At 32.8% G+C, this 57,671-nt stretch carries 38 protein-coding genes, 1 other RNA gene and 1 other annotated feature (1 of these 40 only partly in view); of the genes, 36 read left to right on the top strand and 3 right to left on the bottom strand.

The window, feature by feature from the left end:
- The first annotated feature begins 401 nt into the window (after window positions 1-401).
- The 12 genes from CCC31_RS06120 (at window position 402) to rlmB (ending at window position 23,227) form a co-directional block, all read left to right on the top strand.
- Window positions 402-3,002 (top strand): beta-1,3-glucanase family protein, encoded by a 2,601-nt coding sequence (locus CCC31_RS06120; protein WP_290850305.1) that lies wholly within the window; start codon window positions 402-404, stop codon window positions 3,000-3,002.
- Between the two features lie 386 nt (window positions 3,003-3,388).
- Window positions 3,389-9,166 (top strand): PKD domain-containing protein, encoded by a 5,778-nt coding sequence (locus CCC31_RS06115; RefSeq protein WP_290850303.1) that lies wholly within the window; start codon window positions 3,389-3,391, stop codon window positions 9,164-9,166.
- 50 nt (window positions 9,167-9,216) lie between these two features.
- Entirely contained in the window at window positions 9,217-12,783 is a 3,567-nt protein-coding gene (locus CCC31_RS06110; RefSeq protein ID WP_290850301.1) for an HYD1 signature containing ADP-ribosyltransferase family protein, read from the top strand.
- Window position 12,784: 1 nt separating this feature from the next.
- A complete protein-coding gene (locus tag CCC31_RS06105) occupies window positions 12,785-13,225 on the top strand; it encodes a hypothetical protein (protein ID WP_022088057.1) in 441 nt (146 codons plus the stop codon).
- A gap of 699 nt (window positions 13,226-13,924) precedes the next feature.
- On the top strand, window positions 13,925-14,746 hold the full coding sequence (locus CCC31_RS06100) for a hypothetical protein (RefSeq protein ID WP_290850298.1): 822 nt from the start codon (window positions 13,925-13,927) through the stop codon (window positions 14,744-14,746).
- Window positions 14,747-14,757: 11 nt separating this feature from the next.
- On the top strand, window positions 14,758-15,036 hold the full coding sequence (locus tag CCC31_RS06095) for a hypothetical protein (protein ID WP_022089321.1): 279 nt from the start codon (window positions 14,758-14,760) through the stop codon (window positions 15,034-15,036).
- Window positions 15,037-15,391: 355 nt separating this feature from the next.
- Window positions 15,392-15,733: a hypothetical protein gene (locus tag CCC31_RS06090; RefSeq protein WP_147365031.1), complete on the top strand. Its 342-nt coding sequence runs from the start codon at window positions 15,392-15,394 to the stop codon at window positions 15,731-15,733.
- A gap of 204 nt (window positions 15,734-15,937) precedes the next feature.
- Complete coding sequence (locus tag CCC31_RS06085) at window positions 15,938-16,495, top strand: CDP-alcohol phosphatidyltransferase family protein (RefSeq protein ID WP_022089323.1); 558 nt, start codon at window positions 15,938-15,940, stop codon at window positions 16,493-16,495.
- A gap of 93 nt (window positions 16,496-16,588) precedes the next feature.
- Entirely contained in the window at window positions 16,589-20,074 is a 3,486-nt protein-coding gene (locus CCC31_RS06080) for a DNA polymerase III subunit alpha (RefSeq protein ID WP_290850295.1), read from the top strand.
- Between the two features lie 172 nt (window positions 20,075-20,246).
- Window positions 20,247-21,629, top strand: a complete 1,383-nt coding sequence (locus CCC31_RS06075) for a potassium transporter TrkG (RefSeq protein ID WP_290850293.1) — start codon at window positions 20,247-20,249, stop codon at window positions 21,627-21,629.
- Window positions 21,630-21,778: 149 nt separating this feature from the next.
- Window positions 21,779-22,432: a TrkA family potassium uptake protein gene (locus CCC31_RS06070; protein ID WP_290850291.1), complete on the top strand. Its 654-nt coding sequence runs from the start codon at window positions 21,779-21,781 to the stop codon at window positions 22,430-22,432.
- Window positions 22,433-22,435: 3 nt separating this feature from the next.
- Window positions 22,436-23,227: a 23S rRNA (guanosine(2251)-2'-O)-methyltransferase RlmB gene (gene rlmB / locus CCC31_RS06065; protein ID WP_363347816.1), complete on the top strand. Its 792-nt coding sequence runs from the start codon at window positions 22,436-22,438 to the stop codon at window positions 23,225-23,227.
- Window positions 23,228-23,502: 275 nt separating this feature from the next.
- On the opposite strand, the gene CCC31_RS06060 is transcribed toward rlmB, so the two are convergent.
- Together CCC31_RS06060 and CCC31_RS06055 are read right to left on the bottom strand one after the other, a co-directional pair.
- Window positions 23,503-24,195, bottom strand: coding sequence for an adaptor protein MecA (locus CCC31_RS06060; protein WP_290850289.1), 693 nt, complete (start codon window positions 24,193-24,195; stop codon window positions 23,503-23,505).
- A gap of 611 nt (window positions 24,196-24,806) precedes the next feature.
- Window positions 24,807-26,822 (bottom strand): leucine-rich repeat domain-containing protein, encoded by a 2,016-nt coding sequence (locus tag CCC31_RS06055; RefSeq protein WP_290850287.1) that lies wholly within the window; start codon window positions 26,820-26,822, stop codon window positions 24,807-24,809.
- 310 nt (window positions 26,823-27,132) lie between these two features.
- On the opposite strand from CCC31_RS06055, the gene CCC31_RS06050 reads away from it, so the two are divergent.
- From CCC31_RS06050 to CCC31_RS05975, 16 genes are all read left to right on the top strand, one after another.
- Window positions 27,133-28,926, top strand: a complete 1,794-nt coding sequence (locus tag CCC31_RS06050; protein WP_290850285.1) for a glycosyl hydrolase family 18 protein — start codon at window positions 27,133-27,135, stop codon at window positions 28,924-28,926.
- A 53-nt stretch (window positions 28,927-28,979) separates the two neighbouring features.
- Window positions 28,980-29,423, top strand: coding sequence for a hypothetical protein (locus tag CCC31_RS06045; protein WP_022089331.1), 444 nt, complete (start codon window positions 28,980-28,982; stop codon window positions 29,421-29,423).
- 11 nt (window positions 29,424-29,434) lie between these two features.
- On the top strand, window positions 29,435-29,887 hold the full coding sequence (gene tadA / locus CCC31_RS06040) for a tRNA adenosine(34) deaminase TadA (protein ID WP_147585389.1): 453 nt from the start codon (window positions 29,435-29,437) through the stop codon (window positions 29,885-29,887).
- 83 nt (window positions 29,888-29,970) lie between these two features.
- Window positions 29,971-30,231, top strand: an RNA gene (gene ffs, locus CCC31_RS06035) — signal recognition particle sRNA large type.
- A 199-nt stretch (window positions 30,232-30,430) separates the two neighbouring features.
- Window positions 30,431-32,431: a hypothetical protein gene (locus tag CCC31_RS06030; RefSeq protein WP_178515799.1), complete on the top strand. Its 2,001-nt coding sequence runs from the start codon at window positions 30,431-30,433 to the stop codon at window positions 32,429-32,431.
- Window positions 32,432-32,602: 171 nt separating this feature from the next.
- A complete protein-coding gene (gene dnaX / locus CCC31_RS06025) occupies window positions 32,603-34,165 on the top strand; it encodes a DNA polymerase III subunit gamma/tau (RefSeq protein WP_022089334.1) in 1,563 nt (520 codons plus the stop codon).
- A 1-nt stretch (window position 34,166) separates the two neighbouring features.
- Window positions 34,167-34,508 (top strand): YbaB/EbfC family nucleoid-associated protein, encoded by a 342-nt coding sequence (locus CCC31_RS06020; protein ID WP_022089335.1) that lies wholly within the window; start codon window positions 34,167-34,169, stop codon window positions 34,506-34,508.
- 10 nt (window positions 34,509-34,518) lie between these two features.
- Window positions 34,519-35,115 carry a recombination mediator RecR gene (gene recR, locus CCC31_RS06015; protein ID WP_022089336.1) on the top strand — a complete coding sequence of 199 codons (597 nt, stop codon included), beginning with the start codon at window positions 34,519-34,521 and terminating at the stop codon, window positions 35,113-35,115.
- A 48-nt stretch (window positions 35,116-35,163) separates the two neighbouring features.
- Window positions 35,164-39,456: a hypothetical protein gene (locus tag CCC31_RS06010; RefSeq protein ID WP_290850279.1), complete on the top strand. Its 4,293-nt coding sequence runs from the start codon at window positions 35,164-35,166 to the stop codon at window positions 39,454-39,456.
- A 15-nt stretch (window positions 39,457-39,471) separates the two neighbouring features.
- On the top strand, window positions 39,472-40,308 hold the full coding sequence (locus tag CCC31_RS06005; protein WP_022089338.1) for a transketolase: 837 nt from the start codon (window positions 39,472-39,474) through the stop codon (window positions 40,306-40,308).
- Entirely contained in the window at window positions 40,296-41,231 is a 936-nt protein-coding gene (locus tag CCC31_RS06000; RefSeq protein ID WP_117908425.1) for a transketolase family protein, read from the top strand. The genes CCC31_RS06005 and CCC31_RS06000 overlap by 13 nt, the downstream gene beginning before the upstream one ends.
- 366 nt (window positions 41,232-41,597) lie before the next feature.
- Window positions 41,598-43,334 carry an ammonium transporter gene (locus tag CCC31_RS05995; protein WP_290850275.1) on the top strand — a complete coding sequence of 579 codons (1,737 nt, stop codon included), beginning with the start codon at window positions 41,598-41,600 and terminating at the stop codon, window positions 43,332-43,334.
- Window positions 43,335-43,555: 221 nt separating this feature from the next.
- Window positions 43,556-44,014: a LytTR family DNA-binding domain-containing protein gene (locus CCC31_RS05990; protein WP_022089342.1), complete on the top strand. Its 459-nt coding sequence runs from the start codon at window positions 43,556-43,558 to the stop codon at window positions 44,012-44,014.
- On the top strand, window positions 44,014-44,760 hold the full coding sequence (locus tag CCC31_RS05985) for a LiaF domain-containing protein (RefSeq protein ID WP_290850272.1): 747 nt from the start codon (window positions 44,014-44,016) through the stop codon (window positions 44,758-44,760). Before CCC31_RS05990 ends, CCC31_RS05985 begins: the two co-directional genes overlap by 1 nt.
- 381 nt (window positions 44,761-45,141) lie before the next feature.
- The gene (locus CCC31_RS05980; RefSeq protein WP_022089344.1) at window positions 45,142-46,179 is read left to right on the top strand and encodes an SPFH domain-containing protein; all 1,038 of its coding nucleotides are present in this window, start codon (window positions 45,142-45,144) and stop codon (window positions 46,177-46,179) included.
- Window positions 46,180-46,388: 209 nt separating this feature from the next.
- Window positions 46,389-46,580: an Arc family DNA-binding protein gene (locus CCC31_RS05975; protein ID WP_117909009.1), complete on the top strand. Its 192-nt coding sequence runs from the start codon at window positions 46,389-46,391 to the stop codon at window positions 46,578-46,580.
- 90 nt (window positions 46,581-46,670) lie between these two features.
- Here the strand turns inward: CCC31_RS05975 and CCC31_RS05970 are convergent, their stop codons facing one another.
- Window positions 46,671-47,702: a sigma-70 domain-containing protein gene (locus tag CCC31_RS05970; protein ID WP_290850270.1), complete on the bottom strand. Its 1,032-nt coding sequence runs from the start codon at window positions 47,700-47,702 to the stop codon at window positions 46,671-46,673.
- 121 nt (window positions 47,703-47,823) lie between these two features.
- On the opposite strand from CCC31_RS05970, the gene CCC31_RS05965 reads away from it, so the two are divergent.
- The 8 genes from CCC31_RS05965 to CCC31_RS05930 all read left to right on the top strand — a co-directional run.
- Complete coding sequence (locus CCC31_RS05965) at window positions 47,824-48,972, top strand: NTF2-like N-terminal transpeptidase domain-containing protein (protein ID WP_290850268.1); 1,149 nt, start codon at window positions 47,824-47,826, stop codon at window positions 48,970-48,972.
- Window positions 48,972-49,583, top strand: a complete 612-nt coding sequence (locus CCC31_RS05960) for a flavin reductase family protein (RefSeq protein WP_117908435.1) — start codon at window positions 48,972-48,974, stop codon at window positions 49,581-49,583. Before CCC31_RS05965 ends, CCC31_RS05960 begins: the two co-directional genes overlap by 1 nt.
- A 67-nt stretch (window positions 49,584-49,650) precedes the next feature.
- A complete protein-coding gene (locus tag CCC31_RS05955) occupies window positions 49,651-50,886 on the top strand; it encodes a DNA polymerase IV (protein ID WP_147585396.1) in 1,236 nt (411 codons plus the stop codon).
- A 94-nt stretch (window positions 50,887-50,980) separates the two neighbouring features.
- Window positions 50,981-51,496 carry a shikimate kinase gene (locus CCC31_RS05950; protein WP_022089350.1) on the top strand — a complete coding sequence of 172 codons (516 nt, stop codon included), beginning with the start codon at window positions 50,981-50,983 and terminating at the stop codon, window positions 51,494-51,496.
- 172 nt (window positions 51,497-51,668) lie between these two features.
- Window positions 51,669-52,445, top strand: coding sequence for a M23 family metallopeptidase (locus CCC31_RS05945; protein ID WP_290850263.1), 777 nt, complete (start codon window positions 51,669-51,671; stop codon window positions 52,443-52,445).
- A gap of 275 nt (window positions 52,446-52,720) precedes the next feature.
- Window positions 52,721-54,013 (top strand): UDP-N-acetylglucosamine 1-carboxyvinyltransferase, encoded by a 1,293-nt coding sequence (locus CCC31_RS05940; RefSeq protein WP_290850261.1) that lies wholly within the window; start codon window positions 52,721-52,723, stop codon window positions 54,011-54,013.
- Between the two features lie 245 nt (window positions 54,014-54,258).
- Window positions 54,259-54,483: a binding site (T-box leader), on the top strand.
- Between the two features lie 150 nt (window positions 54,484-54,633).
- Entirely contained in the window at window positions 54,634-56,622 is a 1,989-nt protein-coding gene (locus CCC31_RS05935; protein WP_117908443.1) for a 2-isopropylmalate synthase, read from the top strand.
- 176 nt (window positions 56,623-56,798) lie between these two features.
- Window positions 56,799-57,671: the 5' portion of a fibronectin type III domain-containing protein gene (locus tag CCC31_RS05930; protein WP_117908446.1), read on the top strand. Its footprint extends 21 nt past the window's final position; the window shows 873 of its 894 coding nt (coding positions 1-873); its start codon is at window positions 56,799-56,801; its stop codon lies off the right edge, out of view.

The following is a 57,671-nucleotide window of genomic DNA, read 5'->3' as shown; positions in this document are numbered from 1 at the left end:
AGAACATTAGTTTAAATATTTTATTGATAGTATTTACATATAGAAGAAATTATAAACAGTCAAAGTAAAATCTAAATATGACCAATGTATATTGTACATAAAATTAATAAGTAACATAAATCATAGGCGAAAGTGAATAAAAATATTTTTGTTTAGAGAAATTATTTAGTAAAATCCAATAAAAAATTACGCGAAAAATTCAATAAAAAACAAAATTGAAAACAACAAAATACAATAAATGCCAAAAATAGAAAAGAAATTAAAAAATAATGTTACCATAATAAAATTTGAACCCTTTTTTTTAGTAAAATAAAAAGGTAAAAATAGTATATAAGAAAAAGTACTTATCGCGATTGAGAAGCGATATCACAAAAAAATAAAAATATTTTTAGGAGGGTTTTATGAGAACATTGAACCGTTTTGCACCAGGATTCAAAAGAATTATGGTTGCAGTCTTAGCTATTGCTATGCTCGTATCTTCAGTTTCATTTTCAAAAGGTACAAATGCAAAAGCAGCAGCATCAACTATTGGAAGCGCAGAAGACTATTCTGTAACAGCAACGGACGTATCAGACAGTCTTTGCAGAATCACATTTACACCAACAAATCCGGCAGCTTATGTAATTATTCATTACAAAGTTAACGATGGAGAGCAGGTTAATGTTGGAATGAACGCTAAGGGTTCATGTTTCGAATACGATATCAACAATGTTAAAAAAGGTGATAAAATCGATTGCTCATTTACATATAACAAAGGTGGACTTCAGTATGATTCATCAATGATGACATACACAACAGGATCAGCTCCTGTAACAGATACAAGTATTGAAGCACCATTTGGTTTAGTAGTTGCAAGTCCTGCAAATGGAGAAATCAGTGTAGTATGGGGAAGAGGAAACGTTGACTCATATAATGTTTACATTGACAATGCATTAGTAGGAAGCAAGTTGGGATGTGGATATTATGTTTATAAAGGATATGCAGCAGGCACTCATACAGTAAAAGTTACTACAGTAAGTGGTAATAAAGAATCAGCAGCTGCAACAGCTAGCGTAAATGTTACAGGTTCTGTTGCCCCAACAACAAAGGCACCTGAAACAACAACAAAAGCGCCACAGACAACAAAGGCACCTGAAACTACAACAAAGGCGCCACAGACAACAAAGGCACCTACATCAAATATTGAAGCACCATTTGGATTAGTAGTAGGAAATCCTGAAGCAGGAAAAATCAGTGTAGTATGGGGAAGAGGAAATATTGACTCATACAATGTTTACATTGATGGTAAGAGAGTAGCATCAGCTGTAGGTTGCGGATATTATGTATATGAAGGATATGCAGCAGGAAGTCATACAGTAGCAATTACTACAACAAAGAACGGAAATGAATCAGCACAGACTACAATGACAGTAAATGTTGCACAGTCAGCAGTTGCCCCAACAACAAAAGCACCAGAAACAACAAAGGTACCACAGACAACAAAGGCACCACAGACAACAAAGGCACCTGAAACTACAACAAAGGCACCACAGACAACAGAAGCAATTGGGGTTGACTCAAGTCTTCCTGCACCATTTGGTTTGGTCGCTTCATCACCTGTAAATAATCAGATTACAGTAGTATGGGGATATGGAAAAATTAACTCATACAATGTATATGTAGATGATACAAGAGTTGCAAAGAAAGTAGGATGTGGCTCATACAAGTTTAAAAATATCGTAGCAGGAACACACACAGTTTCAGTTGCTACATATAAAGATGGAAAAGAATCAGCAAAAGTAAGCGTAACAGTAACAGTTAACGGTTTAACTGAAATTGTTACAACAGCACCGGCTGAAAAACCAACATACAGTGAAGCAATTCCTGAAACAAGAGCAGACTTAAAAGCAAACGATGACAGAATGTATTTCCAGATGAACAATAAGACAAAAGGTCAGTATTCAGATGATCAGGTTTATTGGTGCATACTTGGAAAGAATCCAAAAACACATGAATTATGTTATGTTGATACAAATGGAAATTTAATCCCTGTAAGCTTATCAATGAATACAGTTAAAAAGGGAGACAGAATGTGTGCAAATATCTGCAACACATTAGCTCAGAAAGATTATGTTTATATGCCTGACATTGAATCAGGAAGAATGTACTTAAGCTATGGTTCACCTGTTTATATTACAATTAACCAGGGTGCAGATGGAAATATGGGATTTGCAGGACCTGACCTTAACAATGCATCAGACCCTAATGCAGATGTATTATTTGAATTTATTGAATTTACAATTACAAACAAAGAATACTGGGGCAACACATCAAGAGTAGATTTCTATAGCTTCCCAATGGCTACAAGATTAATTGGTGAAGGTGGATGGAACAACTTCCCTGGTGATGCAGATGTTTACGATAAGACAGTAGGTGATTTAGGAACAAGAGCAGAAATGTTTGCGGCATTTAAAAATGAAGTACCTGCTGCATTCCAGACATTACTTACAGACAAGAGAATTATGGCACCATGTAAACTTACATTCAACGAAGGAAAGCAGTATTCAAATTATTTTGATAACTATATCAATAAATTCTGGTCAAAATATTCTACACAGGATTTAGTATTCTCATGTGATGCCGGAACATTCAGAGGACGTGTACATGGAGATACAATGGTATTTACAAAAGACGGTGTTGGTGGAACATACACAATTTACAAGCCAACAACTCAGGATGTATTAGAAGGAAAAGGCAACATGGCAAGAGGTAACTCAACAGAATTAGTTATCGAAGCACAGCTTTGCGCAGCATTTAACAGAGGTGTTGCAACAGAACCTGAAAATTATGATAATGAAAGTGCTTACTATAAGAATAGCAATTCAAACTTCTATTCAGGATTCTTCCACAATCATTCATTTGACAGACTTGCATATGGCTTCTGCTATGATGATGTAAATGACCACAGCACATTATTACATTACACAAATCCAACAGGATTAATCATTGATCTTAAGTGGTAAGAAATTAATAAACTGTAAACGGAAATAGAAATAAAAGACGTTGTTCTTACAATGAAAATTGTAAGGATGACGTCTTTTATATAATAAATAATTGTTAGATTTGCATCTATAAATAAATATATAAAGTAATCGGAGTTGTATATAAATATATTGATACAATATTAAAAATTTATTAATATAAAAAATATGTAGACAAAACATAAACAATGTATTACTATACAAAATAGTTAAACGATAATGTTTAAACAAAAAAGAAAAAAGGAGAAGATGGGATAGAGGGGTTTTAACCATTTTCAAATTTGTTTTCTTTAGTTATTGGTATGAGTAGTAGTAAAAACTTAAGAAAATATTTATAATGAAAAAATTCTAATATTCTGTAAAAAAGTATGAACAAATTATTTAAGAAAATGATTGCATTTATTCTTATATTTGCAATTATGACAACAAGTATCAATTTATCTGTATTCGCAGATATAGTCTCAGGACCGATTATGTATAACAATACTTCTTATGACACAATTGAGGAAGCTGTAAATAAGGCAACAGAAGATGGAGATGAAAATCCGGTAATTTATCTGAAAAGAAATATTGAATTTGGTGGGAGTGTAACACTTTCAGAAAATCAACATATGACAATTAGTTCGAATGATGAAAATAAAGTTGTGATAAGTTTTACATGTAATACAACAAAGTCAGATACGTTTTTCACAGTACCGGAAACAGCAAATTTAACATTTCAAAATATTGATGTAGAAGGAAATAGAGTTAAAACTACACAGGAAGATGGAAAAGTAAAATATGAAAATAAATATGCGGCGAACAAGAGCTTTATTATTGTAAAAGGAAAGGTAGTTCTAAATAATACAATATTTAGGAATTTTTCAGTAAATGATGATAAATCTATTTTTGAATTGAATAATGGTGCGTTAGAAATGGATAAGAACTCTGGAATTACAGAATGTGATAATCAGGGGATTTATGCAAGCAATGCTCTGATCAGAGTATATAATAAGGGCAATATAACTGGTGGAACAGTTTCAAATGTTAGAGGGTGGTATGATATTGGAGTAGGATGTGTTTTCTATTCTAATGATTTATTGGAAGTAAGTGATGTAAATATTAGTAATGTTGTAATAAGAGTTGCAAGAGCCAAGGAATTCACAATGAATAATTGTGATATTAGTGAGATATATTCATATGGTGAAGCGATAGATGCAGAAAAATTATATATTAAAAATTCAAAGTTTTATCATAATGGTTCTCATTACGGAACAAGTACATTAGCATTTGATTATGGTGAGATTATAAATACATCATTTGAAAAGGAATATGTAAGATATGGTTGGACAAATATTTTAGTAAGAAAAAGAGCAGTTATGGCTGGTGTAAAGTTTGTTAATAACAGGAACGATATTAAGATTGAAAAGAATGCTTCGGTTATTGTTAAAGAAGGAAAGATAGATAGTGAAAAATTTGGCAAGGATATTGAAGTAAATTCAAATGAATTTAGCGGTAATTCAATGTGTGCATTTTTTGTTGATAGTACAGCAACACTTATTGTTGAAGAAGGAACGTTTAGTGGGAACAATAATGATATGGGTGGTGCAATTAATAATCAGGGTAATACAATATTAAAAAAAGTATCTATTTTTGATAATAAGGCTAGGAATAGTAATGATAAGAATGTTAATAAGGTTACATATGGAAACGGAATTTATAATAATGGCACATTAGAGGTATATAGCTTAGCAAACATTCAGGATCAGATTATGCTTGGAGAAGGTAAAATAGTTACCGTTAAAGAAAAACTTATGTATCCTATAGATATTGTTGTAGAGGAGATAATTGGAGATGAATTTAGAGCTATTGCGCAATATGAGACGGAAGAATCAGAGGCAGATGCTTATATAAATGCTACAGAAGCTATATGGAAATTATCATCAGTAACAGACGATAAGCAGGATAATATTACAGCCAGTGGAAACAGAATTGGATTAGTTAGTGAAATTAATACACAGAATATTAAGTGTGTTGACAATAATAATCAACCTATAGAAGGAGTGAATTTTACTCTTTGGAAAGTAATTAATGGAAGAAAATATAAAATGGGAATTACGGGGGCTACAAATGAAGATGGCATACTCGAAATTGTACGTTTGCAAAAAGGAGATTATTCAGTAACATTAGATAAATATCCTGATGGATATTATCCAAATGAAAAAATAGATTATTTATTTACTACATCAAATGATAATACAGTAAAAATTATAAATCTTGGAGAGTTTAATGCAGAACCGACAGCGATTATTACATTAGATAAGGAAAAGTTTGAAGTAGGTGAGACAGTAAACTTTTCAGCTGCTGAATCTTATGATGATCATACTGATAAAGAAAATCTTAAATACTCATGGGATTTTGGGGATGGAAAGAAATCTGGCAGCTTAGAAGCAACACATAAATATTATTTGCCGGGAACTTATGTTGTTATATTAACAATTACAGATGAAAAAGGAAGAACAAATACTGCTGTACAGGAGATAGAAGTAGAGGGCTCTGATACATATAGAAAATTAAAAGTAAGGGTTGAATCGACGGAAACAGGTGAATTGCTTACGGGAGTTGACATATATGTGTTAAATGACAATAATGAAGCAATTTGGAATAATTCTAATAAAACAGGTATATTAGAAGTTTATTTATTACCTGGAGAATCATATAGTGTATATGCAGAGGATAAAAATGAAAGGTATTTGCCACGTCAGTCAAAAGTGATAATGGGTGAAGAGGATAAGGAAATAGTATTATATCTTAGCACTAATGATACAGTAAAAGGTAAAGTTACTGCTTCTGAAATGACATATGGAGAGATTAAAGAAGCAGGAATTGACATGGACTGTGATGATAACCAAAGGATTATCAAGTATGAAGTAACTTTAGTATTTGGTCCTAAAGCATCTCAAACATCAGATGTGCGTAGTTGGGAAATTTATTCAGAAGAGGTTTCAGGTGACATAAAAATTAAAGCAAAATCAGAAACTACTTCCGGAGAATTTAAAATCAATACATATATAAAAGGAAATTCAGTCTTTTTCTTAATTGTTGATGGAACTACTAAATATTTGTGTGATATGTTTCATGTGCAATTAGTGGTGTTTAATACTTCAACACAGGAATTTATTACTGATTGCGAAGCAAAATTATGTCTGCCGGATGGATTAGCACTTGCAAAAATGATTGAAGGAAAATCTAATGAAGCAATTAAAAAAATTGGAAGGATTGATAAATCTAGTGAGGCTTGTGCTGATTGGTATGTAAGAGGGGAGAAAAACGGAGATTATAAGGTGTCGACGATTGTAACCGGAAAGATGGATGATGGGACAGGCGAGACGGAACCATATGAATTTATTCATCAGTTTGAATCTCAAGACATTCTTCATGTAACAGGAGAGGCAGCTTTGGAACTGAAGATTGCAGCTAATTCTATTGCATTTTCCGGAAAAGCATATCCTATTAGAATGACATATACAAATGTTTCAGATAAAACTTTATATGGATTGAAGTTTTTCTTTGATAGGGAAGAACAAAAGGCTATTGATGGAACAATATATTTAGAAGAGTATGATACGACACATAAAGTAGTAAACCATCCAGTAGAGAAAATAGAAGGAAAAAATGGTATTTTTTGTGAACGTTTATTACCAGAAGAATCATTTACAATTACATATGTAACAACTATTGAATTCTCTAAATTAAAATCATATTTAAGTGGTATTGTGACAAGAGTTTTAGAAGGTTCAAGTACAACATTTAGAAGCACTTCGTATGAAATTATAGAGGTTCCGGATTATGATAATGATTGGAATATTTGGAAAAATTCAATTGAACATTATGTAGGAGAACCAGTAAATTTGTATACTGGTGGATTTACATATAAATATACAGATATAATTGCAAGGGGAAGACATGAATTAACATTTGAAAGAAATTATGATTCCAGAAGAAAAGTTGATAATGGACTTGGCATAGGATGGTCATCAACATATGATTATGTACTAACAGATGATAGTGAAAACGATGAAATAACTGTTAGTTATCCAAATGGAGAAAAATATATATTTTTTAATCCAAACGATAATGGAATATATGAATCTTATGGTATGTGTGGAAAAACGCTTAAAAAGAATAATAAAGAATATATATTAACTGATGTAGCAAATAAATTAAAATTTGATTGTAATGGTAAGTTGATTTCTATTATAGAGAGTGATGGTTGGGAGACTGTATTAACATATAATAACGGATTGTTGGAAAATGTATCAAGTGATGCAGGCGAGATGAAATTTATTTGGGAAAGCACAGGATATAATGGCGATAATGAAGAAGTGGGTAAGAGTAACACAAATTCATTAGAGGATATTATTAAGAATTATGATCCTGCAAAAATTGAATGGGATGCAAATAAAATAAAAGTCACTCCGAAAAAAATAGAAAATCATATTAAAACGATTAACATCAATGGAGAAAATATCACATTCACTTATAATGGGGATAATCTAGATACAGTTACAAATCTTGATAAAGATACTATGTCATTTAGTTATGATGATAATTATAATCTTATTAGTATAAAAGATTTTGAAAACGTTGAAACTATAAAAAATATTTATGATAGAAAGTGTAGAGTGACTAGTCAGGTATCAAAGGATGAAGGAACATTCACATATACTTATGATGATGAAAAATATAGAAATATATGTAAAGGGGATAATGGATATAAAAATACTGTTGAATATGATGAAAATGGAGCAATCATTCGCGAAATTGCAGGTGATATAACTGAATATACATATAATGGATATGGAAAAGTTGTAGGAGCAAAAGATTCAGATGGTATTGTATATACAGCATATGATAATAACGGAAATATTGTAAAAATGGTATATCAGGATGGAACATATGAAGAGTATACTTATCAAAATAATTTGATGACATCATATACAAACAGAAATGGTGAAATGCAGAAATATGTTTATTCAAATGAAGGACTTTTACTTAAACTCATAGATGCTAATAATAATAGCATATCTTATGAGTATGATGTAAAAGGAAATCTGGTTAAAGAAAAAACAAGTGAAGGCATCGTTATTAAATATACTTATAACAAAGCAGGATTGGTGGCAACAAAGACGGACGGTAATGGAAACGTTATCAGATATACATATGATGATTTTGGGAGGACTGTCAAAGAAACTGATAATGATGGTAATGCAAAAGAGTATACATATTCGAGAGCAGGTAAAGTTTTAAGTGAATCTGATGAAAACAAAAATACTATTAAATATAAAGTAAACAAAAATGGATTTATAACAGAAACTGTAGATACTTGTGGCAATTCTGAAAAAACAACATATAATGCACAGAGCAAGATAACAACAGTTAAATCAAAAGCCGGTTATGAAACAAAGTATGTTTATGATAAAATGGGAAATGTTACATCAGAAACAGATGCGCTTGGTAATAAAGTGAAATACACATATGATTCTTACGGAAATGTGACATCAAGAGTTGATGAAAATGATAATATATGGATGTATTCCTATGATAAGAAAGGGAGACTTAAGTCAATATCAGATCCTTATGAAAATAAAGATACATATATATATGATGACAATGGTTGGTTAATATCAAAGAAAGATGCTAACGGAAATAGCTATTCATATGAATATGATGGAACTGGCAAGGTATTGGCTGAAATTGATGAAGAAGGTAACAGAAAAACATATAACTATGATAGTAATGGCAATTTAATTACAGAGACGGATTTTAACAACAACGTTACTGTTTATACATATGATGGAGATAATAGATTAAAGAAACTAGAAACAGATAAGTGCATAACAAAATATACATATGATAATTGTAATAATGTGATTGCCATTGAAAAAGTAGATAATTCAAAAGAAAATGATAAAGTATCGAAAATATTATATACTTATGATTTCGCCGGTAGAGTGACAAGCTTTACAAATGCTAATAATAGTGCAAAGGGAAGTGATAAAGTATTATATACATATGATAAGGCAGGAAATCTTGCAACTGTAACAAAACAGAATGGGACAATAGATGCCGGAACAATTACAGAAACAATAATCTTGTTTCATTAAAGAATGAAAGAGGATATGAGGAAAAATATGTCTATGATGAGCAAAGCCGATTGGTAAGTAAAACGGATGCAAATGGCGAAGTTTCATTATATGAATATGATTGTGATGACAATCTTACATTTGAATGTAAACCAAACAATTATTCTGAAAAATACGAATATGATGCAGTTGGTAAAGTTAAAAAAATGACATACGCCGAGGGAAAGGGTGAAAATTATTTACCGTATGCTGATTATTTATATGAGTATGATAAAGCAGGACGTTTAATTAGCGAAAAGGCTAAGGATAGTGAGTCCAAGTCGACAGTCGAGTTGGGACACTATACATACGATAAAGCAGGTAATGTGAAAACCATAACAGATGGATTAGGTAATGAAACATCATATGAATATAATAAGCGTGGAGATGTTACTGCTTATAAAGATGGAAATGGAAATGTTACAAGATATAGCTACGATGGAAATGGTAACATTATAAAAAAAGTAGAGGCAAATAATAATGAGATTACTTTTGTATATGATTCAATGAATAATGTTATTGAACAAAAAGAAAGTAGCGGTAAAATTTGCAAATGGGAATACGATGCAAGTGGTAATATTACAAAATATGTAGATTCAGAAGGTCATACGACAAAATATGAGTATGATTTAAATGGAAATAATACTAAGATTGTTGATGCAAAAGGTAACTATGTATCAATGGAATATAACTATTTGAATCTTTTAAGTAAAAAGGAATCTAACGGAAAATTACTTGAAACATATAGTTATGATAATGCTGGAAATTTGATAAAGAAAATAGACAGCAATGGAACTGTGTATACATATGAATATAGTGCAACAAACCAAATCACAAAAATGGTTAAAACATCAAAAAATGGTAAGGCAAAATACAGTGAAATATATTCATATGATAAGGGGGACAATCTAAGTAAAATTACTTATGACGATGGGACAGAAGAGTCGTTTACATATAACGGGAATGGAGATGTTACATCTTATAAGGATAAGAATGGAAATAAGACTTTATATTCATACAGTTATAATGGAAATCTTGTTAAAGTAACGAAACCGGATGGAAACTTTAACTGTTATAGTTATGATGAAAATAACAATTTGACAGTTAAGGAAGAATGTGATGCCAAAACAGGAGAGAGTCATTTGACTAACTATAGTTACGATGCTAATGGTAATTGTACTAGAGAAGGCGTAAGTCTTGGAGAAGATAAAAAATATATATACACTTACTATAAATATGATTGCATGAATAATCTTATAAGTGTAAGTGATTCACCAAATGATGCAAAAGCACCTAATAAGACATATAAATATGATTTAGATAATAATGTTATTGAAAAAACAGAAGGTCAGGATACTATAACTTATTGTTATGACAAGGACGGCAACTTAATTTCAATGATTACACCAAACAACGAGGTGTCGTTTGATAGAGATAACCTTGACAGAATTGTTAATACAAATCAGAATGGAAAGCATGTGTCATACGAATATGATGCTGATGGAAATAAAAGTAAAATAACATATTCTGATGGAAAGGTTGTATCATATGAGTACGATGGAAATGGAAATATTATTTCTTTAAAAAATGATAACAAGTCAACATATTTTACATATGATTATTTAAATAATATAACAGAAAAGTCATCAAATGGTGTTGGTGAAACATATAAGTATGACAACTCACATAATCTCGTTAAGGTGTATGCTACAGAGGGAATAAGAGCTTATCTGATTGACAACTATGAATACGATGCTAATGGAAATATTATAAATCATAAAGAGTCAGGTAGATATACAGAAAAAACAAAGGAAACAAAATATGAATATGATGTTGAAAACAAATTAACCAAAGAAACAATTATTTCAGATGGGAAAGAATCAACAACAAAATATGAATATGATGGTTTTGGCAACTTAATATCAGAAACAAAAGATTCGTATAAAACATATTGCAAATATAATCATTTGAATCAGTTAATAGAGAAATATAATGATAATGATATAGATGCTTCCGGACTAATTAAAGGAATAAAGTATTCATATGACAGTCATGGTAATCTCGCATCAATAAATGATTATAAATCAAGTGTTATTGCGAAATTTAGTGCAACATATAATGAAAATGGACAGATTAAGACAGCTTTCAAAAATGTTAATACAAATGGAATCAAAGATATCACAAGTAACTATGAATATGATGGTTCCGGAAATTTAATAAAAGAAGCAAATGTGGTTCAGTCGTTGACAAATAAGACATCAACAGAGACACAGTATATTTACGACTATACGGAAAAGAACCCGACAGTTTTATCAGAAATAAAAAACAATGGAGTAACAATTGATTATGCATATGGATGTGACAATAAAAAAACAGATGTTACAGTTGATACAAACATACTTTACAAAAAGACTCATGAGACATATAGTGTAAGCACAGACATAATAGGCTCTACAAGATGGGCGTTTGACTCAATAGGAAATGTTTGTGCTAGCACGGAGTATGATGCATGGGGAAATGTAACTGAAAATTCAGGTTTAACTGTTAATGCGTCAGTGCCTACAGTTAATATTACAAAGAGTTATACGGGACATATTTATGATGAGGGAACCAGATTTTGGAATGCAGGCGCAAGAGAATATGATCCGTTTACAAAAAGATTTACATCAATGGATCCAGAAAACGGAAACATATATATGCCGGAAACATTACATAAATATTCATATGCTTCGAACAACCCGGTAATGAATGTTGACTTAAATGGACGCTTTACAACATCAACATTTGAAAAAGCAGCATGTTCGGCTGTAAAAGCGGCAATAGGAGGAATATACACATTTACAGAAACAACGGTTAATGTGTGGAATGATTTTAATAATCTGATAGACAGAATACCGGCTCCGGTAAAGGCAGCGGTAGCAATTGCAGGTACAGGTGTGGCAATTGCATCAGGAGTTGCACCGGGAGCAGCAGTCTTAACAATGGCTATGGCAATGGGAGAAGGAGCAGCGGTAAATCTGGCTTTCTATGCAGTGGGCAGTTATGTTACAGGAAAACAGATGACATGGAAGGATGCTATAAAGACAGCCGGAAAAGGAGCGTTAGACGGAGCATTCCTTAATGGAATAGGACAGGGCATTGCAGGTGCAGGAAGGATTCTGGTTAATAATAAGGCAGGAATAAAGAACTTTTATGTAGACGAGACCGGTTCCGTTAAAATAGATGGGTTAAGTGATGGTAAGAGTGGTAGTACTTCTAATACTTCTAATACTTTATACCATTATACCAATAAGAAAGGTATGAATGGAATTATTGATTCAAATCAATTGAATCCGTCATTGAAAGCTAATAATCCTAAAGATGCTAGATATGGAAATGGTCAATATTTATCAGATATAACACCAGATTCAGTAACGCCAGGGCAGCTTGGAAAGAAATTTATTAATGTTCCAAACAAATACAAATATACCAATTATGTTGAAATAGATGTATCGGAGTTAGATGTGGTAAAAGGTAGAGGTGGAGTTTTTGTAATTCCGAATAAAGTTCCGTTAGATTTAACAAATAGAATTATCAGTTATGGAAAGGTGGGACAATAAATTGCTAGATAAGAAATATATTTATCTCCAAGATGAGGGGGATAAGTATTGGATAGAATTAGATGGAGAAAACTATGCTGTTCGACAAATATCTAGGGATACTTGTGGTAGATATCATTTATCATGTTTTGAGGATTGTCTGGCAGAAGGAGTTTTTGAGGAAAAATGTATCGAAAAGATAATATCAAAAAATGAATTTCAAGAATTGTGGTATAGTTGTTTAGCCAGATTTTCGAAACAATGGAAGTCTGTTAAAACAAAATATAAAATTGGTTCAAATGTTCTGGGGAGAGTAGAATATTATTATCCACAAGGAATTATTTTGAAAGGTACCGATTTTACTGCTTTATATAGGGGAAAAAATAACTATAGATTGCATGAAGAAGTAAGTGTAAGAATAGTTAAATATGATGATGACAACATGTGGTTTGTAGTAGAGTAATTTGTTTAAAGGTTGTGATATAGTTATTATTTCACAGCCTTTACTCTATTACGAGCAGTAGAATTACATAAGATTTACTTTTGAAAAGCAGTAATTTTAGTCCAATTATTGCTTCAAAAGGCAGTAAATCACATACAGATTTTTGATGGAAAGATGGTATCGGATTCTTTTGATTTTACTTTCAAGATATTACGAGAATCCATTTTTATTTAGAAATTTAGCTGTTACGTAAGATTTTTTCGTAATTAAGTTTCACTTTATTTAATATGAATTATGACATTCAGAGACAGATAATAGCCTGTTAAATGCAGACAACTAAGAGAATGAAGTGTCAATTTCCAGTAATCTGAAACTATTTGCATCTGAGAATACCAAAATTCTCCAATCTTAATCCACACTTCCTAACATCATATCTCTGTTTTGATTCATTTTGATTTTCTGAATATAAATCAAACTAATATCTCCAGAAACCAGCTCGTCCATCGATAATGCATATTTCCATAGATCCGTGGAATATTACTTTTATCATAGTGTTTGAATTTTGTATATGCTCGATTATCTGAAGCAAGAATTGTAGCTTCAAAAAACAAATAGTTCCGGGAATTTGATAAAAGAGGCAAATGAGGTTCAGTCGTTGACAGACAGAGACACAGTACGGCAATAGGAGGAATATACACATTCACAAAAACAACAGTTAATGTGTGGAATGATTTTAATAATCTAATAGACAGAATACCGGCTCCGGTAAAAGCGGCGGTAGCAATTGCAGGTACAGGTGTGGCAATTGCATCAGGAGTTGCACCGGGAGCAGCAGTCTTAACAATGGCTATGGCAATGGGAGAAGGAGCAGCGGTAAATCTGGCTTTCTATGCAGTGGGCAGTTATGTTACAGGAAAACAGATGACATGGAAGGATGCTATAAAGACAGCCGGAAAAGGAGCGCTAGACGGAGCATTCCTTAACGGAATAGGACAGGGCATTGCAGGCGCAGGAAGGATTCTGGTTAATAATAAGGCAGGAATAAAGAACTTTTATGTAGACGAGACCGGTTCCGTTAAAATAGATGGGGTAAGTGGTGGTAAGAGTAGTACTCCATCTTATGGAGCATATAGTACTAAAATCGATTCCAAGGTTACTGCAGTAGAAAAACAAGAATTGCCGAGTTGGTTAATTGATACCTATAAAGATGGGCAATATCGTACTGTAGTAACTAATGAGGAAATTACTGTATATCGTGCATTTGGATATAATGCGGAAGCTGGTGGTGCATTTGCGACAAGTAATCCTTCTATAAATAGAGTACAAACAAAAGTTGATAGTGCAATACTACTAGAGTGGAAAAATACGCTCAGGTATGAGGCAGAGATTGTTATCTCCAAAGGAACAACTTTGAATATAGGACGTGTAGGAGAGCAATATACTATGAGCGGAGCAAGACTGTCAGGAGGCGCGGATCAAATCTTATTGCCACAAAATTGGGATTTGAATTGGATTAAGAGTATTAGAAATATTAAACCTTAAGGAGCATTTATATGAACACTATATTAGAATTAAAAAAACAAATTGAAAAGGTAATTTTATTGTTAGAACAACGCTTGATAGATGACCCAGATAGGCCCATTTTAAAAACTTTATATGATAGATATGTGAGGGCTGAAGAAATATTAAACAATAATGACGATATTAAAAAAATAATGATTATTGGTGGGTGTAGAGCATATTTGGATGCATTTAGCGATTATATGAATCCATTGCTAATTGAGATGGACAAAGCAGAAAAAATGTTTTCGAATATGAATGTGAAAAAATAAATTGAAAAAACAAAAAAATCAACGGTATTCCATAATCTTAGAAACATTATGAAATAGCGCTGATTTTCTGTTAGTCTTTAATAGTCAGCTAGTTGCATCAATAAGGAAAAAAGAATTGCATGCCTATGCAGAAAACAACTGCCGTGTAAGCGGATTTTTATGCTTGTATGGAATCTGTCGACTGCATTATGACTTTTCTCTGCACATCCGACAAGTAAAGTTGTTTATATTTATCATGGAGTTTATTCTCTTGTCTTGTGGTTTCAAGATAGTTGGCATTATACTTTATGTTATGGTGTATGTTGTTATAAGGCCGTTCATCCAAGCAGCTGGCAGTTATGTTGCAGGGAAGCAGATGACATGGAAGGATGCAATAAAGACATCCAGAAAAGGAGCATTAGATGGAGCGTTTCTTAATGGAATAGGCCATAGTATTGCAGGTGTAAGAAGAATACTTTCTAATAACAAGGCAGGAATAAAGAAGTTTTATGTAGATGAAACCGGTTCTGTTAAAATAGATGGGGTAGGTGGTAGTAAGGCTGATATTACTACAGAAATTGGATATAATGCGGGAGATACTCAGGTAAGAGTAGATGGTGATTGGACTGAAAATGATATGAAACAAGCATTGTTAGGACATCCACCCAGAGGTAGATGCTGGAATATGCAAAAGTATAGTTACTATGTATTCACATGAGGGGGAAACATTACAGGAAATGCAAATAGATTTTTATGAGGCATTATTAAAATTTGGTTTAAAATGTGACGAATAGAAATTGATTAAAATAAAAAGAGCTTGAGATATACCTCAGGCTCTTTTTTGTGTTATAATAACATATACTATGTGCATTTGTTAAATACTTATGGATAAAACCTGAATAATGAAATGGAGATAGATATTATGAAAAAGGACTGGAAGAGAGAATATTTTTCAATCCCAAATTTAATGGGATATTTTAGACTGATTTTAATACCGGTATATTTAATGGTATATATTCACGCAGATGGAATGAAAGATTATGCAATTGCGGCGGGAATTTTATTGCTGTCAGCGCTTACGGATTTCTTTGACGGAAAAGTTGCAAGAAGATTTGACATGATAACTGATTGGGGAAAAATTCTTGATCCTATAGCAGATAAACTTACTCAGGGAATTGTTGTTATAAGTTTGATTTTCAGATACAGATTTATGGCGATTGTGTTGGTTATATTTATAGTCCAGCAATTGGGACAGGGAATTTTAGGACTGATATATATTAAAAAAAGCGGAAAAGTTGAGGGCGCGAAAATGTTTGGAAAAGTAAGCACGGCATTTCTTGACTTTATGGTATTAGTTTTAGTTATATGGATAGATATACCGAAAAATGTTGCATTGGCAATGATGACAGTGTCAGTATTTTTAATGACAAATTCATTGCTTAGATATTTTGATTATTATTACAAAGAGATAAGGAAATAAAATGAATGAAGTTCATTTTCTAAAGATATTTCCGATGACCAGCCAACAATTAAATGGCTAGGCAATAACACATTTTTTATAGGAGATTAACATATGAATTTTGCTCATTTACATGTGCATACAGAGTTTAGTTTGTTAGACGGCTCGAGTAAAATTAAAGAAATTACGGCAAGGGCAAAGGAACTTGGAATGAATAGTCTTGCGATTACTGACCATGGTGTTATGTATGGGGCGATAGACTTTTATCGCGCTGCAAATGCCAATGGAATTAAGCCGATTATCGGATGTGAGGTTTATGTTGCACCGGGTTCAAGATTTACTAAAGAAGCAGGGGAGAGCGAAGACCGTTACTATCATTTGGTTTTGCTTGCCGAAAATAATAAAGGATATAGCAATTTGTCAAAAATCGTATCAAAAGGATTTGTTGACGGATTTTATTATAAACCACGAGTAGATTACGAGGTGTTACAGGAATTTCACGAAGGTATAATATGCCTAAGTGCATGTCTTGCAGGTGAGGTGCAGAGATATCTGGCAAGAGGAATGTACGAAGAAGGAAAAAAAGCAGCGCTTAAATATCAGGATATTTTTGGAAAAGGCAATTATTTTCTTGAAATGCAGGACCATGGAATTCCTGAACAGCGTATGGTTAATCAGCAGCTTATGCGTATGAGTCAGGAGACAGGTATTGAGTTAGTGTGCACAAATGACGTGCATTATACTTATGATACCGATGTAGAAGCGCATGATATTTTGTTGTGTATCCAGACAGGTAAAAAGCAGTCAGATGAAAATCGTATGAGATATGAGGGAGGGCAATATTATTTAAAAAGTCCCGAAGAGATGGCTGAATTATTTAAATTTGCGCCTGAAGCATTAGAAAATACGCAGAAGATTGCAGACAGATGTAATGTTACATTTGAATTTGGTGTTACAAAACTTCCTAATTATGAAGTGCCTGAAGGTTACACTCCGGCAACATATTTGAGAGAATTGTGCAATAATGGATTGCAGAAGAGATATGTCGATACAAAGCTTGATTATGATTGCCCGATGTCTTTAGGACAATTGAAAGAACGCTTAGATTACGAACTTAGCACAATTGAAACCATGGGATACGTGGAATACTTCCTTATCGTATGGGATTTTATAAATTATGCAAAGACAAATGGAATTGCAGTAGGTCCGGGACGAGGTTCGGCAGCAGGAAGTATAGTTTCGTATTGCCTTGAAATTACGGATATTGACCCTATTAGATATAACTTACTTTTTGAAAGATTTTTAAATCCTGAGCGTGTGTCCATGCCCGATATTGATATTGATTTTTGTATCGAAAGAAGGCAGGAAGTTATTGATTATGTAGGAAGAAAATATGGCAAAGACCATGTCGCTCAGATTGTTACATTTGGAACTTTAAAAGCCAGAGGTGTGCTTAGGGATGTAGGTAGGGTACTTGATATGCCATATGCACAGGTGGATGCAATTGCAAAGACAATTCCTAAGGAATTGAACATTACTCTTGATGGAGCTTTGAAGGAAAGTAAAGAGTTTAAGGATTTATATGAGAGTGATGAACAGATTAAATATCTTGTTGATATGTCACGAAGACTTGAAGGGCTTCCACGTCATGCTTCAATGCATGCGGCAGGTGTAGTAATTTGTGCAAAACCTGTTGAAGAGTATGTTCCGCTTTCAAGAGCAAGTGACGGTTCAATTACAACCCAGTATATAATGACAACATTAGAAGAATTGGGACTTTTAAAAATGGACTTTTTAGGATTGAGAAACTTAACTGTAATTCAGAATGCGGTTAGATTTGTTGAAAAAGACCATAATATAAAATTGGATATGCATAGCATAGATTATGATGATAAAAAAGTATTGGCTTCTATAGGAACAGGAAATACAGAAGGAATTTTCCAGTTGGAAAGTGGCGGTATGAAAGGGTTCATGAAGGAATTAAAACCTCAGAATCTTGAAGATATAATAGCCGGAATATCACTATATCGTCCGGGTCCTATGGATTTCATTCCTAAATATCTTGAGGGAAAAAATAATCCGGAAGCAATTACTTACGACTGCCCGCAACTTGAGCATATATTAGAGCCAACTTACGGCTGTATTGTATATCAGGAACAGGTTATGCAGATAGTTAGGGATTTGGCAGGATATACATTAGGACGAAGCGACTTGGTTAGAAGAGCCATGTCAAAGAAAAAAGATTACGTTATGCAGCAGGAAAGACAGAACTTTGTTTATGGAAATAAAGAAGAAAATGTACCGGGCTGCATAGCAAATGGAATAGATGAAAAGACTGCAAATAAAATTTATGATGATATGATTGATTTCGCCAAATATGCTTTCAACAAGTCTCATGCGGCGGCATATGCAGTTGTTGCCTATCAGACAGCATATTTGAAATACTATTATCCGGCAGAATTTATGGCAGCTATGCTTACATCTGTCATGGATAATGCAGAAAAAGTATCTGAATATATTTATTCATGCCGCTCAATGGGAATAAAAATACTTCCTCCGGATATAAATGAAGGAGAAAGCGGATTTTCTGTATCTGAAAATTGCATACGATATGGTTTGACTGCAATTAAAAGTGTAGGAAAAAATATTATTGATGCGATTGTAATGGAAAGAAATGCAGCAGGAAAATATAAATCATTAGAAGATTTTATCTCAAGAACAAGTCCGCTTGGAGTTAATAAGAGAGCTGTTGAAAACTTTATTAAGGCAGGGGCTTTGGATTCACTTGGAGCGACAAGAAAACAAATGATGATGGTTTATGTTCAAATCATGGATTCAGAGGCACAGGAAAGAAAAAACACCATGGCAGGTCAAATGAGTTTATTTGATTTTGTAAGCGAAGAAGATAAAGCAGATTTTGAAATTAAAATGCCTGATGTTGGTGAGTATTCAAGTGACCAGATGCTTGAATTTGAAAAAGAAGTTTTAGGAATCTATGTTAGTGGACATCCTTTACAGAAAGAAGAAGCAAGATGGCGTAAGCATATTACAAATATTTCCACTGATTTTGCTGAAGTAGGAGAAGATGAGGAAAATACAAAAGTCGAAGACAAGGCAAGAGTAACAATAGGTGGAATAATTACCGGAATTACAAAAAAATATACAAGACAGGGGCAGCCTATGGCATTCTTAACATTAGAAGATTTGTTAGGTTCTGTTGAAGTAATTGTATTTCCAAGACAATATGAAAAATATAAAACACTGATTGCTGAGGATAATCAGATATTTGTTAACGGACAGGCAAGCTTAGAAGAAAATGCAGCAGGTAAAGTTATTGCAAATGATATAAAAGTATTTGATGAATATGGTACAAGTCTTTGGATTGCATTTGCAGATAAAGATGATTATACAAATAAGGAAGCAGAGCTGTTTGAATTACTTTCTGAAAATAAGGGAAAAGATAAGGTTATAATATATCTTGTGAAGGAAAAACAGAGTAAAATGTTGCCTGCTATGTATAGAGTAGATTCAAATGATACATTAGTTGAAAAATTAAAGGCTATGTATGGAGAAAAATTTGTGACAAAAGTATTAGAGTAGCATTTGTGACAAAGATATTAGAGTAGCATTTACAACAAAGATATTTTAGTAACATTTGCAACAAAGATATTGTAGTAATAGTTGCAACAAAATTGTAAGGTAACATTTGTGACAAAGAGATTAGAATAACTGATAAATAATAAAATTATCAGTCATATATATGGGAGTAAAAATGAAAGTTGATAAAGCTATAAAAGCTACATTCAATACAAATTTAATAATTCTTAACGGCTTTTTAGTTGCTCTTTTAGTAGGAACTATATTGTTAATGTTGCCCGTTTCCTCTGCAAGTGGAAATGGAACAGATTTTATTACGGCATTGTTTACGGCAACAACATCCCTATGTGTAACAGGGCTTGTAGTTGTGCCTACATATGCATACTGGAGCATATTTGGAAAAGTAATAATACTTATATTAATACAGCTTGGCGGGCTTGGGATTATTAGTTTTACAATTGGATTTCTAATTATAATAGGAAAGAAAATTTCTTTGAAAGAAAGAAAAATGATACAGGAATCGTATAATCTTGATTCGGCACAGGGTGTATTAAAAATATTGAGAAAAATATTTGGAATCACTGTAAAAATAGAAGGAATAGGAGCGATACTTTATTCCATACAGTTTATTCCTGAATATGGAATCGTAAAAGGAATCTGTTACAGCGTATTTCATTCGGTATCTGCGTTTTGTAATGCGGGAATAGATATAATTGGAAATGACAGTCTTGTTAAGTATCATGGAAATGTGCTTGTCAATTTTACAACTGTGATGTTAATCATATGTGGTGGTATTGGATTTATTGTATGGCTTGATATCGGTGGCATAATAAGTGAAATCCGTAACAAAAAATTGAGCCCAAATAAATTTATAGAAAGAATGAAATTGCATACAAAGCTTGTATTGATTACGACAGCCATTTTAGTTGGAGGAGGATTTTTATTTATTCTTTTATTTGAATATAATAATCCGGACACGCTTGGAAATATGACATTTGGAAATAAATGCTTAGCGGCTTTATTTGAAGCGGTAACGCTTAGAACAGCAGGATTTATTACTGTGCCACAGGCAGGATTTAGAGATGGAACATTTATGATAATGTGCGGTTTGATGATTGTTGGCGGTTCCCCTTTTGGAACAGCAGGTGGAATTAAAACAACTACATTGGCACTTATTTTTCTACTAACCTGGTCAACTATAAAAGGTAAGGAGGATATAGAGGTTTGCAGAAGAAGAATAAATAAACAAAATGTCAGAAGTGCAGTAGCAATCGGAACAATAGTACTTAGCATACTTGCAGTAGCAATTATGGCGTTAAGTTTTACGGAAGATGCACCTTTGAAGGTAATTACATTTGAGGCTGTTTCAGCCCTTGGAACAGTTGGACTTAGTATGGATTTTACAGCAAGTCTTACAGCTATAGGAAAACTTATTATAATAGTACTTATGTTCTTTGGAAGAGTAGGACCTATAACTATTGCCATGGCAATGGCAGGCAGAGCAAGAAAAAACAGAAAGATAACGAATTATCCTGAAAAGAGAGTAATGATTGGATGAAATTCAAACAAGTAATGTGATTATATTTTTAAAATGTAATATTCAGTAATAAACGGATAAAATTTAAATGAAATAAAGTATGCAGAAATTATTTTATATTAAAAAATTCTGTATACAGTTTTAAACAAATGAATTAGAAGGAGCATAAAATGAAGGACGTAGCGGTTTTTGGAATTGGAAAATTAGGAAAAACATTTGCAGTAACTTATTCAAAAAAAGGTGGAAAAGTTTTTGCAATTGATAGACGTCAGGAAAGAGTAGATGGAATTGCAGATGATGTGACATATGCCATAAGAGCCGATGTTACAGAGGAAAATGTTGTAGAAAATTTGGGAATCAATAATGTAGATGCGGTAGTAGTTGCCCTTGGAAATAATTTTGAGGCAAGCATAATTGTTACTACAATATGCAAATCTTTAGGGGTTCCATACATTGTTGCTTCAGCGATGGACAAATTACAGGCAGATGTACTGATGAAAATTGGTGCGGATCATGTTATTTTACCGGAAAGTGAAACTGGAAAAAGGCTTGCAAATGGAATGGCAAGTGGAGGGCATTTTCAGGATATTGCTGATTTGTCAGATGAATTTAGCATAATTGAAACTAAGGTTCCAAAAGAATGGATTGGTAAAAGCTTAATAGAATTAAATCCGAGAAAGAAATTTGGATTTAATGTAATAGCAGAGAAGGTAAATGGTGTTTATAAAAATAATATAGATGCGGATAAACCTTTTGGAGATCAGGAATCAATAATTGTAATTGGTGATAATGAGAAATTATTAAAAGTATTTAAAGAGGGCTAAAAAATGATAATTACATCAAATACAAATGAACAGATAAAGAATTTAATTCATTTAAAGGATAAGAGCAAAGCCAGAAAAACTTCAGGAACATTTATTGTAGAAGGAATTAAAATGTTTCAGGAAATACCAAAAGAAGATTTTATTAAGGCTTATGCTTCTGAAAGCTTTTATGAAAAAAGAAAAGAAGAAATATCAGATTATTTTAAGAAAAATAATTTAAAAGAAGATGTTCAACTTGTTAGCGACAGTGTATTCAAAAAAATATCAGATACAGTAACGCCACAGGGAATATTAGCTGTTGTAAGACAAAAAACATATTCTATTGAAGATATAATAAAATCAAGAAATAAAGAAAAAAGCTGTATTGTTGTACTTGATAGAATTCAGGATCCCGGGAATCTCGGAACAATAGTAAGAACAGGCGAAGCTGCCGGAATTACAGGAATAATTATGAGTAGTTCAACTGCAGATATTTATAATCCAAAAGTTATACGTTCTACGATGGGGTCAATTTATAGAGTGCCATTTGCAATAGTAGCTGATTTGCCTAAAGCAGTAGATATATTAAGAGAAGATGGTATAACATGTTTTGCAGCACATTTAAAGGGTGAATTATATAATTCAGGAACACTTACAAAGGATTGTGCTTTATTAATTGGAAACGAAGCAAATGGATTAAGTGATGAAGTAGCAAATAAAGCAGACAAACTAATTAAAATCCCTATGGCAGGAAAAGTAGAATCACTAAATGCGGCAATTGCAACATCAATATTAATGTATGAAGCAACAAGGTAAAAAGGTTCTAAACTTTGGATTTCTCCATGCTTGACAAAGAAACAAAAAAACTCCCACATTTGTATCTTATTCTTGTAAAGTTCTATGATATCAATAAAGAACGCCCGCGCTGCTTGTCGCTCGTAGCAGTTCTAAATATTCAGCACACAGACCGGCTTTGAAACCTAAAGTTTCAGCCGGTCTATGCACCGAATATTTGAACCGACGGCGCCAAATGCGCTTTATTTGATATCATAGAACTCCACAGTTATGAGAACAAATGTAGGAGTCTTATTTTATAAAGCTGATAATTTCTCTACAGCTTTGTCATCAAGTATTTCTTCAAAATGTTCAAGATAAAATAAATCTTTTGCATACGTTGCACTTTCAATTTGACCGTGTTCTGTGATAAATCCTAAAATTTTATTTAATACTGAAGGCTCAGTTGATTCTAAGCATATAGATAAATAATATTTATTGTTATATGGAGATTTATATACAGAACTATCTCCTTTAAAATAAGGCATGATTAACTTTGTTACAGTAATCACATCGCTTAAATTATCATATATTGAAATATTGTAAAGCAAGTCAGAATCACCGGAATTATCCGATACTTCGTCCTTTACAGATGAAACAATGTTGTCTAATTCTTCCGGATTAATATCGTCAAATGGATCAAAAGCATCTTCCTCTTTATTAGAAGAAAATAATTTAGCTAAACTGCTTCCACGCTCATCTCCATCTTCAACTTTTGTAATCAATAAAACGATATTTTCAGGAGAAACCGGAATTGCTTCAACCATAAGAGGTTTGTCGTTTACTTCAAATCCAAAATCCTCATTGGCCTGACGCATCATATCTTGAAAAAGTTCCTTTGTTTTCCCTGCCCCAAAAGCCAATTCACTGAATTTAATATGTCTGTCTTCTAAATCAGCACGGCTTATTGTGCAACGAATCTGCTTATCATTGATTTTTTCAATTTTCATAAAATCACCTCACTAACAGTTTAGATTCGTATAGTTTATTATATCCACTATAAAAAAATATGTAAAGTTTTCATCCATATTTTAATATGTAATATATTGCAAATATGGAAAAGTTTCAATATAAAATAAGGATATTTGACAAAATATTCTTATTTATATTTATATTATACGTCAAAAAAGAACACAATATGTCAAAAAAATGAAAAATATATGATATATATGATAAATAAGATGTTGGGGTAAAAAGCCCCAACTTTGACGCCTGCGGATTGTATTTTTTAACAAATCGTTCTAAATTAATGTTGCGTATTTTATACAATATGTGTATAATGATTGAGAGAAGGAGTATATGTTATAATATGGGTAAGAACACTTCTTTGCAACTATTGGAATGCCGATATGCAACGACTTACTATTAATAAGTTTTATGAAATGTTAATATATATCACAATTATTATTTAAAGTATTAATAGTTTGACCTTTTATAATACGGAGTATACGGAATTTCCCTTAAACAAATAAAAGAGCCGGTTATATATAATAATATTTGTCAGATAATGTATTTGAACAATTATTATAATAACGGGCTCTTAGTTTTTTGCTAATTTATTTTATAGAGAACACATACACCATTTTCCATAAACACGTTTACCTTTAACAATTTTAAAAGGTCTGATTTTTACATATAAATATTGTTTTGACGGATTGTTTGAATCCGTATTAATTTTTCCGTTTAATACAACTTTTGCTGAAGTGTTTTTTCTGCCAACATCCATAGCCTTGTATTTTTTGAAGTTTTTATTTGTAGCATATCTTATCTGATATCCTGATGCTCCGGTAACCTGATTCCAATGGATTGTGCCTGAAAATTTTTTCTTGTTTTTAAACTGACTTAATAAAGAAATATAGGCATTTGTTTTTGCAGATTTAATTCCGGCAGAATAACATATTCTCAAATTATTACAACCATCAAAAGCTGTATCCGAAATAGAAAGTTTGTTACCGTTAATTGTAATATTTTTAAAATCAGAACAATTGCTAAATGCAAAACTTTCAATATTTGTCACGGAATATGGAAGGGTTATATTCTTTAATAAAGTATAAGCAAAAGATGAGTTGCCAATAGTTTTAATACCATGTCCAAAAGACACATTTGTGAGTGGATTATTTTCAAATGCACCTTCACCAATTATTTCAATATTATCGCCTAAAGTTAAATCAGAAATACTATTGCGACTAAACATATGATTTGGAATTGTCTTAAGGTTTAAAGGAAAGTTTATAGTTCCAATAGCGTTATCAGCAAATACATAGTCACCCCATGTAAGAACAGTTTCAGGAAGTGTTATGCTTTTAAAATTACATAATCTAAAAGCACGATTTCCTATATAATATAATTTGTCAGGAAAATTAATTTCCGAAAGATATATGCAACCATTAAAGGCATCATCTCCAATTTTTAAAAGAGTAGATGGAAGTATAACTTTTTTAAAAGAGTATATTGAGTCTGTTACATATGAGTTAAATGCGTTAGGAGCAATTTCTGTTACTCCCTCGGGAATTTCAACAGTCGAAAGTCTGCCGTTATAACCGATAACAACATTGTCGTTTGTAATAAACATACCATTTTCAAATCTCAGTTTATTGCCAAGAGCCAGTGAAAGATGATAAATATCTATGCGGGCTAATGAACTGTAAAGAGTAGAAATGCTTAAGGAATCAAGTGTGTCTGATCCAATTGCAATGTCAGTTACAGAGGTCTGAGAAACAGAGGCCTTAGCAAAATATTTATCTTTTTCTATGGTTGTAACGCTTCCGGGAATCACTAGTTTTGTAAGATTAGTACAGCATGCGTAAGCATCGGAAGACGAATCTGTCTGGGCATAAAGAATAGACTGAAGGTTAAATTCCTGACAACCATCTTCAATAATTAGTTCAGTTCTTTCAGAAGGAACACGAACTATGTTCAAACCATTTTTAGAATAAATTATACCATTTATAGATTTATATGCAGGGTCTTTTTTGTAAACTACAAGATTGTTTGTTTTTACTGTTGAAACTACATCTAACTTAAGAGACGATGAAAACTTAACTGTTTCAATTATAGTATCTCCGCTTATGGAATCGTATGCATCATCCCCCGGGAGTGTCTTAACATTATAATTTCCGGGAACTGATAATTTAGACAATGAATCACAAGAAGAAAATGCACATTGTCCAATAGTGCTAACAGTGTTTGGTACTATAATCTTTTTTATTTTTGTTCCGTAAAAAGCGTAACAATTTATGACTTTCAAAGTGTTTGGAAGCTTAACTTTTTGCAGATTTTTACAATTATAAAATGCGTATTTAGAAACAGATGTAACGCCATTTCTTATAATAACGGTATGTATTTGTCTGTTCTTTTTAAATGTCATTGAGTTAGGCATTTTACCTTTTCCATAAATGGTAATAGTTCCATCCTTTATTTTATATTTGACGGAAGCTATCTGAGTGGAAGAGCTACTTTGATTGATTTTTGCTGCCGCATTTACATTTTTTAAAATTGCACTATTTCCAAAAATAAATATAGAACAAAAAAATGTAAGGATTAATAAAGTTACACCAGATTTAAAAGTTTTTGCCATATAAATCCCTCCTCTCACAGCTTTGAACAGCTGGATAAATTTGAAATTTTTCATACAAATAAATATGTATTTTCCGCTCATACTAATTGATTTAATTATACCAAAATATAGTCTGAAATTAAACAAAAGTTATTAAATCTTAAGATATATAAAGATGAAATTATGTTATATATATGTTATGATGTAGTAGTTAAATATTTGCAAAAAATATGCTAATAAAATGATGTGAATATCAAAAATATGCATAATAAATTGGTAAGCCTATAGTAGTGTTCAATTTAGGAAGATATTCACAGAGGAGGAAGAACAAGTGAGAAAGAGCATAAAGTATATAATGACAATGGCTACAATTTCAGCCATGGCAATGACAATGACAGGATGTTTTGGACCGGAAACAAGTAAAGAATATGTTACTTTGAATGATTATATGATGCTTCATTATACAGATGATGATGGAAATGAGGTTACAGCGACATCTGCAGATGGAAATGAAATGGCAGCAGTTGCCTGTGATAATGAATATGTAAATAAATATGCATTTGAAAAAGATGGCGATACTTATATGGATATAAGTGGCGTGAAAAAATATATTGATGACAGATTTTACTATGACAGTACGGAAAATACAGTTATGTATACTAATGCAACTACAATATATACAAGCCCTGTAGGCAGCAATGAAGTTACAAGCAATACAAAAGAAAATCTTGATTTTACATCATCAGTTATGGATGGTGAGATATGTTATGTAAATTTAAAATATATAAGCAAATACATTGATTTTGATTATAAATATGCAAAAGCAAATGGGGATAAGCCTGCAGTTGTTGTAGTTAATACAAAAAGCCGTGAGGATAAAAATGGCACTGTAAAGAAAAATACTCAGATTAGAACAGATGCAGATTATATGGCTGATATTGTTAGTGACGTAAAGGCTGATACAAAACTCACAATTTTAGATAAAGGTGATGAATGGGATAAAGTTGCTACAGACGATGGAGTTATAGGTTATATTTTAAATAAGAGAGTTAAAGTAGGAAAAACAACAAAAGTTTCATATAAAAATGATTATGATACATATACGCATAATGTTTTAGATAAAAAGATAAGCCTTGCATGGCATCAGGTTATGTATTCATCAAGTAATTCAGGGTTAAGTGACATGATAAAAAACGCTAAAGGTCTTAATGTTATTTCACCAACATGGTTTAGCGTAAGTGATTCAAAGGGAGAAGTGTCATCAATAGGCTCAGCGGATTATGTAAAGAAGGCACATAGTGCTGGACTTGATGTATGGGGACTTGTAAGTGATTTTGAAACAGATGGCAATGGAGATTATTATATAAAAACAGTTGTAAATAATACAAAAGCAAGACAAAAGATGGTTTCTAATATAATGAAATATGCATCATTATATGATTTAGATGGAATTAATGTAGATTTTGAATATATAAATGTTTCTGAGGGAGCCGGATATTTACAGTTCTTGAGAGAATTGTCAATTGAATGCAGAAAGAAAGGTATAGTTTTATCAATAGACAATTATCAGCCGTCTGCATGGACAGAATTTTATGACAGAAATCAGCAGGGAAGATTAGCAGATTATGTTGTTGTAATGAATTATGACGAACATACAACTTCAAGTAATGAGGCAGGATCAGTATCATCATTGACATTTACGGAAGAAGGTTTAAAAAATACAATTGATGAAGTGGGAGATGCTTCAAGAGTAATTAATGGAATGCCATTTTATACAAGAATATGGACGGAAACTCCTGAGGACGAATCAGATGGAAATGGAAAATTAATCGAAGATGCTGCAAATGGTAATTATGTTTTGTCAACAAAGGCTGTTTCAATGGATGCGGCAAAAGAAGCGTATACAGAAGCAGGGGCTACACCTAGTTATAATGAAGAAACAGGACAAAATTATGTTGTTTATGAAAAAGGAAACAGTACATACATGATTTGGCTCGAAGATGAGACTTCAGTAAAGGCAAGACTTGAGTTAATGAACAAGTACGAAATTGCCGGGGCAGGATATTGGAAATTAGGATTAGAGTCAGACGATATATGGAATACGATTTCACAATATTTTAAATAATTACTCATAAAAATTGTTTTGGCTTCATATAATTTTAAAGAAGGAGTGAGGCCATGATTAATACAAAACGAGTTTTTTACATTTATTCTTACAAAAGAGGAGTAAAGGGCAGAAATGTAGGATTTGCCAGAATCAGGGGAAGAGATGATAATTATAAGTTGAATGTATCCATTAAAGTTCCGGTAGAATATGGTGCTGAGAATATGGAAATATGCCTGCTTAAAAGAAATCAGGGATTTGTATCCGGATATAAGGTTGGCACAATGACACCATTTAATGAAATATGTAAATTCAATACCGTGATTAGTTCGAAAAAATTGCGGGAAGCTGAATTTGATATAAATGATATTGATGGAATTTATATATTTGGAACAGAGCAGGATGGATATGCTTTTTTTGCAAAAATGGAGGATGAATTGAATGATCATCCAAAAGAATTATTTGATTATCAGATGGACAAATTTAATAGGAATTCACAACTTGTATATGTAAATTAGGAGCATTGCCAATGAATGAAAAATACATGAAAGAGGCAATTAAGCAGGCAAAAAAAGCTGCTTCAATAGGTGAGGTACCGATAGGTTGCGTAATTGTTTATAAAGATAAAATTATAGGTAGAGGCTATAATAGAAGAATGACAGATAAAAATGCTTTGAGTCATGCAGAATTGAATGCAATAAAAAAAGCAAATAAGGTGTTAGACGACTGGAGACTTGATGACTGTGAAATGTATGTAACAACAGAGCCATGTCAGATGTGTGCGGGTGCAATTGTACAGGCAAGGATTAAAAAAGTTTACATAGGTTGTATGAATCCCAAGGCAGGTTGTGCCGGTTCTATTATGAATTTGTTTAATGTAGATGCTTTCAATCATCAGGTAGAAAGTGAAAATGGAATTCTTGAAGAAGAGTGCAGCATGTTACTTAAGGAGTTTTTTAGAAATCTTAGAAATAAAAAGTAGTTTCATTTAGTATTATTTTACGTTGACAAAGTAAAATAAAATAATGTATACTAAATGTCTGTAATTGAATAAGTTTAAAACTTCCGCGCAGCCGGGGAGATAGCGGTGCCCTGTACCTGCAATCCGCTACAGCAGGGGTGATGCTTTGTGTCGGGTCTATTTTGTAGAGCTGCCCTTTATAAGTGATGTTGACGCTTGGGTCTTGTGCAACGGAAATTTGTGAATCGTGTCAGGTCAGGAATGGAGCAGCACTAAGCAAAACCTTTCGTGTGACGCGAGGGTGCCTGAGCTGAGTTAACTGTAGAGGTAACGTCTATGAGATTTTCACAAAACAAAGCGCGCGGATTAAAATAAAAAGAACTATGACTTTATAAGTTATAGTTCTTTTTTTGCCGAAAAAAAGATTCACATATATAAGGTGGTTTGCTATAATGAAGCAATGTATTTAATATGACGATTAGGTATAAATGCATAATATAAAAGATACTAAAATAGAAATGCAAATGAGTAAAAGTATAATTAAAAAATAAAGCGTGGTAAAAAATGAAAGATATGGTTGGTAATAAATTTATGAAACTAAAAAATGAACTTCATATTGGGAAGAATGACATAATAGCTATGGGGTTAATGCTATTGGCATTATTAATACTTATGCAGTATAGAACATATAGACCGTTTTTAGATGAATCAGACAATTTTTTAGGAGGAAAAATATTAAGCCGTGGCGGGGTTATATATAAAGATTATATATCCCAACATATGCCGGGGATGTATTACATTGTTGGAATTATTGTAAAGTTAGGCTTTACGGAAATTCAGGAAATACGTACATGCTTTTATTTATTAATATTTTTGTCGTGGATAGTTATGTATTTTAGATACAAAAATATATTTTCATTGTGGATAATTCCAACTTTTGTATTTATGTATTTGTCTATGTTTAGTATTTCTAAAGGACATACATTGTTGGCTGAGCAGATAGAAATTATCGCGTTTATGGTGATTATGTGTGAATTGTTCTTATTTTTTAAAACAAAAAAATTAAAACTAAGTTCAACAATTTTTATTTCAATTAGCACATGGTTAGCAATTGTCTGTGCTATGACTGCGGTATGGACAATATTTTTTATGGCACTTATATTTATCATAATTTATATTGAACAATTAAAAAGTAGTGAAAATAAAAAAAATATAATGAATGAGATTATAAGAACCAGTGTGATAATAGCAATTCCTTTTATAATATGGATGGTTTATTTATTAAAAACTAATTCAGTAGAAGAATGGTTCTACCAGGCATATAAATTTAATCAGGAAGTGTACGGAAAATATGTTAATTTCTCAGGAATATTTAAAACTGTTATTGCTCCGTTTTTTGGATATGGAAGTATGATTTGGAAGGCAATACAACAATTAACAGTATCGCTTTATTCAAGTGTAATAATTTTGGTGTATGTAGTAGTTAATATTCTTTTTTGCATAGAAATGAGTCGAAAAGGGAAAATATATGGAATACTTATGTTTGTTACCATTATAGCAATGGGAAATAGAAGTTTTGGTATATGGTCATCAGATGAAAATATGCATGCAACACCGTATTTGGCAATGACGGGATTTATGTTAGCGTATTTATTATTTGAAGTTTGGAATGTTCGAAAAGTGACAATAATAATGCTAACATTTCTTATGGTTGTACCGATTACATCAGCTCTTAATGAAGTGAGCGAATATAATAACAATATTAAATATGTAGAAACTTCTGATACGGCAAAATATATAAATGCATTAACTAAAAAGAATGAAAAGATATTTTTGGTCGGTTTTAATGAATATAATGATTACAATGCATATAATAGAATGCCGGCAACAAGGTTAGTACATATTCATCCGTGGTTTATGGAAGAGTTCCAACAGGATGTAATTAATGATTTGGAAAAAAATAAAACAAGAGTAATTGTTAACGCTGAGGATATGGATATATGGGGATATAAATATGTAGATTATGCCGCATCTTTGAGAAATTACATATTACAGAATTATACTCAGATTGGAAAAAGTGAAGCAAATGTATGGGTGCGAAATGATTATTACGAAAAGGCTCTTGAAAAACTGAATTATGACAATAATATGATAGTGCCAAATAATGAAGAATTAAAAGGTATTACATCAATAAATGGAAAGAGTGTGTCGGAATGTTTTGTACCTAAGATGAAAAAATTGGTTAAAATTTCAACGTATATAACAATAAACGGGGATATAAGAGATGGATATTATATGGTGGATTTATATTCTCAAAAGGATAAAAAATGTATTTATAGTAGTGTAGTTCCGATTAGCGGAATAGTTGATGGATGGCAAATGTTTGACTTAGATGATGTTAAAGTGACTCCGGGGAATAAATATGAAGTAAGAATTTCAGTAGCAGGCGTGTCTGAAACATGTAATGTTAATATAGGAGTTATAAAAAATAATGTATCATTAAAAACAAAAATTAACAACAAATTGATTAATCAGGATTTAGCCTTAAGAGTTTATGGAAAATAGAATGAAAAATAGTCCCAAATATTGGATATATTCTAATATTTGGGATTTATTTTTGTTCCAAAATATTATATAATGAATCCAAAGGTATGCCCATTTATAGGAATGAAAACATTTTTATAAATACTAAGCATATTTTTTAGATTTAAAATAGACACAGGAAGGAGCGGGCTAATGTCATATACAGCTTTATATAGAAAGTTTAGACCGGCAACGTTTGACGAGGTAAAGGGACAAGATCATATTGTTAAAACTTTACAGAACCAGATTGAAGCCAATAGAATAGGCCATGCATATCTTTTTTGTGGAACACGGGGAACAGGTAAGACAAGTATTGCAAAGATATTTGCGAAAGCAGTTAATTGTGAACATCCGGTAAATGGAAGCCCATGTAATGAATGTGCATCATGCAAAGCTATTGCAGCAGGAAGTTCAATGAATGTAGTTGAAATCGATGCGGCTTCTAATAATGGTGTTGATAATATCAGACAAATTAGAGAAGAAATTCAGTACTCACCAGCGGATGGAAAATATAAGGTTTATATTATTGATGAAGTACATATGCTGTCTATAGGAGCGTTTAATGCGTTATTAAAGACATTAGAAGAACCACCGGCATATGTTATTTTTGTGCTTGCAACTACCGAACCACATAAGATTCCTATAACAATTCTTTCAAGATGTCAGCGATATGATTTTAAGAGAATCACTATAGATACGATAGCAGACAGACTTTCAGAATTGATGGAGAAGGAACAGGTTACAGTTGAAGATAAGGCAATCAGATATGTTGCAAAGGCAGCAGATGGTTCTATGAGAGATGCGTTAAGTCTTTTGGATCAGTGTATTGCTTTTTATTTAGGACAAACACTTACCTATGATAATGTACTTGAAGTGTTAGGTGCTGTAGACACAGAAGTGTTCAGCAAACTTATCAGAGGCATTATAAATGGAGATGTTGTTGGTAGTCTGCATATATTGGATGATATGATAATGCAGGGAAGAGAACTTGGACAGTTTGTAAATGATTTTATCTGGTATATGAGAAATTTATTATTAGTTCAGACATCAGATAATGTTGAGGATGTAATTGACGCATCCGCAGACAGAATCCAGGCATTAAAAGAAGAAGCACAGATGGTTGAGACCGAAGTTCTTATGAGATACATAAGAGTTTTTTCGGATTTGTCAAATCAGATAAAATATTCTTCACAGAAAAGAGTTTTAATAGAAATAGCTCTTATAAAGCTTAATAAACCGGCAATGGATACGGATGTAAGTTCCTTATTAAACAGAATGGCTTTAATTGAAAATAAATTAGAAAATGGTGTTGTTGCAGTAAGCCCTACAACAACGCAAAGTGCCACACCGGAGAGGCAGTCACAACCTAAAAAGAAATTTGATAAGGCGATACCAAAGGATGTGCAGGAAGTTGCTGATAATTGGGGAATGGTACAAAAACATTTGCCAACACACTTTAGAGCATATTTTAAAGACGCAAGATTTAGTGTGAAAGGTGACAACATATTACTTGTTGTATTTAAACATGGTGCAGTAGGTTATAATCAGTGTAATAAGCCGGAAGTCATAGAAATGCTAAATACAATTATTAGCGAACAGATAAAGAAAGAAGTTACAGTTGAAGTACAAATGCTTGAAGATAATCAGAATTTTGCAGATGTATATCAGGAAGTAATCTCAAGAATAAACATGGATATTGAAGAGGAGGATTTTTAACATGGCAAGACGTGGAGGATTTCCAGGTGGCGGAATGCCACAGAATATGAACAATTTAATGAAGCAGGCTCAGAAGATGCAGAAGCAGATGGAAGAAGCTCAGGCAAATCTTGAAAGCCAGGAATTTACAACTACAGCCGGAGGCGGTGCAGTTGAAGTGACAATTACAGGTAAGAAAGAAATTACAAAAGTAAAAATTGATGAAGAAGTTGTAGACCCTGATGACATTGAAATGTTAGAAGATTTAATTATGGCTGCAGTAAATGAGGCAATCAGAACTGTAGAAGAAAATACAACACAGCAGATGTCTAAAATAACAGGCGGTCTTGGCGGATTATTTTAAGGAGTAGACATTGGATTATTACAGTGGATATATATCAAAGTTGATTGAGGAACTTTCCATACTTCCGGGAATTGGCGCTAAGACAGCGTCAAGACTTGCATTTTATATATTAGATATGCCACAGGAACAGGTGGAAGAGTTATCCCAATCAATTATTGATGCTAAGAAAAATGTAAAATATTGTAAAAAGTGTTTTACTTTGACAGATCAGGACATTTGTCCTATTTGCGCAAGTAAAGACAGAGACCATAAAACAATTATGGTTGTAGAAAACACAAAAGATATGGCAGCCTATGAAAAAGTAGGAGAATATAAAGGGGTATACCATGTATTACATGGTGCCATAAATCCTTTAATGGGAATTGGACAGAATGATATAAAACTTAAAGAATTATTTGAAAGATTAAAAGATGATGTAGATGAAGTTATAATTGCTACAAATTCCAGCGTTGAAGGTGAAGCAACGGCGATGTACATAAGCAAAGTCGTTAAACCTTTAGGGATAAAGATAAGTCGAATCGCCAGTGGAGTACCGGTAGGTGGAGATTTAGAATGTATTGATAACGTTACGTTACTGAGAGCGTTACAGGGAAGAGTGCAGATTTAGATTAAGTCATAATTCGCAACGGCGGATGAATGAAAGGTGTTTATCAAAATGGATAGAAATGAGTATAACTTTAAAATAGAAGAAATGAGAGTCGCTGTTCGTAATAAAGATTACGAAAGAGCAGTGCAAATCGCAGACTCTCTTGATTATAGAAGAGAAAAAGCAAATGACATTTTATCCCTAATAGCAGATGCATACGAAATGGCAAAGCAGTATGATAAGGCAAAGCAGGCTTTGATTATTGCTTATGAAAATACAAATACAGGAAGACATTTGGCTTATAGGTTGTGTTTGTTGTCAGCAAAATTACAGCAGTTTGATGAAGCAGAAGAGTTTTATCAGGACTTTGTTGAACTTACACCTAGGGACAATGATAAATATATATTGCAGTATGAAATGCAGAAAGCAAAGAAGGCTCCAATTGGAAAACTAATAGAAATCCTTGAAAAGTATATTCAGGAAGACATGGAGGAAAAATGGGCTTATGAATTAGCTAAGTTATATCATGAAGCAGGAGATGAAGAAAACTGCGTTGATATGTGCGATGAAATAAGCTTATGGTTTGCTGAAGGAAAATATGTAAATAAGGCTATGGAGTTAAAAAAACTTTACAGACCACTTACAAAGCTTCAGCAGGAGAGATATGACAATTATAGATTAGGCAGAAAGCCTTTACAAAAGATAGAAAAAGATGAGAGAAAAGAAAACAAACAGGCAGGAGACATAGAAGATAACTTATCAATAGATAATGCCATCTCTGAAGATAAAGAAAAAGAATCAGTGTCGGTAAAGATAGCTGATGAGGTTATTGACGAGAGACCAAGTATTCCATTTATGATAAGAAAGGATAATTTTAAAGAAAGTATCAGAAAGCTTAAACATCCTGTTATAGAAAGTATTCACAAGTCAAATGACGAAAAGAAAGCCGAAGGTGAATCGGAACAAAAAGAACTGTTTGCACAGCAGAACAATCCTGATGTACAGGAGATATTTGTAGAGCAAAATGATCCTGAAATGCATGAGATTACTTTTGAAGATGAATTTGAAAAAGACGAATTGGATTTAGAATCAGAAGAAAATTCAGAAGTAAAAGAAAATTTGGAATCAGAAGAGAATCCAGAAGTGAGCAAAAATTTGGAATCAGAAGAAAACCTGGAATCAGAACAAAATGAGTTTATAGTCGATAAAGAAGCGGAAACTATTTTGGATGGTAAAGAGAAAGCTGATGCTATACAAGAAAATGATTCTGATGAACAAAGTCTTAGCGAAGAAGATAATGCTTCAAATAACGAAAGCATAACTGATGATGAAGAAGATCAGATAGTTAAAAAGCAGAATACAGGACAATTATCAATAGAAGAAGTTTTACATAAACTTCAGGATAGGGGAATTCTTAAGGCGGACACAGTTGAAAAGGCAGTTAAGGCCTTAGATGAGGCAGAAAATATTGTCGAAAAAACAGAAGAAGATTTTGAAAAAATAAATCCTGACTATAAGAGAATTCAGTCGATACATGAAGGTCTTGGTATAGATGAAGAAGGAAATGAACAGGAAATCGAAGATACTGAGACATATAACTATGATAATGAGCAGTATTTTGATGAAATTGAGATAAGTAATCAGGGAAAAGAGATACAGCATGCCGGTGTATCAGAATTTGAAAATCCTACTCATGATAAGGAACTTGGTGCAGACCACGAAAAAGAATTAGATATGGTTCAACGTGGACTTGAATCATTTGCAGCAGAAGCGGCAGCAGATGTATTTGTTCCTGATGTTGATACCGATGTTATAGAAGAGGAAATTAAATTCCAGACAGGTGAAATTTCATTTGGAACAATGGATTTAAATGAAATAGTAAACCAGTCTGCTGCTCCTGAAAGACATAATGAAAAAAGAATTAATGTAAGTTCAAATGATATTTCAGATACGGTTCAATTAGAAAAGCATACATCTTCAATTCCAAATATGGATAATGAGATGACAGAAATAACATTGGATCCGATTGATTTTGAAAAAACAGATAATATTGAAAAATCACCTGAAACAAATGAAATTCCAAATTTTGATATTGAAGCTTTGGAAGATACAGAAACTGCAGGTGAAACAAAAGCAACACCGAATACCGATATGGATACTTTAGGTAATGAAGAAGTCGCAGGTGAAACAAAAGCAATACCAAATATCGAAGAGGAATTGGAAAAGGCAGCTGAGTCAGAACAGACAAATGTACCAACATTGGATTTGGAATTCGATATGCCTGAGATAATTAGTGGTACAGATGATTCAGTATTAGGGAATCAGTTGCCGGAAGAAGATTTGGTAAATTACGACATAGAGGAAACTATTCAATATGAAAAGGAAGAACTTGAAGAATTAAATAATATTATAGATTCCGAAAGAAAGATGAATATTGAAGGTGAGCCTGAGGAGTTGCCAGAATATGAAGAGCCTGAGGTTGTTACAGAAAAATTACCTAAAAAGCGTTTAAGTGAATTATCAGCAGATTTAGAGGAAATATTTAATAATGATATTATTGATTTCAGAGATATGCCTGCTGAGGAACTTGAAAGAGAACGAAGAGAGTCAATTTTAATTTCAGACATTGATAAAACAATGGAATTAGAAAGACCTAAGAGTATCAGTGATTTGGTAAAAGAGGCGGAGGAAAATATAATTTCTGAAGAGCCTGAATTGCTGGATGAACCTTTAGAAGAAACAGTTGGTGAGTCGGAAAGTGATACAATTGATGAAGACGCAGTTGAATCAACAGAGCCGGAAATGGAATCGCTAGGAAAAACGGAAAACAAACCTGTTGATGAATTAGAAAACGAATCAACAGAGGAGTTTGAAATAAATAGTACTGATGAATCCGAAAACGAATCTGCGGAAACAATAGAAGATTATGAAACAATTGATGACGTGGAAGAAGTTGAAGATTCAGAAGATGAACCTATAGAAGATATAGAGGAGTCGGAAGATGAATCGGCAGAGGATTTTGAAGAGCCAAAAGAAGATTTAGTTGAGGAAGAATTACAAGAAGATTCATCAGAAAATTTAACTAAAGACGAGCCGGAAGAAACAAAAAAATCAGAGATGGAAAATGTTGAAATGCCTGAAGTATCAGCTAAAATGGATAAGATTGCGCAGGAAATTGAAAGCATGCCGGAGATAAGCATACCGGAACTTGATATACCTAAGATAGAAATTCCAAATCTCGATTTACCTGATTTGAGCGATGAGGATGCATTAGAGTTAAGCGATTTGACGGATGTTGCGGATTCTAAAGAAGATTCAGAAGCAAAAGAAGATTCAGAATCAGTTGATGGGCTGGATGATAATGATGAAGTAGAAGATAGTAAATTAAAAGGATCATTAGATAAATCAGAAGATTATGTTGAATCAGAGCCAGAAGAAGTTGAACCTGCAGAGCAGGAATCAGAGTCAACAGAAGAGGTTGAACCTGCAGAGCAGGAATCAGATGCAGTAGAAGAAGGTAAAGATTCAGAACAGGAAACAGAACAGAAATCAGCAGAGAAAGAATCTGAAACAAAAGAAGAAAAAGATAATTCAGGAACAAAAATTGTAACAGATGAAGATATGAAGGTGTTTGCAAATTATACAAACATTGAAGGATTGGACGATACAATAAAATACACAATTGAAAAATTAGTCAAAGAATTTGTGCCTGATGGAAATTCTTCAAATGGAAACATAGCAATCAGTGGTGATGAAAAAAGTGGAAAAACTACATTGGCTATTGATATAATCAAGATGGTTAATGCAAAGAGAGGCAGAGCCGGAAGAAGAATTGCTAAAGTAAATGCGGAGGTATTAAACCGAAGAGGATTTACAGCTGCATTAAACAAACTTATGGGAAGCGATTTAATTGTAGAAAAAGCTACAGATTTGAATAGTGAGCAAATAGATGAGATAATTAAGTCTGCTAAACTTTATACAAATGACATGTTGATAGTTCTCGAAGGAGAAACTGATGCAATGGCAGATATGTTTGATGAGAATGAAGAGTTAAAACAGATTTTTGATTATCCTATTCTTATTAAGACTTATAATGTAAAAGAATGGGTAGCTTATGGTGTTCAATATGCTAAAGATAACGGCTTTAATATCAACGAGATGGGAATGCTTGCATTATTTAAAGCTATAGATGACTGGTATGGAACAAAGAAAGAAATCAGTCAGAAGGATGTTGAACAAATATTAGATGCAGCCATAAAAAGGGCAAAACATAAATTAGGCAGAAAAATCGTTGGTATTTTTAAAGCAAAAGATAAAGACGATTTGCAGATATTAAAAGAAGCAGATTTTAATATTAAATAAAAGAAAGGAATTAAAATGGAAAATTTACAGCTTGAAAAAATAGCAAATGAAGTGCGTAAAGGTGTTATTAAAGGCGTACACAGCGCAAAATCAGGACATCCGGGTGGATCATTATCAGTAGCCGACATGTTAACATTTTTGTATTTCGAAGAAATGAATGTTGACCCTAAAAATCCTAAGATGGAAGACAGAGACAGATTAGTTTTATCAAAAGGTCACGTTGCACCTGCTTTATATGCAGTGTTAGCAGAAAAAGGATTCTTCCCTAAGGAAGATTTAACAACTTTAAGACATATCGGTTCTTATTTACAGGGACATCCTGATATGAAGCATACACCGGGTGTTGATATGTCAGCAGGATCATTAGGACAGGGTGTTTCTGCAGCAGTAGGAATGGCTTTAGGCGCAAAGATTGATAACAAAGATTACAGAGTATTTGCAGTTACAGGTGATGGCGAAATTCAGGAAGGACAGATTTGGGAAGCAGCTATGTTTGCAGGAGCAAAGAAGTTAGATAACCTTACTGTTATTGTCGATAATAATAACCTTCAGATTGATGGAACAATTGAAGATGTATGTTCACCATACCCAATTGATAAGAAATTTGAAGCATTTAATTTCCATGTAATTAATATAGATGCTCATAATTTTGATGAAATTAGAGCAGCTTTAAAGGAAGCAAGAGAAACAAAAGGAATGCCTACAGCAATTATTATGAAGAGTATTAAAGGAAAAGGTGTTTCATTTATGGAAAACCAGGCTTCATGGCATGGTGCAGCTCCAAATGATGAGCAGTTTGAACAGGCAATGGAAGAATTAGAGAAAGCAGGTGAAGCATTATGTCAGAAGTAAAGAAGATAGCAACAAGAGAAAGCTATGGTAATGCACTTGTAGAATTAGCTAAAGAGCATGATAACGTAGTAGTATTAGACGCTGATTTAGCAGCAGCTACAAAGACAGGCATTTTCAAAAAAGCAAACCCTGACAAATTCTTTGACTGTGGTATTGCAGAAGCAAATATGATGGGGATTGCAGCAGGACTTTCAACAACAGGTAAAGTTCCTTTTGCAAGTACATTTGCTATGTTTGCAGCAGGAAGGGCTTACGAACAGATTAGGAATGAAATTGGATATCCACATCTTAATGTAAAAATAGGAGCTACACATGCAGGTATTTCTGTAGGTGAAGATGGAGCTACACATCAGTGTAATGAAGATATTGCTTTAATGAGAACAATCCCTGGAATGACAGTTATTAATCCATGTGATGATGTAGAAGCAAGAGCGGCAGTAAAGGCAGCATATGAAATTGACGGACCTGTTTATTTAAGATTTGGACGTTTGGCTGCACCTGTATTAAATAAAGAAGATTACAAGTTTGAAGTAGGTAAGGGTGTAACAATGCGTGAAGGTAAGGACCTTACAATTGTTGCAACAGGACTCATGGTATCTTCAGCTTTGGAAGCAGCAGAAAAATTGGCACAGGATGGAATTGAAGCTACAGTAATTAATATTCATACAATTAAGCCATTAGATGAAGATTTAATTGTAGAATCAGCAAAGACTACAGGTAAAGTAGTAACTGTTGAAGAACATTCAGTTATTGGTGGACTTGGAAGTGCAGTTTGTGACTGCTTAAGTGCAAAATGTCCTACACCTGTTACAAAAATTGGTGTTCAGGATGTTTATGGACATTCAGGACCGGCTGTTGAATTATTAAAAGAATTTGGTTTAGATGGCGAAGGCGTATATAAATCAATTAAAGAAATAATGTAAAAGATGCAATTGATATTAAATTTTTTAAGGAATATATGAATAAAATAAATATCAAATTAAAATAATTAAATGTCAATTTAAAATACAAAAGGATTTGTATTATAAAATAAGCAAAATAGATTTTTAGTTGAAATTTAAAAAATCATTTGCTAGAATACAGTGCATGATAAGAAATGCAAGGGCGCAGACGTAAGAAGTCAGTGCCCTTGTATTTTTTTGTATTAGTAATTATACAGTAATTAATATTTACCGGATGATTACAAATGAGAAGAAAAACTTCTCAGAACTTGGAAAGTGTTTCCCCTTTAAAAATGCTTTCTTAAGTAAAATCTATAGGACAATGAAAAAAGAATGGAGGAATTAGTTATGGACGCAAATGAAATTTTGGATGCAGCTACAAGTAGTAGTTTTGCAATTTGGTTCTTAATTGGTGCAAGTTTAGTATTCTTTATGCAGGCCGGTTTCGCAATGGTTGAAACAGGATTCACCAGAGCAAAGAATGCAGGTAACATTATCATGAAGAACCTGATGGATTTTTGTATTGGTACTATAATGTACATTGTTTTAGGTTTTGGACTTATGATGTCAGAAGATTATGTAATGGGAATTATCGGTATTCCAAATCTTGACATCTTCACAAATTACAGCAACTTTAATTGGTCGCAGTTCGTATTTCAGTTAGTATTCTGTGCAACAGCAGCAACAATTGTTTCAGGAGCTATGGCTGAAAGAACAAAATTCAGTGCTTATTGTGTTTACTCAGCAGCAATCAGTTTGATTGTATATCCTATTGAAGCAGGTTGGGTTTGGAACTACGGCGGAAACGGATGGTTACAGAAATTACATTTCGTAGATTTCGCAGGTTCAGCAGTAATCCACTCAGTAGGTGGTATGGCAGCTTTAGTCGGAGCAATTATTCTTGGAGCCAGAATTGGTAAATACACAAAGAAAGCAGATGGAACAATTATTTCAAATGCTATCGGTGGACATTCAATAACACTTGGAGCTCTTGGATGTTTTATCCTTTGGTTTGGATGGTATGGATTTAACGGTGCAGCTGCAACAAACACAGACAGTCTTGCATCAATCTTTATGAATACAACAATCGCTCCTGCAACAGCAACAGTTGTATGTATGATATTTACTTGGATTAAAGATGGAAAACCTGATGTAGGTATGTGCTTAAATGCATCACTTGCAGGTTTGGTAGCAATTACAGCAGGTTGTGCTTCAGTTGATACAATTGGTGCTTTAGTAATTGGTGCAGTTGCAGGTATTTTAGTAGATGTAGTAGTAGAAGTACTTGATAAGAAGTTACACATTGATGACCCTGTTGGGGCAGTTGGTGTTCACTGGGCAAACGGTGTTTGGGGAACAATTGCAGTAGGCTTATTTGCAACAGGTAAAGGCGACACAGTTCAGGCATTTGCAGATGGTTCTTATTACGCAGGTTTATTCTACGGAGGTGGAGCAAAATTATTAGGAATTCAGATTTTAGGTATTGTTGCAATTGATGTATATGCAGCAATCATGATGACAATTGTATTCCAGCTTATTAAACATACAATAGGACTTAGAACAACAGCAGAAGAAGAAATTATTGGTATGGATATATCAGAACATGGTCTTGCATCAGCATATGCAGACTTCCTTCCTACAACACCTTCATACATGGGTGAAAGCGTAGGAGCAGTAGATGTAGCAAATCTTGAACCTGCTACATTATCAATTGGTGAAGCAAAACCAACTGGAAAATATACAAAGATTACAGTTATTTGTAATGAAGATAAATTTGGAATCCTTAAAGACACAATGGCAGCTATCGGTGTAACAGGTATGACAGTTATCCAGGCAATGGGCTGTGGTGTTGAACAGGGAAAGAGTGGTGTTTACAGAGGTGTTAAGATGAGCATGAACCTTCTTCCAAAGGTTAAAGTTGAAATCGTTGTATCAACAGTTGATCCTAACCTTGTAGTAGCAGCAGCTAGAAAAGCTCTTTATACAGGCGGTGTTGGCGATGGTAAGATTTTCGTAACAGATGTAGAAGATGTAATGAGAGTCAGAACAGGTGACACAGGTATTGCAGCACTTTCAAATGAGTAAATACTCAACAATATAATGGATATTTAGGAACTCTGTTCTTAAAATATATTTTACTTAATCTCATTAAAGGGGCCGGTGGTTATCCATCGGCTCCTAAATTTGTTTGCAAATAACGTTCACAGACTGGTATTTACCACTTACTGCTAATAAAATACCACTTACATAAAATCTATTTACATCCACATAATTTGCAAATATAATCATCACATAAGGAGTCAGATATGAAAGTAATCGTAAATGTGGATGAAAACTGCATAGAGGAACAGGTAATAATAAATTGCCACGAACTGAATGAGAATATAATTAATATTCAGAAAACTATCTCAGCGATGGAAAACCAGAGTCTTAAAATTGAGCTTAAACAGGGTGAAAAAGAATTTTATATAGATGTTGGTGAAATTCTTTTTTTTGAAACTGATAACAATCAGGTTATGGCTCATACAGCAAATGAGATATTTTTAACAGGCAGTAAATTATACGAATTGGAGAAAATATTACCATGGTACTTTAGCAGAATATCAAAATCAGCAATTTTAAATGTAAAGAAAGTGTATGCGATTACAAGAAATCTGACAGCGTCAAGTTTAATTGAATTTGAAGGAACGCCTAAACATGTATATGTTTCAAGGGCATATTACAAGCCGTTAAAAGAAAAATTAGAAGAAATGAGGAATATGTGATGAAAAAAAACAATATTTACTGGGGAATGATATTTATAATAATGGCTGCATTAATTGTAGTTAATGGTCTGGGTCTGATTGAAGGCGTGGGTGTCTGGAGTATAATTTTTACAGTACTTTTTGGTGCTGCATTATTAGATGGAATTGTAAGATTACAGGCAACAACAATATTATTCTCGCTTGCTTTTTTAGCAATTGTCTGGTCAGAGCAACTTCACATTGAAAGTATAACTCCATGGCCGATTCTGTTTGCAGCATTGTTAGGAAGTATTGGAATAAACATGATATTTGGAAAGAAAAATAAAAAATGGAAAAAAGATTACTCAGGTGGAAATCATTATTACAGCAATAATAGTAGTAATGAAGGAAAATATTTTGATGAAAATGTTAATGTAGAGCAGGATAGCGGAGAAGTAGTAACATGCGAATCAAAATTTGCAGGAACTGTTAAATACATTACTTCAAATAATTTAAAAAAAGTATATGTAAGAAATGAATTTTCAGGAATGTCAATTTATTTAGATAAGGCAAAAGTGCCAAGTAAGAGACTTGAAATAGAAATAAAGAATTCATTTGGAGGAGTGGAAATTTATATTCCGGCTAACTGGATTGTAGAAAATGAGTTAAATTGTTCATTTGGCGGCTACGACGAAGAAGGTACAAAAGCACCAACAGATGCTGAAAGCGTGACAGTTGTTATTAAGGGATCAGCAAATTTGTCTGGCGTTACAATAAAATACATTTAAATATAGAAGTAGTAGCAAAAGAGGTATGAGAAAAATAAACCTATAATAAAATTTAGTATAGAATTAAAAAGCAATCAATTACAATAAAAGAATAAGTATAAGAAAAAAGACTGAACAGTATGCATGCATGATATGTGTCCAGAATTCTGGGTACATATCAGCACACTGTTTGGTCTTTTTTGATTAGAGCATATGCTACAATGCAGAAAATACTTTTGTCTTGTGAATAAATTTTATTAAAGTTTATTCACATAGACCATAGGAGGGAAAAAGTAAATTATCAGAATTTGTGTATTATAAATTTTATCATTGACAAAGAAAAGAATAAGTATTAAAGTAATATTAAAATAATATCACTTTAATACTTGGGAGGATAAAGTTATGGATGAAAATGTAAAGTTAAGTAATGTAAAGGAAAGGGAAATTACTAAGAAAAATGGATTCGCAATGTTATTTGTTGATATACTTGGATATGTAGCAACAGTTGTGACGTTTGTACTAGGATTAGTTTTTGCAATAAACTATGAAGATGTTAATGACGTGATATTTGGATTAGGAATCGGTTTATTTGTTGTTAGTTTAGCGTTATTAATTGTATCTATTGTTCTGTCATGCGGACTAAAATCAGTTAATCCTAATGAAGCAATGGTATTTACTCTTTTTGGTGAATATTATGGCACAATTAAAAGTGCAGGATTTTATTTTATAAATCCATTTTGTAGTGCAGTAGTTCCTAACGAAGAAACAACAGGAAATATCTTTGAAATTTCTTCTGATGCTAATGGTAACAGCTCAGCAAAAGTTGCCGGAGTTACAAAAAAGAAAATATCAACTAAGGTTATAACATTAAATAATGAGAAACAGAAAGTGAATGATGCTTTAGGAAATCCGATAATTATCGGAGCGGTGGTTATTTGCAAGATAATTGACCCTACAAAAGCAGTTTTAAATGTTGATAATTATATGAAATTTTTATCAACTCAGTGTGATTCTGTAATAAGAAATATTTCAAGATTGTATCCTTATGATATAATATCAGATGAAAATGAGGATGATAACGAAAAGACTCTACGTGGAAGCAGCCAGGAAATTGCAGATAGTATGGAAGTAGAGTTACAGAAAAAGGTTGAAGATGCCGGAATAGAAATTATGGAAGTTAGAATAACTCATTTGTCATATGCAGAAGAAATAGCTGCAGCAATGCTTCAGAGACAACAGGCAACGGCAATTATTGCAGCAAGACAGAAAATTGTTGAAGGCGCAGTAAGTATGGTTAAAATGGCAATTGACCAACTTGGAGAAGAAGAAATTGTGGTGCTTGATGAAGAAAGAAAAGCTGCTATGGTAAGCAATCTTTTAGTTGTGTTATGTGGAAATAAAGAAGCACAACCAATTGTGAACAGCGGAAGTATTTATTAATAAAAATAGAAAATAATAAATTAAAAATTAATTCAACAGATAATAATGTTAAAATAAGTCAAACAATTGAGCTAAAATAAATTAAAAAAGTTATGACTATTTGAAACTATATATATTGAAAAACAGTGAAAGGAGCCGGTATGGATAAGGAAGAACAACTTAATAAAAAAGAACTTGAGCTCCAAAAACGTTTAGAAAATATTTCTAATATGGAAAAAGAAATATTAACAAAAGAAAAAAAACTAAAAGAAAAAGAAAAGGCAAAGAAACAGGTGTTGTTAAGACTGTCCCCTTCATTATGGGAAGAGATTGCAGCATGGGCAGAAGATGATTTCCGCTCAATAAATGGCCAGATTGAATATCTTTTAGCGGAGTGCGTAAAAAAGAGAAAAGGAAAATAGTGTGAAAAACAACGGATGATTTTAATATTTATTAAAATCATCCGTTGTTTTTTTCTATTTTAAAATCATATTTTTTTGCATTCTAAAATACTATTTTTTATTTATCTTCCATTCTAATGGGTCACCTAAATCTGTTTCAGAAGATTCAAATTCTTCGTCAGTATTATTAATTAATGGAGAAGATGTTCCAAAGTCATTTGATACAGAGTTATTTAATATAGAAGATTCAAAATCATTTAAGCCCAAATCATTTAAATCAGAATTATTAGCTTCTGTAGCGTTTAATTCAGAAGACGCTTTATTGATAGCTTCTGCATCCTGAGAATCACCGGCATTTAAAACATTAAGAGAAGTTTTTACAATAGTTTCAACTTCATCTTCAGTTATGCCCATTTTCTTAGCCAACTCTTCAAAAGTTGGAGCACGACCAAGCAATTCGGTAAGGTCTCTGGAAATTTCATCTAATTCATTCATACGGTTAGCCAGATGTTCGCCAACACGGTCTTCGTTAATTTGGTCATTGATGACAAGAGTTAATGTATTTCTGATGGCATCATCAACATAAGCTGCAAATTCATCTGAAGAACCATTAAATTCAGAAAGAGCTATCATTAATCCGATATTTGCTTCCTGAATTAAATCACCATAAGTTACACCCTGCCCACGAAATTCATTTGCAATGCCAGCTACTTTTGAAAGTTGAGATTCAACAATTTTATTAGTAACAGAAAGGTCTCCGTTTGCAAGCAAATCAAGTAAATTAGCAAGCTCGGCTTCTGATATTTCATCAATAGCTTCTAAATCCTTTTTATACATTTCAATAAAAGCAAGTTCAGCTTCAGTTTCTACAACTTTACTTTCAGCTGCTTTTACGGTCTCTAATTCCTTAGTCTCTTCTTCCTTAGGATCAATAGTCACTTCTTCAGAAACAATATAATCCATTCCATCAATTTTTATTTTACTTTCCTGTAAGTACTTATATATAAATTCGTATTGCTTTTCATCTTCTATTATGTCATTGAAAAAAGTATGAATGTCTTCAGTAGACACATGGTTTGCATTAGCTGCCGCAAATTCTATTAAAGAAGACAAAGCATCATTAAAAAGTAATTTTTTGTCCATGAATTCTCCAATCCGCTTTTTGTAAAGTAAAAGCAATTTTGATACATAAATGATACATAAAAGCCTTGCAAAAATCAAGGATAATAGGTAACATTATTTTGAAACGGGAAGGTGGATTGAAATGATTAAAAAAATAATAAATTCCAATATAGTAAGACTGATAGGAGCACTTTTATTTTTGACAGTATGTGCAGTAATAGGCGCAGGATTGTCATATGTAAATTATGAATCTAATCCTACTGATGAGGCAGTTGCATATTTCAAAGCATTTTTAGCTCAGGATTATGATACAATATATGGTCTTGTAAATCAGCCAAAGAATACATATATAAACAAAACTGCATACACAGACAGAGTGAAAAAGATAAGAGAATCTATTGTAATTGATTCATATGAAATTTCTGAGCCATATAAAGAAAATGGCAAAAAGACAGTAGATATTATATGTAATAATGAAACAACAGAAACTAACCAGACAATAAAATTGGTATTTGATGAAGTAAAACATGGAATGCAGATTATTCCTGATTATAAAGTAGATATATCAAAAATGATTGTAAAAAACGTAAATTTTGTTGTACCGACAGGCGATGCTTTATATATAAATGGAGAAGTCGTAACAAAAGACATGGCTAAGGTCACGACAGACGCGAATACAAATACAGATACATATCATTTTGATAAAATACTTTACGGAGCATATGACGCAAATGCGATAAACAGATATAGCCAGATAGATTTAAAACCTGAAATTCTTCAGGAAGGAACTACAATTAATTTTGACGCTACAGCATATCATGCAAATTTAGAATTTGAAGAAAAAATAAAGGCAAATGCAGACAATATGATTACTCAGTTTTATGTAAATGCAAGGGAGAAAAAAGGCAATAACAAAGAGTTAAAAGCATATTTCGCAAATGACAAAAAACTTCAGAAAAAAGTTGAAAAATATTTAAAAGAAACAGAAGAAGTATTGTATTGGCCGGAAACGAAGAACATTGATAAATATTCGGTAGTTTCATTTGAACCGGGAGAAGTTACACATAATAGTGTATACAACAATAATAATACATTTACTGTTACATATGATTTTGTGTATACATATGTGTCTTCTACAGATACAGCAATTTATACGAGTTATGTTTACAGTATAGGTGGGTCATGCAAAACAAAAATGACTTTAACCTATACATTGAATGAAGATCAAACATTAACCCTTACGGATATAAAAGTTAAAAATAAAAACCAAAAAGAAAAGGGAGAAGATTAATGTCAAAAGAAATTTGGAAACCGGGGAATATGATATTTCCTTTGCCTGCAGTTTTGGTAACGGTAAGTGATAACGAAGGTAATGACAATGTACTGACAGTTGCATGGACAGGCACAATATGTACAAATCCGGCGATGGCTTATGTATCAATACGACCATCGCGACATTCGTATAAGATGATAAAAGAAACAGGAGAATTCGTAATAAATCTGACTACAAAAGATTTGGCGTATGCAACAGATTATTGTGGAGTTAAATCAGGAAGAGATGTTGATAAATTTAAAGAAGCACATTTGACAAAAGAAAAGGCACAGTATGTAAAGGCTCCATTAATAAAAGAAAGTCCGGTGAACATTGAGTGTAAAGTTGTTGATGTAAAAGAATGTGGTTCTCATGACATGTTTATTGCAAATGTATTAGCAGTACACGCAGACAAAGAATATATGGATAAGGATGGAAGATTCCAATTAGAAAAAGCAAATCCAATAGTATATTCTCATGGACATTATTATAGTTTAGGTCAAAATCTTGGAAGATTTGGTTATAGCGTAATGAAGAAAAAGAGAAAAAAATCTGCAAATAAAAAGAAAAGATTAGAAAATAAGAGATAAAAAGTCGAAAAATGCAAAAGCATAGATATTTAGGAAAAGCTACTAGGAAAAAGGCAGGTGGCAGTGTATGGAACAAATTATATTTCATATTGATGTAAATTCAGCATTTTTAAGTTGGACTGCAGTAAAACTGCTAAAGGAAGGCAATGATGTAGATGTAAGAACAATTCCGGCTATCATAGGTGGTGACAGAGAAAAACGTCATGGAATAGTCCTTGCAAAATCAATATCAGCTCAGAAATATGGAATAAAAACAGGTGAGCCGGTGGCTGATGCATTAAAAAAATGCCCTGATATTATGATAATACCACCTGAACATGAGTATTATCATGAACAAAGCAGAAAATTTATTTCCATATTAAAAGAGTATACTTCAGATATTGAACAGGTAAGTGTTGATGAATGTTATTTTGATTACACGGGAATTCAAAATAAATTCAGTTCATACATGACAGCAGCAGAGGTTATAAAAAACAGAATTCAAAATGAATTAGGATTTACAGTAAACATAGGAATTTCTTCTAAAAAAGTATTAGCAAAAATGGCATCGGATTTTGAAAAGCCAAATAAAATACATACATTGTTTCCGGAAGAAATAAAAACAAAAATGTGGCCCCTTCCGGTTGGTGAACTATTTATGGCAGGCAAATCAAGTGTGGAAGTTTTAAATAAATTAGGAATCCATACAATAGGTCAGTTAGCAAATACACCTGTTAATATAGTGGAATCACATTTGAAAAAACACGGGAAAATTTTGTGGGAGTATGCAAATGGAATTGATGATTCAAAAGTAAATGCTACAAAAGAAGATTTGAAAGGAATTGGAAATTCTACAACACTTCCAACAGATTTAGACAAAATAGATGATATAAATTTAGTATTATTACAGTTGGCTGTAAAGGTAAGCGGACGATTGAGAGAGTCCGGACAAAAAGCAAAAACAATTGCCATTGAGATAAAGTATAATGATTTTTCAAAAATGTCTCATCAGACAAGTTTGTATAATGCTACAAATGTAGAAAATGAAATATACGAAAATGCAAAACAGTTATTTAAGGATATTTGGACAGGAAAGCCGGTAAGACTTTTAGGAATAAGAACAGCGAATCTTGTAGGAGAAGATGAGCCGGAGCAAATGTCAATATTTGAGCTTATGAATGAAAAACAATCACAAAAGGTTCAACCGTCCAGAGAAAAAATGAAAAAACTTGATAAGGCATTAGATGCAATAAAAGAAAAATATGGAGAAGATGCCGTGTCAAGGGCAAGTCTTTTGAATAAAGATAAAATAAAGAAACATTAAATACTAATAGCTAATTTTACAAAGTGTAAGCAGTAGCAAAAAATTATAAAATTGATAAAGTATTAAATAGCAACAAATAGAGAAAGGACTGAAAATGAAGGAAAATATTGTTTTAATAGGAATGCCGGGAGTAGGAAAAAGTACAGTAGGAGTAATACTTGCAAAGTTGATGGGATACCAGTTTATAGATGCTGATTTGGTAATTCAGGATAGAGAAAATAAATTACTTAAAGAAATAATAGCTGAAAAAGGAATAGATGGATTTATTCAGGTAGAAAATGATGTAAATAAATCATTAAATCCTAAAAAAGCCATTATTTCAACAGGCGGAAGCGTAGTGTACGGCAGGGAAGCAATGGAACATTTGTCAGAAATTGCAACTGTTGTATATTTAGAGCTTGATTTGGCAAACCTAAAAAAGAGACTTGGCAATTTGAAAAACAGAGGCGTAGTTTTGCGTGATGGACAGACGCTTGATGATTTATTTAACGAAAGAGTACCCCTTTATGAAAAATATGCAGATGTAGTGGTAAATGAAAGTAACATAAATGTAGAAGAAACTGTGCAGTTAACATTAGAAAAAATAAAAGAGTACAAAGGCGAGAAATAGGGCAGATGTAAAAATAGGAAAAAACGAATGTGAATAAAATAATTTGTTAATACAAAGGCGAATAATAAGATAATTCACTTACTTATGAACAAACTCATGTAGGTTTAGAACTTTTGAGCCTGGTAGCATGTGAACAAAATAACAATTTATTTGGAGGCGTTTACAATTAAAAATGAATAGTAAGTATATAAACAAATGCCATGCAGTATCATATGTTGTGGCAGGAATTTTAATACTTATGATAATCCTGTTTAATTTTTCTCAAATGATAATGGAAACATGGGCATATAGTTTTATGATTTCAGAAAATGATAAAACTATAAAAGTTATTCAGGCAAATGATACCTCAGATACACATTTAGCTAGAAATCATAAAGAAAGTGATGACGCAGTTAAAGAAATTTGCAATACAAAAATATCTTCTATAAAAGGTGAAAAAGCTGACTATTTGGAAGATACAGCAAATAAGGAGTCTTTAAAAAATACAATAAATAAAGATTCTTTGAGAAGGACAGCAAATAATGAAATAAACCAAACTGCTGATAATTCAGTACAGAATGTGTCAAATACTGTGATACAACTTAGAAAACCTGTAAGTGGTGGAGTGACAACTTCAGTATTTGGAGACGTGGTTGACAGAAGAACCACACATTTGGGACACGACTGGGCAGTTGAAGTTGGAACAAGCGTATGTGCGGCAGCAGATGGTACAGTAGAAAAAGCATATTTAAGTGACAGTTATGGATATAATATACTGGTAAATCATGGAAATGGACTAAAAACCAGATACGCTCATTTAAGTAAAATCTTAATTAATTTAGGTGATACGGTTGAACAGGGAAGGATAATAGGACTTAGTGGAAATACCGGAGACAGTACAGGTCCGCATCTTCACTTTGAAGTAATACAAAATGATAAGCATGTAAATCCACTTAATTTTCTTGAATAGGTAACATTTTCAACAAAAAAACATATAATAAATTGTGAAAATGTATGAATTAATCGGTTTACAAAGAGCGATAATGTGTTATAATTAGTCTATGCGTAAAGAAGCAAAGGATAATTGTATTAGAATTTAATTCTCATACAAGTGACATAATAGATAGAAATAAATAGAATTTTAAAGTTAGACCGAATTAGTGAATTAGATGATAAACTATTTCGGTCGGTTTTTGCTTTGAGTTTTTACAACTCAATTATATACATAAATACCCGAGGTGCATAATGGAACGTTATATTATAAAAGGCGGAACACCACTCAATGGAGAAGTGGAGATAAGTGGTGCTAAGAACGCAGCTTTAGGTTTATTAGCAGCGGCTATTATGACTGATGAAGAAGTGACAATAGATAATTTACCTGACGTTAGTGATATTAATCATTTGATTGATGCAATTGCTAACATTGGTGCCACAGTCGATAGAGTAGACAGACACTGCGTTAAGATAAAAGGTGACACAATTACATCATGTGTAGTTGAATATGAACAGATGAAGAAAATAAGAGCTTCTTATTATTTAATTGGAGCGTTACTTGGTAAATTTAATAAGGCCGAAGTAGCTCTTCCAGGTGGATGTGACATAGGAAGCAGACCAATAGATCAGCATATAAAAGGATTTAGAGCTTTAGGTGCAGAAGTTGATACAGAACATGGAATGGTAGATGCCAGATCAGAGAAGTTATTAGGAAATCATATTTTCCTCGACGTTGTATCAGTAGGAGCAACAATTAATGTTATGCTTGCAGCTTCAATGGCTCAAGGTAAGACAATTATTGAAAATGCAGCTAAAGAGCCTCACGTTGTAGATGTAGCTAATATGCTTAACAGTATGGGAGCTAATATCAGAGGTGCAGGAACAGATAAGATTAGAATTGAAGGTGTAGAGAAGTTACACGGAACAGTTTATTCTACAATTCCTGATCAGATTGAAGCAGGAACATTTATGTGTGCAGCAGCAGCAACAGGCGGAAGTGTTCTTGTAAAGAATGTTATTCCTAAACATTTGGAATGCATTTCAGCTAAGCTTATTGAAATGGGTTGCGTAATAACAGAATACGATGATGCGGTAAGAGTTAAAGGTGGAGAATTTATCAGAAATACTCAGATTAAGACATTACCATATCCGGGATTCCCAACAGATATGCAGCCACAGATGGCAGTTGTACTTGCAATGGCCAATGGCAGCAGCACAGTAACAGAAAGCATTTTTGAAAACAGATTTAAATATGTAGATGAACTTAACAGAATGGGTGCAAGAATTAAAGTTGAAGGCAATACAGCTTTAATAATGGGCGTAAATGGTCTTACAGGAGCACCGGTTTGTGCACCTGACTTAAGAGCAGGAGCAGCGTTAGTAATTGCCGGACTTGCAGCAGAAGGATTTACAACTGTTGAAGATATTGTTTACATTAAGAGAGGTTATGAACATTTCTCTGACAAGTTAAGAGGCCTTGGAGCAACAATTGAAAAGGTTGACAGTGAAAAAGATGTTCAGAAATTTAAATTAAAAGTAGGCTGAATATCATAATTGTATTAGGTTAAAAAATATATTTATATAATAAAGAAAGCTATCAATTTAAAGTTGGTAGCTTTCTTTATTGTTAGCGTACTTGAAGGCACGCGTTTTTTATTGCTATAAAAAAGAAAAATCAACTAAATTGATAAATAAAATACAAAATATTAAAAAAAATCAATAAAAATGATTAAAAACGTCACTTTAATTCTAGATTTGCATATGTTATTATTATCACAGTTAAAACATAAACAAATGCATAGAAGAGGAATAGTAATTATTGAGCGACTTTCAGAAAGCTGTCGGTTGATGTGAGACAGTAGGAGTGATATAATGAACTCGCCTTAGAGCAGCCGGCTGAACATATTAGTAGGTCAGGACGGATTCCACCGTTAAAGGGAGCGGATGTCATGAGCATCCAGTAAGGGCATGTCTATACATGAAGTAGAGTGGTACCGCGATGATTCGTCTCTATAATATCTTTTGATATTATAGAGCTTTTTTACGTTATAGGGCAATTTGCTACATTAATGTAATAAAGTAAAATAAATCAATTAAAAAACATCAAGGTACAGATTTAGATGCAAGTTACATATATTTATTAAAGGTTATAAGGAGTAAGAACTATGATGGATTGTACAAAATATGAGAAACAGTATTTTATGCCACCTACACCAACATTTGATTGGGTTAAGAAAGAAAAGATTGAAAAAGCACCAATTTGGTGTAGTGTTGATTTAAGAGATGGAAATCAGGCTTTAATTGAACCAATGAGCTTGGAAGAAAAATTAGAATTCTTTCAGATGTTAGTTAAAGTGGGCTTTAAAGAAATCGAAGTTGGATTCCCGGCTGCATCAGAAACAGAATACAATTTTATGAGAGCCTTAATAGAAAGAAACATGATTCCTGATGATGTTACAGTTCAGGTATTAACACAGGCAAGAGAGCATATTATTAAGAAAACTTTTGAAGCTGTAAAAGGATGTAAGCATGCAGTAATTCATTTGTATAACTCTACATCAGTTGCACAGCGTGAGCAGGTATTTAAGAAGTCAAAAGAACAGATTAAAAAGATTGCCGTAGATGGAGCAAAATTATTAAAAGAATTAGCTGATGAAGTAGATGGAAACTTCTCATTTGAATATAGTCCTGAAAGTTTTACAGGAACAGAAGTAGATTATGCATTGGAAGTATGTAATGCTGTATTAGATGTATGGCAGCCAAAGCCTGACAATAAAGTTATAATCAACCTTCCTGCAACAGTTGAAAATTCTTTACCACATGTATTTGCAACTCAGATTGAATATATGCACAAGAATTTGAAATATCGTGATGCAGTTACGATTTCATTACATCCACATAATGACAGAGGATGTGGTGTTTCAGATGCCGAATTAGGATTATTGGCAGGTGCTGACAGAATTGAAGGAACTTTATTTGGAAATGGTGAAAGAACAGGTAATGTTGATATTATTACATTAGCAATGAATATGTTCTCACATGGAGTTGATCCAAAACTTGATTTCAGTGATATGCCACATATTTGCGAAACATACGAAAAATTAACAAGAATGAAAGTTTCTCCACGTCAGCCATATGCAGGTGATTTGGTATTTACTGCATTTTCAGGTTCACATCAGGATGCTATTTCAAAAGGAATGGCATACAGAGAAGCAGGTCATACAGAAAAATGGAATGTTCCATATTTACCAATTGATCCTAAGGATGTTGGAAGAGCATACGATTCAGATGTAATCAGAATTAACAGCCAGTCAGGAAAGGGTGGCGTAAGCTACATCTTAAAACAGAATTTTGGTATGGATTTACCGGATGGAATGAAGGAAGAAGTCGGATACACAGTTAAGGATGTTTCAGATAAAGAGCATAAAGAATTATCACCAAATTGGGTATACCAGATATTTGAAGATAAATACATTACAAATAATACAGTATTCAGCGTACCTGAATGTCATTTCCAACAGAAAGACGGAATTATAGCTGAGGTTACAATTGCATATGATGACAAAGTCAGAGTTATCAAGAGCACAGGAAACGGAAGACTTGATGCCGTAAGTAATGCATTTAAGCAGTACTTTAACATAAGTTATGAATTGTCAGTATATGAAGAACATTCATTATCAAGAGGTTCATCATCAAAGGCTGTATCATATGTAGGAATCAGTCATAATGGTAAGATGTTCTGGGGTGTTGGAATTGATGCTGATATTATTAAGTCATCAATTCAGGCTTTGACAGTTGCAGTGAATCAGTTAGAAAGTGAAGTAGGAGTAAATGCCTGTAAGGATGACAGATTAAATGAAATAATGAATTATATTCATACAAATTATTTGACAGTAACTTTAGATGAATTGGCTGATGAATTCCATTTGTCAAAACCATATTTATCAAAGTACATTAAAGAAAAATCAGGAAATACATTTGGTGATATCGTTAAAAATGTAAGAATGAAAAAGGCAAGAGCTTTACTTAAGAGTGGAAGCATGACTGTTGAAGCAATTGCAGAAAATGTTGGTTATCAGAATGTTGAACATTTTAACAGATTGTTTAAGAAAAAATATGGAATGACTCCTGTTCAGTTCAGAAACAGCAAATAATTGGGAAAAATAAGATATTCTTAAGTTGTAATCATTATATAATATGGTACAATAATAAGTAACAAATAAAGAGGCGAAAATAAAACGAACAAAGTTCGTTCCTTAAAATATTTTCGCCGATTAGCCGCTGACCGAAGGAAGGGGGCACTACCATATTATAAGGAGGAGAGAAATATATGAGACCAACAAAGGTAAAAGTTTTAGCCCTAACAGCAGCAGTAACAGTTATGTTTACAGGGTGTATGACAGAAAATGCTAATGTAAAGATTAATTCAGATGGAACAGCATCTGCAGTAGCTACAGTAGATATTGATAAAGCAAGCATGGATACATGGTTAACTTCATCAGGACTGACAACTTCAGATATTTCTGATGGAAAAGAAATGAAAGTTGTAACAAAAGATGGCAAGGAATTTTACGAAGCAACAGAAACTTACTCTTCAACAGTTGATAAGATTGGTGAAGTAGTAAAAGAAGCATTATCAAGTGATGCTTATGTAACAAGCACTACATTATACAGTGAAGTAAGTTTGGCACAGAGTGAGTCAGTTGCTATGTACTCAGCTATGGGAATCGACACATCAGCTATTACACTTAACTTTAGCATTGAGTTTCCTGCAGCAATTACATCAACAACAGGAACAATTGATCCTGCTAACCCAAACAAAGCTAATTTTGTTATTAACTTAGCAACAACAAATATGATAGTATTTGCAACAACAGATTCTACAGTAACATCTGATGCAGTTAAAGCAACAGTACAGAAACTTAACCAGGTAGGAAAAGTTAAAGTTAAGAGTCTTAAGGCAAATAAAGTAAAAGGTAAAAAGGCAACAGCTACTTTAAAATTTAAAAAGGCAGCTCAGGCTAAGAATTACCAGATTCAGTGGTCTACAAATAAGAACTTCAAGAAGAAAACAAGTGCTACAGCTAAGAAAGTGAGATACACTATTAAGAACTTAAAGAAGGGCACAAAGTACTTCGTAAGGGTAAGAGCCGCAAAGACAAATTACTGCGGAACAGAAGTTTATGGCGATTGGTCAGTTAAG

Source organism: Eubacterium sp. LMAG:50 (assembly GCF_008680265.1).
Lineage (GTDB): Bacteria > Bacillota > Clostridia > Lachnospirales > Lachnospiraceae > Eubacterium_U > Eubacterium_U album.
Note: the sequence above shows the minus strand (reverse complement) of the source record. Positions and strands in the feature narration are given on the sequence as shown.

Coding starts and splice junctions, on each gene's coding strand:
- CCC31_RS05935 (WP_117908443.1), top strand. CDS start 54,634: ATGATGGATTGTACAAAATATGAGAAACAGTATTTTATGCCACCTACA.
- CCC31_RS06090 (WP_147365031.1), top strand. CDS start 15,392: ATGACATGGAAGGATGCAATAAAGACATCCAGAAAAGGAGCATTAGAT.
- CCC31_RS05990 (WP_022089342.1), top strand. CDS start 43,556: ATGAAAGTAATCGTAAATGTGGATGAAAACTGCATAGAGGAACAGGTA.
- CCC31_RS05945 (WP_290850263.1), top strand. CDS start 51,669: ATGAATAGTAAGTATATAAACAAATGCCATGCAGTATCATATGTTGTG.
- CCC31_RS06005 (WP_022089338.1), top strand. CDS start 39,472: ATGGAAAATTTACAGCTTGAAAAAATAGCAAATGAAGTGCGTAAAGGT.
- CCC31_RS06120 (WP_290850305.1), top strand. CDS start 402: ATGAGAACATTGAACCGTTTTGCACCAGGATTCAAAAGAATTATGGTT.
- CCC31_RS05985 (WP_290850272.1), top strand. CDS start 44,014: ATGAAAAAAAACAATATTTACTGGGGAATGATATTTATAATAATGGCT.
- CCC31_RS05995 (WP_290850275.1), top strand. CDS start 41,598: ATGGACGCAAATGAAATTTTGGATGCAGCTACAAGTAGTAGTTTTGCA.
- rlmB (WP_363347816.1), top strand. CDS start 22,436: ATGATAATTACATCAAATACAAATGAACAGATAAAGAATTTAATTCAT.
- CCC31_RS05970 (WP_290850270.1), bottom strand. CDS start 47,702: ATGGACAAAAAATTACTTTTTAATGATGCTTTGTCTTCTTTAATAGAA.
- tadA (WP_147585389.1), top strand. CDS start 29,435: ATGAATGAAAAATACATGAAAGAGGCAATTAAGCAGGCAAAAAAAGCT.
- CCC31_RS06060 (WP_290850289.1), bottom strand. CDS start 24,195: ATGAAAATTGAAAAAATCAATGATAAGCAGATTCGTTGCACAATAAGC.
- CCC31_RS06075 (WP_290850293.1), top strand. CDS start 20,247: ATGAAAGTTGATAAAGCTATAAAAGCTACATTCAATACAAATTTAATA.
- CCC31_RS06070 (WP_290850291.1), top strand. CDS start 21,779: ATGAAGGACGTAGCGGTTTTTGGAATTGGAAAATTAGGAAAAACATTT.
- CCC31_RS06000 (WP_117908425.1), top strand. CDS start 40,296: ATGTCAGAAGTAAAGAAGATAGCAACAAGAGAAAGCTATGGTAATGCA.
- CCC31_RS06115 (WP_290850303.1), top strand. CDS start 3,389: ATGAACAAATTATTTAAGAAAATGATTGCATTTATTCTTATATTTGCA.
- CCC31_RS05960 (WP_117908435.1), top strand. CDS start 48,972: ATGTCAAAAGAAATTTGGAAACCGGGGAATATGATATTTCCTTTGCCT.
- CCC31_RS05955 (WP_147585396.1), top strand. CDS start 49,651: ATGGAACAAATTATATTTCATATTGATGTAAATTCAGCATTTTTAAGT.
- CCC31_RS05980 (WP_022089344.1), top strand. CDS start 45,142: ATGGATGAAAATGTAAAGTTAAGTAATGTAAAGGAAAGGGAAATTACT.
- CCC31_RS06055 (WP_290850287.1), bottom strand. CDS start 26,822: ATGGCAAAAACTTTTAAATCTGGTGTAACTTTATTAATCCTTACATTT.
- CCC31_RS06010 (WP_290850279.1), top strand. CDS start 35,164: ATGGATAGAAATGAGTATAACTTTAAAATAGAAGAAATGAGAGTCGCT.
- CCC31_RS06045 (WP_022089331.1), top strand. CDS start 28,980: ATGATTAATACAAAACGAGTTTTTTACATTTATTCTTACAAAAGAGGA.
- CCC31_RS05965 (WP_290850268.1), top strand. CDS start 47,824: ATGATTAAAAAAATAATAAATTCCAATATAGTAAGACTGATAGGAGCA.
- CCC31_RS06095 (WP_022089321.1), top strand. CDS start 14,758: ATGAACACTATATTAGAATTAAAAAAACAAATTGAAAAGGTAATTTTA.
- CCC31_RS05975 (WP_117909009.1), top strand. CDS start 46,389: ATGGAAAAAGAAATATTAACAAAAGAAAAAAAACTAAAAGAAAAAGAA.
- CCC31_RS05950 (WP_022089350.1), top strand. CDS start 50,981: ATGAAGGAAAATATTGTTTTAATAGGAATGCCGGGAGTAGGAAAAAGT.
- CCC31_RS06085 (WP_022089323.1), top strand. CDS start 15,938: ATGAAAAAGGACTGGAAGAGAGAATATTTTTCAATCCCAAATTTAATG.
- CCC31_RS05940 (WP_290850261.1), top strand. CDS start 52,721: ATGGAACGTTATATTATAAAAGGCGGAACACCACTCAATGGAGAAGTG.
- CCC31_RS06020 (WP_022089335.1), top strand. CDS start 34,167: ATGGCAAGACGTGGAGGATTTCCAGGTGGCGGAATGCCACAGAATATG.
- CCC31_RS06080 (WP_290850295.1), top strand. CDS start 16,589: ATGAATTTTGCTCATTTACATGTGCATACAGAGTTTAGTTTGTTAGAC.
- CCC31_RS06030 (WP_178515799.1), top strand. CDS start 30,431: ATGAAAGATATGGTTGGTAATAAATTTATGAAACTAAAAAATGAACTT.
- dnaX (WP_022089334.1), top strand. CDS start 32,603: ATGTCATATACAGCTTTATATAGAAAGTTTAGACCGGCAACGTTTGAC.